This window comes from Burkholderia sp. LS-044, assembly GCF_004803625.1.
Taxonomy (GTDB): Bacteria; Pseudomonadota; Gammaproteobacteria; order Burkholderiales; family Burkholderiaceae; genus Burkholderia; species Burkholderia cepacia.
This window is the reverse complement of sequence record NZ_SSWO01000012.1, coordinates 170,020-227,279: the sequence shown is the minus strand read 5'-3', so window position 1 is coordinate 227,279 and position 57,260 is coordinate 170,020. Positions and strand designations below refer to the sequence as shown.

Annotated in this window: 48 protein-coding genes and 6 pseudogenes (1 of these 54 running past the window's edge); 30 read left to right on the top strand and 24 right to left on the bottom strand. The window is 64.0% G+C overall.

Annotated features, from left to right (window positions below; all coding sequences use genetic code 11):
- Positions 1–2: 2 nt before the first annotated feature.
- The 3 genes from msrA to msrB form a co-directional block, all read right to left on the bottom strand.
- Positions 3–746, bottom strand: a complete 744-nt coding sequence (gene msrA / locus E9536_RS28145; protein WP_091925624.1) for a peptide-methionine (S)-S-oxide reductase MsrA — start codon at positions 744–746, stop codon at positions 3–5.
- Between the two features lie 73 nt (positions 747–819).
- Positions 820–2,715, bottom strand: coding sequence for a cytochrome c biogenesis protein DipZ (locus tag E9536_RS28140; RefSeq protein WP_136471433.1), 1,896 nt, complete (start codon positions 2,713–2,715; stop codon positions 820–822).
- A gap of 35 nt (positions 2,716–2,750) precedes the next feature.
- Positions 2,751–3,281 carry a peptide-methionine (R)-S-oxide reductase MsrB gene (msrB, locus tag E9536_RS28135; protein ID WP_027792254.1) on the bottom strand — a complete coding sequence of 177 codons (531 nt, stop codon included), beginning with the start codon at positions 3,279–3,281 and terminating at the stop codon, positions 2,751–2,753.
- Between the two features lie 305 nt (positions 3,282–3,586).
- Between msrB and E9536_RS28130 the strand changes: the two are divergent.
- From E9536_RS28130 to E9536_RS28105, 6 genes and pseudogenes are all read left to right on the top strand, one after another.
- Positions 3,587–4,588: pseudogene (locus tag E9536_RS28130) on the top strand (PDDEXK nuclease domain-containing protein).
- A 701-nt stretch (positions 4,589–5,289) separates the two neighbouring features.
- Positions 5,290–6,570: a hypothetical protein gene (locus tag E9536_RS28125; RefSeq protein WP_060349106.1), complete on the top strand. Its 1,281-nt coding sequence runs from the start codon at positions 5,290–5,292 to the stop codon at positions 6,568–6,570.
- A 65-nt stretch (positions 6,571–6,635) separates the two neighbouring features.
- A complete protein-coding gene (locus tag E9536_RS28120) occupies positions 6,636–7,754 on the top strand; it encodes a hypothetical protein (protein WP_136471429.1) in 1,119 nt (372 codons plus the stop codon).
- A gap of 760 nt (positions 7,755–8,514) precedes the next feature.
- Positions 8,515–8,919: an extradiol dioxygenase gene (locus E9536_RS28115; protein WP_124839696.1), complete on the top strand. Its 405-nt coding sequence runs from the start codon at positions 8,515–8,517 to the stop codon at positions 8,917–8,919.
- Positions 8,920–8,943: 24 nt separating this feature from the next.
- Positions 8,944–9,083 (top strand): annotated as a pseudogene (locus E9536_RS28110) (alkene reductase); the annotation flags it as partial.
- A gap of 38 nt (positions 9,084–9,121) precedes the next feature.
- A complete protein-coding gene (locus tag E9536_RS28105; RefSeq protein WP_136471427.1) occupies positions 9,122–9,832 on the top strand; it encodes an SDR family oxidoreductase in 711 nt (236 codons plus the stop codon).
- Between the two features lie 226 nt (positions 9,833–10,058).
- Here the strand turns inward: E9536_RS28105 and E9536_RS28100 are convergent, their stop codons facing one another.
- Positions 10,059–11,021 (bottom strand): LysR substrate-binding domain-containing protein, encoded by a 963-nt coding sequence (locus E9536_RS28100; RefSeq protein WP_124533603.1) that lies wholly within the window; start codon positions 11,019–11,021, stop codon positions 10,059–10,061.
- A gap of 98 nt (positions 11,022–11,119) precedes the next feature.
- Here E9536_RS28100 and E9536_RS28095 point away from each other — a divergent pair, with 98 nt between their 5' ends.
- From E9536_RS28095 to E9536_RS28075, 5 genes are all read left to right on the top strand, one after another.
- Complete coding sequence (locus tag E9536_RS28095; RefSeq protein WP_124533601.1) at positions 11,120–11,512, top strand: hypothetical protein; 393 nt, start codon at positions 11,120–11,122, stop codon at positions 11,510–11,512.
- Positions 11,513–11,548: 36 nt separating this feature from the next.
- Positions 11,549–12,883: an MFS transporter gene (locus E9536_RS28090; RefSeq protein WP_247873519.1), complete on the top strand. Its 1,335-nt coding sequence runs from the start codon at positions 11,549–11,551 to the stop codon at positions 12,881–12,883.
- A gap of 223 nt (positions 12,884–13,106) precedes the next feature.
- Entirely contained in the window at positions 13,107–14,153 is a 1,047-nt protein-coding gene (locus E9536_RS28085; RefSeq protein WP_136471425.1) for a polysaccharide deacetylase family protein, read from the top strand.
- A gap of 124 nt (positions 14,154–14,277) precedes the next feature.
- Complete coding sequence (locus tag E9536_RS28080; protein WP_060198252.1) at positions 14,278–14,835, top strand: ester cyclase; 558 nt, start codon at positions 14,278–14,280, stop codon at positions 14,833–14,835.
- 123 nt (positions 14,836–14,958) lie between these two features.
- Positions 14,959–15,882, top strand: coding sequence for a LysR family transcriptional regulator (locus tag E9536_RS28075; RefSeq protein ID WP_060319095.1), 924 nt, complete (start codon positions 14,959–14,961; stop codon positions 15,880–15,882).
- 528 nt (positions 15,883–16,410) lie between these two features.
- On the opposite strand, the pseudogene E9536_RS28070 reads toward E9536_RS28075, so the two are convergent.
- The 5 genes and pseudogenes from E9536_RS28070 to E9536_RS28045 all read right to left on the bottom strand — a co-directional run.
- Positions 16,411–16,643: pseudogene (locus E9536_RS28070) on the bottom strand (PAAR domain-containing protein); the annotation flags it as partial.
- The gene (locus tag E9536_RS28065) at positions 16,640–17,065 is read right to left on the bottom strand and encodes a hypothetical protein (protein WP_136471423.1); all 426 of its coding nucleotides are present in this window, start codon (positions 17,063–17,065) and stop codon (positions 16,640–16,642) included. The pseudogene E9536_RS28070 and the gene E9536_RS28065, both read right to left, overlap by 4 nt.
- 296 nt (positions 17,066–17,361) lie before the next feature.
- Positions 17,362–18,522 (bottom strand): thiolase family protein, encoded by a 1,161-nt coding sequence (locus tag E9536_RS28055; RefSeq protein WP_060172753.1) that lies wholly within the window; start codon positions 18,520–18,522, stop codon positions 17,362–17,364.
- Between the two features lie 54 nt (positions 18,523–18,576).
- Positions 18,577–19,956, bottom strand: coding sequence for an MATE family efflux transporter (locus E9536_RS28050; protein WP_136471421.1), 1,380 nt, complete (start codon positions 19,954–19,956; stop codon positions 18,577–18,579).
- A gap of 11 nt (positions 19,957–19,967) precedes the next feature.
- Positions 19,968–20,897 (bottom strand): alpha/beta hydrolase, encoded by a 930-nt coding sequence (locus E9536_RS28045; protein WP_136471419.1) that lies wholly within the window; start codon positions 20,895–20,897, stop codon positions 19,968–19,970.
- Between the two features lie 157 nt (positions 20,898–21,054).
- On the opposite strand from E9536_RS28045, the gene E9536_RS28040 reads away from it, so the two are divergent.
- Positions 21,055–21,621: a TetR family transcriptional regulator gene (locus tag E9536_RS28040; RefSeq protein WP_027792270.1), complete on the top strand. Its 567-nt coding sequence runs from the start codon at positions 21,055–21,057 to the stop codon at positions 21,619–21,621.
- Between the two features lie 277 nt (positions 21,622–21,898).
- Here the strand turns inward: E9536_RS28040 and hchA are convergent, their stop codons facing one another.
- Positions 21,899–22,780, bottom strand: coding sequence for a glyoxalase III HchA (hchA, locus tag E9536_RS28035; protein ID WP_060358555.1), 882 nt, complete (start codon positions 22,778–22,780; stop codon positions 21,899–21,901).
- Positions 22,781–23,175: 395 nt separating this feature from the next.
- On the opposite strand from hchA, the gene E9536_RS28030 reads away from it, so the two are divergent.
- Positions 23,176–24,843 carry a fatty acid--CoA ligase gene (locus E9536_RS28030; protein ID WP_136471417.1) on the top strand — a complete coding sequence of 556 codons (1,668 nt, stop codon included), beginning with the start codon at positions 23,176–23,178 and terminating at the stop codon, positions 24,841–24,843.
- 77 nt (positions 24,844–24,920) lie between these two features.
- Here the strand turns inward: E9536_RS28030 and E9536_RS28025 are convergent, their stop codons facing one another.
- Positions 24,921–25,340, bottom strand: coding sequence for a nuclear transport factor 2 family protein (locus E9536_RS28025; protein ID WP_059685771.1), 420 nt, complete (start codon positions 25,338–25,340; stop codon positions 24,921–24,923).
- Positions 25,341–25,679: 339 nt separating this feature from the next.
- Here E9536_RS28025 and E9536_RS28020 point away from each other — a divergent pair, with 339 nt between their 5' ends.
- The 4 genes from E9536_RS28020 to E9536_RS28005 all read left to right on the top strand — a co-directional run bounded on the left by E9536_RS28020 (position 25,680) and on the right by E9536_RS28005 (position 30,435).
- On the top strand, positions 25,680–28,445 hold the full coding sequence (locus E9536_RS28020; RefSeq protein WP_136471415.1) for a LuxR C-terminal-related transcriptional regulator: 2,766 nt from the start codon (positions 25,680–25,682) through the stop codon (positions 28,443–28,445).
- Between the two features lie 324 nt (positions 28,446–28,769).
- The gene (locus tag E9536_RS28015; RefSeq protein ID WP_048027848.1) at positions 28,770–29,708 is read left to right on the top strand and encodes a LysR family transcriptional regulator; all 939 of its coding nucleotides are present in this window, start codon (positions 28,770–28,772) and stop codon (positions 29,706–29,708) included.
- Positions 29,692–30,192 carry a BON domain-containing protein gene (locus tag E9536_RS28010; protein ID WP_247873518.1) on the top strand — a complete coding sequence of 167 codons (501 nt, stop codon included), beginning with the start codon at positions 29,692–29,694 and terminating at the stop codon, positions 30,190–30,192. Before E9536_RS28015 ends, E9536_RS28010 begins: the two co-directional genes overlap by 17 nt.
- Before the next feature lie 96 nt (positions 30,193–30,288).
- Positions 30,289–30,435 (top strand): hypothetical protein, encoded by a 147-nt coding sequence (locus E9536_RS28005; protein ID WP_230958379.1) that lies wholly within the window; start codon positions 30,289–30,291, stop codon positions 30,433–30,435.
- Between the two features lie 24 nt (positions 30,436–30,459).
- Here the strand turns inward: E9536_RS28005 and E9536_RS42690 are convergent, their stop codons facing one another.
- The 3 genes and pseudogenes from E9536_RS42690 to E9536_RS42680 form a co-directional block, all read right to left on the bottom strand.
- Entirely contained in the window at positions 30,460–30,654 is a 195-nt protein-coding gene (locus tag E9536_RS42690; protein WP_348772179.1) for a hypothetical protein, read from the bottom strand.
- A gap of 37 nt (positions 30,655–30,691) precedes the next feature.
- Positions 30,692–31,084 (bottom strand): annotated as a pseudogene (locus E9536_RS42685) (LysR substrate-binding domain-containing protein); the annotation flags it as partial.
- Positions 31,085–31,202: 118 nt separating this feature from the next.
- Positions 31,203–31,337, bottom strand: a pseudogene (locus tag E9536_RS42680) (LysR family transcriptional regulator); the annotation flags it as partial.
- Between the two features lie 386 nt (positions 31,338–31,723).
- Here E9536_RS42680 and E9536_RS27995 point away from each other — a divergent pair.
- Both E9536_RS27995 and actP read left to right on the top strand, forming a co-directional pair.
- Positions 31,724–32,041 (top strand): DUF485 domain-containing protein, encoded by a 318-nt coding sequence (locus E9536_RS27995; protein WP_136471413.1) that lies wholly within the window; start codon positions 31,724–31,726, stop codon positions 32,039–32,041.
- Positions 32,038–33,714, top strand: coding sequence for a cation/acetate symporter ActP (gene actP / locus E9536_RS27990; RefSeq protein WP_081076280.1), 1,677 nt, complete (start codon positions 32,038–32,040; stop codon positions 33,712–33,714). Before E9536_RS27995 ends, actP begins: the two co-directional genes overlap by 4 nt.
- A gap of 73 nt (positions 33,715–33,787) precedes the next feature.
- Here the strand turns inward: actP and E9536_RS27985 are convergent, their stop codons facing one another.
- From E9536_RS27985 to E9536_RS27975, 3 genes are all read right to left on the bottom strand, one after another.
- Positions 33,788–35,965 (bottom strand): FUSC family protein, encoded by a 2,178-nt coding sequence (locus E9536_RS27985; RefSeq protein WP_136471411.1) that lies wholly within the window; start codon positions 35,963–35,965, stop codon positions 33,788–33,790.
- 213 nt (positions 35,966–36,178) lie between these two features.
- Positions 36,179–36,862: a type 1 glutamine amidotransferase domain-containing protein gene (locus tag E9536_RS27980; protein WP_136471409.1), complete on the bottom strand. Its 684-nt coding sequence runs from the start codon at positions 36,860–36,862 to the stop codon at positions 36,179–36,181.
- Between the two features lie 43 nt (positions 36,863–36,905).
- On the bottom strand, positions 36,906–37,946 hold the full coding sequence (locus tag E9536_RS27975) for an NADP-dependent oxidoreductase (protein WP_060198284.1): 1,041 nt from the start codon (positions 37,944–37,946) through the stop codon (positions 36,906–36,908).
- Positions 37,947–38,397: 451 nt separating this feature from the next.
- Here E9536_RS27975 and E9536_RS27970 point away from each other — a divergent pair, with 451 nt between their 5' ends.
- The 4 genes from E9536_RS27970 (at position 38,398) to E9536_RS27955 (ending at position 41,569) form a co-directional block, all read left to right on the top strand.
- The gene (locus E9536_RS27970) at positions 38,398–39,315 is read left to right on the top strand and encodes an SDR family oxidoreductase (RefSeq protein ID WP_247873517.1); all 918 of its coding nucleotides are present in this window, start codon (positions 38,398–38,400) and stop codon (positions 39,313–39,315) included.
- A gap of 491 nt (positions 39,316–39,806) precedes the next feature.
- Positions 39,807–40,106: an antibiotic biosynthesis monooxygenase family protein gene (locus E9536_RS27965; protein ID WP_136471473.1), complete on the top strand. Its 300-nt coding sequence runs from the start codon at positions 39,807–39,809 to the stop codon at positions 40,104–40,106.
- A 72-nt stretch (positions 40,107–40,178) separates the two neighbouring features.
- Positions 40,179–41,195 carry an NADP-dependent oxidoreductase gene (locus tag E9536_RS27960; RefSeq protein ID WP_136471407.1) on the top strand — a complete coding sequence of 339 codons (1,017 nt, stop codon included), beginning with the start codon at positions 40,179–40,181 and terminating at the stop codon, positions 41,193–41,195.
- A gap of 62 nt (positions 41,196–41,257) precedes the next feature.
- Positions 41,258–41,569 carry a DUF3331 domain-containing protein gene (locus E9536_RS27955; RefSeq protein ID WP_081066181.1) on the top strand — a complete coding sequence of 104 codons (312 nt, stop codon included), beginning with the start codon at positions 41,258–41,260 and terminating at the stop codon, positions 41,567–41,569.
- A gap of 36 nt (positions 41,570–41,605) precedes the next feature.
- Here the strand turns inward: E9536_RS27955 and E9536_RS27950 are convergent, their stop codons facing one another.
- The 4 genes from E9536_RS27950 to E9536_RS27935 all read right to left on the bottom strand — a co-directional run bounded on the left by E9536_RS27950 (position 41,606) and on the right by E9536_RS27935 (position 46,307).
- The gene (locus tag E9536_RS27950) at positions 41,606–42,466 is read right to left on the bottom strand and encodes a fumarylacetoacetate hydrolase family protein (RefSeq protein WP_136471405.1); all 861 of its coding nucleotides are present in this window, start codon (positions 42,464–42,466) and stop codon (positions 41,606–41,608) included.
- Between the two features lie 106 nt (positions 42,467–42,572).
- The gene (locus tag E9536_RS27945) at positions 42,573–43,949 is read right to left on the bottom strand and encodes a cytochrome c (protein ID WP_136471403.1); all 1,377 of its coding nucleotides are present in this window, start codon (positions 43,947–43,949) and stop codon (positions 42,573–42,575) included.
- 8 nt (positions 43,950–43,957) lie between these two features.
- On the bottom strand, positions 43,958–45,736 hold the full coding sequence (locus E9536_RS27940; protein ID WP_136471401.1) for a GMC family oxidoreductase: 1,779 nt from the start codon (positions 45,734–45,736) through the stop codon (positions 43,958–43,960).
- 7 nt (positions 45,737–45,743) lie between these two features.
- Complete coding sequence (locus tag E9536_RS27935) at positions 45,744–46,307, bottom strand: gluconate 2-dehydrogenase subunit 3 family protein (RefSeq protein WP_247873516.1); 564 nt, start codon at positions 46,305–46,307, stop codon at positions 45,744–45,746.
- Between the two features lie 697 nt (positions 46,308–47,004).
- Between E9536_RS27935 and E9536_RS27930 the strand changes: the two genes are divergently transcribed.
- Both E9536_RS27930 and E9536_RS27925 read left to right on the top strand, forming a co-directional pair.
- Positions 47,005–47,970 carry an enoyl-CoA hydratase/isomerase family protein gene (locus E9536_RS27930; protein WP_060082737.1) on the top strand — a complete coding sequence of 322 codons (966 nt, stop codon included), beginning with the start codon at positions 47,005–47,007 and terminating at the stop codon, positions 47,968–47,970.
- Positions 47,971–48,121: 151 nt separating this feature from the next.
- Complete coding sequence (locus tag E9536_RS27925) at positions 48,122–48,268, top strand: DUF3096 domain-containing protein (RefSeq protein WP_021157720.1); 147 nt, start codon at positions 48,122–48,124, stop codon at positions 48,266–48,268.
- A 99-nt stretch (positions 48,269–48,367) separates the two neighbouring features.
- Here E9536_RS27925 and E9536_RS27920 read toward each other — a convergent pair whose 3' ends face one another.
- Positions 48,368–50,176 (bottom strand): alkaline phosphatase D family protein, encoded by a 1,809-nt coding sequence (locus E9536_RS27920; RefSeq protein WP_136471399.1) that lies wholly within the window; start codon positions 50,174–50,176, stop codon positions 48,368–48,370.
- A 252-nt stretch (positions 50,177–50,428) separates the two neighbouring features.
- Between E9536_RS27920 and E9536_RS27915 the strand changes: the two genes are divergently transcribed.
- On the top strand, positions 50,429–52,906 hold the full coding sequence (locus tag E9536_RS27915; RefSeq protein ID WP_136471397.1) for an AsmA family protein: 2,478 nt from the start codon (positions 50,429–50,431) through the stop codon (positions 52,904–52,906).
- 26 nt (positions 52,907–52,932) lie between these two features.
- Here E9536_RS27915 and E9536_RS42205 read toward each other — a convergent pair.
- Positions 52,933–53,192: pseudogene (locus E9536_RS42205) on the bottom strand (DUF6687 family protein); the annotation flags it as partial.
- Between the two features lie 379 nt (positions 53,193–53,571).
- Here E9536_RS42205 and E9536_RS27905 point away from each other — a divergent pair.
- Entirely contained in the window at positions 53,572–54,498 is a 927-nt protein-coding gene (locus E9536_RS27905; protein ID WP_034196250.1) for a LysR family transcriptional regulator, read from the top strand.
- Between the two features lie 380 nt (positions 54,499–54,878).
- Positions 54,879–55,118 carry a LuxR C-terminal-related transcriptional regulator gene (locus tag E9536_RS27900; protein ID WP_225723211.1) on the top strand — a complete coding sequence of 80 codons (240 nt, stop codon included), beginning with the start codon at positions 54,879–54,881 and terminating at the stop codon, positions 55,116–55,118.
- 36 nt (positions 55,119–55,154) lie between these two features.
- Here the strand turns inward: E9536_RS27900 and E9536_RS27895 are convergent, their stop codons facing one another.
- Positions 55,155–55,580: a thioesterase family protein gene (locus tag E9536_RS27895; RefSeq protein WP_021157713.1), complete on the bottom strand. Its 426-nt coding sequence runs from the start codon at positions 55,578–55,580 to the stop codon at positions 55,155–55,157.
- Between the two features lie 209 nt (positions 55,581–55,789).
- Between E9536_RS27895 and E9536_RS27890 the strand changes: the two genes are divergently transcribed.
- Together E9536_RS27890 and E9536_RS27885 are read left to right on the top strand one after the other, a co-directional pair.
- A complete protein-coding gene (locus tag E9536_RS27890) occupies positions 55,790–56,890 on the top strand; it encodes a 3-deoxy-7-phosphoheptulonate synthase (protein ID WP_063623169.1) in 1,101 nt (366 codons plus the stop codon).
- 11 nt (positions 56,891–56,901) lie between these two features.
- Positions 56,902–57,260, top strand: the start of a protein-coding gene (locus tag E9536_RS27885) for a Rieske 2Fe-2S domain-containing protein (protein ID WP_136471395.1). Its footprint extends 901 nt past the window's final position; the window shows 359 of its 1,260 coding nt (coding positions 1–359); the start codon lies at positions 56,902–56,904; its stop codon lies off the right edge, out of view.

Below are 57,260 nucleotides of genomic sequence, written 5' to 3'. Positions count from 1 at the left end.
GGTCACGAGCGCGCATCGCGCCACAGCACCGCGTCGGTGCGGTACAGCGCCGGGAAGTACTGCTTCAGCCCGGCGATCTTCGGCATGTCGTTGTACGCGATGTACGGCGCGTCGGGGTGCAGCTCGAGGTAGTTCTGGTGGTAGGCCTCGGCCGGGTAGAACCCCTTGTAGTCCTCGACGCGCGTGACGACCGGCGCCGGAAACACGTGCGCGGTGCCGAGCTGCGCGATGTACGCGGTCGCGACCGCGCGTTGCTGCGCGGTGGTCGGGAAGATCGCCGAACGGTATTGCGACCCTTCGTCGGGGCCCTGCCGGTTGAGCTCGGTCGGATCGTGCGCGACCGAGAAGAACACCTGCAGAAGCCGGCCGTACGTGATCCGGGTCGGGTCGTAGACGATGCGAACCGATTCCGCGTGCCCGGTCAGCCCCGAGCCGACGAGCGCATAGTGCGCGGTTTCGGACGCACCGCCCGCATAGCCGGCCGTGACCTGCTTCACGCCCTTCACGTGCTCGAATACGCCCTGCACGCCCCAGAAGCAGCCGCCGGCGAACACGGCCGTCTCGTCGTGCGATGTGCCGGGCGTTTCGTCGAGCGTGGGCGCGGGTACGGTGCGCATCGCCTCGGCGGAGTTGACGATGCGCTGGTAGCCGAACACGGCGAGAGCCGCGACGGCGATGGCGCCGATGCGGCGCAGCATCGCCTTTCGCCGTTGCGGCGCGGAACCGCGGGGGGAGGTGGTGTTCACGGTGTGCTCCTTCGGAAGGCGGAATGGAAAGCGGGGCCCGGACGCGGCGCTGGTGCGCCGCCCCCGGCCGGGATCAGCCGAACGTGAACGCATAGGCATTCACGCCGGGATCGAGAAACTCGATCGAGAACGTGCGATCGGCGATCGCGCCGGGTTGCCGGACCAGCTGGTACAGGCGTTGCCCGGTCACGGTGCCGTAGCCTTGCGCATCGACGTCGCTGCCGTGCGCGGCGCCGGGGGCCGCGCCGTCGAGCGTCACGCGAAAGCGCACCGGCTTGCCGTCCTCGCCGGGGCCGAGCACCAGGTGCAGGTCGCGCGCATGGAAGCGGTAGACGATGCGGCCGGCGGGCGCCGCGAGCGTCGCGCGTTCGGCGCCGACCCGCCACATGCCGGCGAGGCCCCAGTCGTTCAGATCGGGACGGGCCGGCTCGGCATAGTGAAACGCCGCATCGCGCACCACGCCGCCGGGCGACACGAAATCCTCGGCGCGTGCGTAGCCGACGTAGGTCTCGGGCGAGCGGACGTCCGCGCTGTCGGCCGCCGCGAGCGCACCCTTCGCGGGCGCGCCGGCGAGCCCGAGCGGCACGTTCAGCGCTTCCGGATGGCCGGCCTCGGCGAGCAGCGACTGGATCGCGCGCTCCGATTCCGCGTACTCGCCTTCGCCGAAGTGGTGACGGCGCACGCGGCCCTGCGCGTCGACGAAGTAGTGCGCGGGCCAGTATTCGTTGTTGAATGCGCGCCAGATCGCGAAACGGTTGTCGATTGCCACCGGGAAGTCGATGCCGAGGTCGTGCACGGCCTTCTTCACGTTGCCGATGTCGCGTTCGAACGCGAATTCGGGTGCGTGCACACCGATCACGACGAGCCCGTACGGCGCGTACTTGCGCGCCCACGCGGTCGTGTACGGCAGCGTGCGCAGGCAGTTGATGCACGAATAGGTCCAGAAATCGACCAGCACCACCTTGCCGCGCAGGCCGGCCGCCGTCAGCGGCGGCGAGTTCAGCCACTGCACCGCGCCGTCGAGCGACGGCAGTGTGCCTTCGACGGGCAGCGCGGCCGGCGCGTGCGTCGCGTCCACCACGCGCATCATCGCGCCGCCGGCCTGCGCGGCATCGGCCGTCGCGGCCATCATCGCGCCGCTGGAACCGTTCGCGACACCGTTGGCCGAGCCGTCCGCCGCGCGTTCTGCCACGTTCTCCGCCGAACCGCCGGCCGTGGCCATCGCCGCCGGCGCGCCGCTCGCATGCCCGCCGAGCCGGTCGACGAGCTTCGTTTCGAGCCCGCCCGTCGTGACGGTCGACAGTTGTGCGAGCGCGCCCGTATCGAGGCCGAGCGCGATCGCACCGACGCCGGCCAGCAGCGCCGCGCCGATTCCGCGCTTGATCCATTCGCCGGCGCCGAGCGAGCGCTTCATCGCGGCGAACACCTTGCCGCCGATCACCAGCGCGACGCCGAGCGACGTCGCCGCGCCGGCCGCATACGCGACCAGCAGCAGCGTCGTGCCGACGCTTGCGCCGCGCAGCGCGGCGCCGGTCAGCACGAGCCCGAGGATCGGGCCCGCGCACGGCGCCCACAGCAGGCCGGTCGCGACGCCGAGCAGCAGCGACGACGCGGGGCCGGCCGGACGGCCGTCGCGTTGCGCGAAGCCGGTGAGGCGGTTGCCGGCGGCGACGAGCGGGCGCGTCAGGTGCTCCGCGAGACGCGGCATCAGCAGCGTCAGGCCGAACACCGCGAGCAGCACGATGGCGACCCAGCGGCCGGCCTGGTTGGCTTGTGCGACCCAGCCGCCGCCGACGGCCGCGAGCGTCGCGACGACGGCGAACGTGAGGGCCATGCCGGCCAGCAGCGGCAGGCCGGTGCGCACGAACGGCTGGTCGGCGCGCGCGAACACGAACGGCAGCACGGGCAGGATGCACGGGCTCAGGATCGTGAGCACGCCGCCGAGGTAGGCAAGGACGATGAGCAGCATGGTGCGTTCTCCAGTCGATCGGGCGTGGGGCCGGATCAGGCGGTGGCGGGGTGGAAGGCGAGGGCGAGGCCGTTCATGCAGTAGCGCAGGCCGGTCGGCGGCGGGCCGTCGTCGAACACGTGGCCGAGATGGCCGCCGCAGCGGCGGCAGTGCACTTCGGTGCGGATCATCCCGAACGACGCGTCGGTGTGGGTGGCGACCGCGTGGTCGAGCGGCTTCCAGAAGCTCGGCCAGCCCGTATGGCTGTCGAACTTGGTGGCCGACGAGAACAGCGCGAGGTCGCAGCCGGCGCACGCGAACGTGCCGTGCCGGTGCTCGTCGTTCAGCGGGCTGGTGTACGGGCGCTCGGTGCCGGCTTCGCGCAGGACCGTGTACTGGGCGGGCGTGAGCCGGCGATGCCATTCGGCGTCGCTGAGGGTGACTTCGAAAGGCGCGGCCGTCTGCGGGGTGGCCGGCGGCGCGGCGAACGCGCGGCCGACCAGCGCGCGGCGGCCGACGGACGACAGGGTCGCAAGCGCGGCGAGGCCGGTGGCGCCGGCGAACAGCAGATGTCTGCGGGTGGGCATGATGGGCTCCTGGCAGCAGGTCCTGAAAACATGCGCCCATCGTAGTCAGCGGCCGGTGTCGAAGTCCTCACGGAAAGTTAAATGAATCGTGAAGTCTGGCATGGCGTTGCATGCGGGCCGGGAGGTTCTTCGATCCGGGCCGTGCGACCGGAGGTGGCTTTGTCTCTGGCGGTGCCGAAGCTCAATTGCGAGCGCGCACTTTTAGCGCAGTGACAGGCGAGAGCCTCGACGGGCCGGTGGCTGAATTCTCTCCGCGGTGCGGAGAGAATTGGGGGAGCGCCCAGCAGGGTTCCGCCGTTGCCGAGATTCCGGTAACGTGGCCACTGCTGGCGCGCGCCCGGGCGGCGGCGGCCGTCAACGCAGAACTGACCCTACTTTATTGACAGGTTGGGTGTCGCATTCGGGATGATGTGCTGGGCGGTGAGCGCGCGGGCTACGGACAACAGATCCTCCCCGCGCTCGCCCGGCAACTGAGAGCCGAATACGGCCGGGGTTGGAGCGAGCAGCAATTGCGCCACTGCATCCGCGCGGCCGAGGTGTTTCCGGATGAACCAATTCTCTCCGCACTGCGGAGAGAATTGAGCTGGACCCATCTGAAGATGTTGATGTACGTCGACGACCCGCTCAAGCGTGACTTCTATATTGAACTCTGTCGCCTGGAGCGCTGGTCGTCGCGGCAGTTGCAGGAGCGGATGCAGTCGATGCTGTTCGAGCGCAGTGCACTATCGCGCCAACCCGACGAAGTGATCCGGCGCGAAGTGGCGCGCCTGCGTGACGCGCAGCAGATGACGCCCGATCTCGTGCTGAAAGATCCGTACATCCTCGACTTTCTTGGCCTCAATGATCACTACCTCGAGCGCGATCTCGAGGATGCGATCCTGCGCGAGATGGAACAGTTCCTACTGGAGCTCGGCGCGGGCTTCACGTTCGTTGCCCGCCAAAAGCGATTGCCAATCGACGATGACGACTTCTATCTTGATCTGCTGTTCTACAACCGCAAGCTCAAACGCCTTGTTGCCACCGAACTGAAGCTCGGATCCTTCAAGGCCGAGTACAAGAGTCAGATGGAGCTGTACTTGCGCTGGCTCGCGAAGCACGAGCAGGAGCCGGATGAAGCACCGCCGATCGGCATCATCTTGTGTGCGGGAAAGAAGCAAGAGCAGATCGAATTGCTTGAGCTTGGCAAAAGCGGCATTCACGTCGCTGAGTACCTCACGGTGCTGCCGCCACGCGAGACGTTGCAGGCGAAGCTGCACCAGTCGATCGCGGCGGCACGCGCACGGCTCGACGAAAAAAGGGAGTCGTGATGATGGGCGCCCCGGTGTCAAATATCGATGGGGTTCCCAACCAGGCCTTCCCGCGCCGGCCAATTCGGCACCGTCGACCGGCCGGCGCGTCGGCAAGTGGCTTGCGGCGAACGCATTCGAAGCGATCGCCCTATCGTTGACGCTATCTAGCGGACTCGCTCGCCTACATTGCAGCGTGACGCCTCGCGCCGATAGCGCGAAGAAAATGCAGACACGCGCAAGCTAACCCGTGAAGGTAGAGCCGCTGTACGACAGCACAACGACATCAAACATTGCGCGTGTGCTTGCGAACACCGATATTCCCCCAACCCCTGCAGAAAACGGGAGACACCGCTAGTGAGCGACGACATCCCGGATCTACCAACCCTGCTAGAGTTGTTCCACGATGAGGTTCGATATAAGACGCTTTATCACGACAGCACGATTGTCTTCTCAAACTCCGAATTCGCACAACGTTTGCACGGGCTGCCGGCACTGCACCGGCGCCGCGTGGGAGTGTACGCCCGGCGTCGCAAGGCCGAGACCAGTGACAACATAAATTCGCGACGAGCAACCTCATGACAAGTTCACATTGATCAACGGGTCCGGGCAAGAATCTGATTGGCCCTGTCTCGAGTACCGTCTATGCTTGTGTTACGTACGAGATGGCAGGCGTGCGAAGCAGAAACAATCACGATAGATCGGTTCGGCGGGGGATAACAATGATTCGCTTTGCGACAACGACTATTTGGATCGCCGCGTTGGGGGGAGGCTATGTTGCCGCCGCGCACGCGCAGGAGGACGTCACGCTTTACGCGGTCCATGATCGAGCAATTTTCGACGGGAAGTTTGGAAAGGTAGCTCGTGCACAAGCGGCCCTCGACGGCGTGGCGCATGGTTGCGGATCTCCAGGTCTTAAGGCAGACGGCGTGTTCGGTGTTGACTCCGCGCGAGTCGTGAAGGTCGTCGCGGCGTGCCCGCCATTGAAGAAGAAACTCCCCGACGGATCTCCCGCGTTCAAGGGGGAACTGACACTGGAACTGTGGAAGCAGTTGCTTCCGGACGTGCCTCCGCCTTCGGCCGATGAACGGGCGCAGTCGCTGGTCCTTACCTACGAGGCGACCGATTACGATCATCTCGAATGGAACTTCTGTCAGAGCAAGCCACTTTGGTCGTCTGCTCATCCAGAGAAAACATGCTTTAGCAACGATCGTTCAAGCTTCGTAACCTGGGGGCCGCGTGGCGCCACCGCCGGAGGCGGCCAGGAAGTGCAGTGGATAGTCGCGCGTGTCGATGCTAGCGCCCCCGCTCTTGTTGATCAGGCATTCGGCAGTGAGGCCGGCGCATTGCGCAAGCTCGTCCACTTGAACGGTGAGTCTGCACGCAGGTTTTTGTGCTCCGTTTTCGCGGATGATCAGCGACGAGCGGTATGGACGGACGGGTTTGCGCGTTTCGGTTCGTTCGCGGCTGTGCGCACGGCCTATCAGCAGCACTATGCTTCGCCCGTTAGCGACGCATCGAAAATGCGATCGTTTTTCGAGCTTTACCGGACGCTGGGTGTCGTGCCGACAGAGGTTGACTACGGTTTTTTCCTTGACCGGTCGACGCAGTCGTCACCGCCGGACGACTCCGGTGTCTCGGCTATGAAGATTCGCAAGCTTCTTTCCTCAAAGGGGCTACCGCTCACGCCCCCCAACGTGAGGCGAGCTTTCTCGCAGTTGTTCCCAACCTCGAATGTGGATGACGATCGGTTGGGGCGCGACGTTGCATTCTTTGTCGACGCGATATCCGAATCGGGATTGACTAAGAAGGAAGCGCGAGCTTGGAATAGGAAGTGGCGCATGCGGGCGAGCGACGTCGGATTGTCGGACGCCCGGCCGGCTCCATCATTGTCTACGGTGCCGAGCATTGATTCGCCGGGATTTGCCGAGGCCTTGTCTCCGCTGCCCTCGTGCCCCGAGTCGGTTATGCACCCAGTGCGCCCCCCGAAACCTGCCGCTTGACTGTGATTGCTGCGCTAAGCGGCGGCACTACTCGATTACAAGAACTCGAAATGACAGGGGACGTCATGAAACTCACTTACCTGGCAATATCGCTGCCCCTTGTTCTGGCCGCAGGCTGCTCAACCGTGCCCCGTAGTTTTCAACTGACAGCGAAGCCTTTGATGACGGCCAGCGAGGCGCTGGCGGAGCAGCGGCCAAAACCTGCCACCCCGGATGGAGCTTCGGAGGCCCTGGCGAGTGACAAAAGGGGGACGTCGAGCCAGTCGCTATCAAACTTTCAGGCTGTCAATTCGCTCGTCCAGGATTCCCAATCGAAATGTGCTGATTTCGTCAATTCGCTGTACTCGCAGATGGCGGGATCCGGGTTTGCATTCGATGTGCTGGGGACTATTTCGTCCACCCTGGCGACCGTGTTTACTCCGCTCACCGTCGTTCATTCCCTTACCGCTGGCAGCACCGTGTTCGGTGCGGCGAAGACTGGTATCAGCGCCAACTATTTGAACACCCTGTCTATTGCGCACGTCGCTCAGTCTATACAGTCGACTTATCAGGCTGACATCCAAAAATATATCGCGTATCTGAACGGGCTTGACCAGAATGGACGGGACCATCTCGACGTCTATGCCGAGCGAAGCATGATCCTTTCGTACCACAATGAATGTTCCCTTGCGTGGGCAGAAGGCACCATATCGGTTGCGTTGCAACCCTCGCAGTCAGGGCAGACTGCTACGTCAGGCAGTCAGTCGATCAGTGTGAAATACACGGTGCCGCAGGGTGGTCAATCCGTCGCCGCCGTCGCGGATAGCGTAGCATCCGCGGTCGCTGCGAGTAGCGATTTTAGGAAGGCCAACGTAACCGCATCGTCCAAAAATGGCGTCGTCTCGTTTGCAATGAAGAAGACATTTCCGCTGGATGCAACCGCGAGCCCGGGCAAGCCAAATACACAGGTCACCATGAGTAACGAGAGTTCTCCCATCACGTTGACGATCAGCGGAACGCCCGCACACGGTGACGTTATCACCATCACGGGAAACCCGACGTCGTCCGGTACCTCGACGTCAGGGGAGGCAAGCCGCAACGGCACGGAGGCAGAGGGCGGGGGTAGTGGCGGAGGGAAGCCAAATAACATCGGGGTCAACGTCAAACCTAGTGCTGCAGTGCTGCGCGTACCGGCGCTTCGTTGAGATGCGGGACCGCCAAGACGGTGGGATAAGGCTGGACATCTCCGGCGAAACCGCAGGGTCATGACTGACATACGGCTCTCGGTATGCGATCTGCTCGCTCGCAACTCCGGTCTATCTTCAGAATTCTCTAATCTGAAATGACACCCGCTGCCCGCTAAGATAGGGCTTATTATCGTGACGCACGGGTTTGTATCATCGCTTGGAACGCATCACGTCCGCCTTCTAGTGTCTTTTAAGTGTTCTGACTGGGGTAAGGAACTTTTCGTTTGAGGGGCCGCAGTGGAAAGCCTTGCGGGTATTGGCTGACGGCACAGCCACGATCCAGAGTTAAATAAATCGTGAAGTCTGGGGTGTTTGGTTGGGGGGCGCTGGAATCCGGACTTTGGCTTGCCGATCGAACCGTACCGGGATACGCGAGATGTCTGACCGAGGTCGCGAATCACACCGGGATGAGCAATCCCGGCTTGATCACCGCAGCCGATCCGGTGACGAAGTCGCCCTACAGTCACCACCGATTCATGATGGGGTATACCGGGATGCGGAAGGGACGTAACGGGTGCAGACCATGGTCTGCACCCGTTTTCATTTTCCGTTGACCTTCCCGTATCTTCCCGGCCACTGACCAGGCTGATCGGGAGCGTGGAAACATGCACTTCCCATCTTCTTGTCATCGTTGAAAATCATTCAATCGCGAAGCCAATTATCAAGATCGACCGGGGGCAACAAAATACAACATCGCACCCTCGTACAGGCATGAGCCATGCATTTCGACCACGCCACCATCGTTACCGATGACATCGACGGTACCCGTTGCTTTTTCGATGAGGTTGTCGGTCTCGATACCGGGCCCCGACCGCCGTTCAGCGTGGACGGCTATTGGTTGTATCTCGATCGTCACCCGATGATTCACGTTACGCGCGCGACGCTTCCTGCACAGAAAGGTCGTAGCACACCGCGTATCGATCATATTGCGCTGCGCATCGACGCGCGTCGCGAATGGGAGACGTTGATCGAGCGGCTGACCACCAGGCGGATCGACTACACATTGAGCGACGTGCCGTTGTCCAACGAGCGACAGCTGTTCGTGTCTATTGCTCCGGGCGTTTGCGTCGAGTTCGTGACGGCACTCGCAACCAATGATCAAGGCGATATCAAGAATGCTTGAATCGGTATGTCGGACTGTGACGCACAGATCGAAGGCCGGCGTAACGTGACAGAGGCGGTGCATGCAGAGGGAGGGGGCGCATCTTTTTACAGCTCTGGCATGCAGGCAGGATGTCGCCCCCGGCTTTCCGCGATGGTGCGTTGCCGGTCGCGCCATCGGCGGTGGTGTTCGAAGGACAGATTATTAACGGAGGAAACGGGCGATGAAACTCAATGATCAAAGGGTGTTGGTGGTTGGCGGAAGCTCCGGGATAGGTGAAGCGACCGCACGTGCATTTGCGGAGGCCGGAGCGACAGTGACGATTGCATCGCGCGATGCGGCCAGGCTGGCGGCGAGCAAAGACAGGATCGGTTTTGGCGTGAGCACCGGCGTGATGGACATTACCGACGACGCGAGCGTACGTGCATTTCTCGATTCGGCGGGCGAATTCGACCACGTTGTCGTATCGGCCGCCCAGACAGCCACGGGGCCGGTGCGTGGTCTGGAGCTTGACGACGCCTATGCGGCGATGGACAGCAAGTTCTGGGGAGCGTATCGCATCGCACGGGCCGTCCGCATTCGGCAAGGTGGTTCCCTGACGTTTGTGTCGGGCTTTCTGAGTGTGCGGCCGAGCAAGAATTCGGTCTTGCAAGGCGCGATCAACGCAGCGCTTGAATCGTTGGCGAGAGGACTTGCGCTTGAACTTGCTCCGGTGCGTGTCAACACGGTATCTCCGGGCCTGATTGCGACACCTCTCTGGTCGAAGATCGATGCGGAAGCACGCGACCGAATGTACGAAGGCGCGGCGGCGCGATTGCCGGCCGGTCGAGTTGGACAACCCGAGGACGTCGCGAACGCCGTGCTCTACCTTGCGTCGACCCCTTATGCGACGGGTTCGACGGTGCTGGTAGACGGTGGTGGCGCGATCGCGTAGTACGCTGCGTCTGGACGCGTGCCGGTGAACCCAAAACATCATCGGACCTGACGGGCCGCGCCGTTGCGCGTGATCTTCCTTTACGGCCACTTGCTGGTATCGCGCGTCCGCGATTTAGCGGAACTCCTTCGTGAATCGCTCACGTCCGTCCGGAGTTGGGGCGAAGGGGAGTGTCCGCCTCATGAGCAGCCGTTCCGTCTACGCCACGGGCGTGTTCAGGATGTCGTCAACGCTGTCGAATACGCGGACGGCGGGACGGCTCCGACATGCGTACCGAATCGTCGCCTGGCGTTTCCAGGCCAGACGAACGAATCGTTTGCAACATCGCTTCTTCAAAACGTTCCATGGCGGGTGTAAAGGTCCTGCCGCGGCGCCAGCGCAACGCAGCGATGCGCGTCAGACCGTCGTCCGAGATAGTTGTCGTTTCAATTCGCGAGCCGGCCTGCACTGCCAGCGGGCTCGCGATTGTTGCGTAGTCGGCATGCTCGACGAGCCGTATCAGCGAATCGACATTGGCGGCCTCTACGCGAACGTTCAGCGCAATGTTTGCACTCGCGCATGCGGCGTCGATTTGCCCGCGCATGGCGAACGTCCGATTCAGCAGCGCGAGCGGCTGGGGCGCAACTTCCTGCAGGCTGACGGTCTTTCCGGCTTTGCGACGCTTGGATCGCCGGACGAGCGCCAGCCGTTCCGTGAACAACGTTCTCTGCTCGATGTCCGCATTCGACAAGTGAGAGAACGACACGCCGATATCCAGTTCAGTTTCGATCAGCCCTTGATCGATCGCCGCGGCCGGGAGTTCGTGAACGGACACTCGCAGCTGAGAATGCCGGGCGAGTAGCGTCGATATCGTCGGTATCACGAGCGATCTTGCGTAGGTGTCGATCGCACCAATGCGCAACGTGCCATGAACTTCGAGCGAGCGGTTCCGGACATTGGCAAGCGTCACGTCGAGTTTTTCCAGGATCGGCTCGACTTCCGCGAACAGGTCCGCACCCGCTTGAGTGAGCAGAATGCCGCGACCCACCCGATCGAACAACGTCACGCCGAGCAGATCCGCGAGCTCACGGAGGTGCTGCGAGAGTGCCGATTGAGTCAAATGCAGTCGGGCTGCCCCGCGGGTCACACTGCCCGAGCGTGCGACCGCAATGAAGCTGCGCAGCAGGCGAAGATCGATGGCTGAATACATAACAGGGGCTAATGAATTGATGCGCGAAACATTAATTTACATCAGGTGATCCGAATCCTAACCTCTCACCCACGCATTTTTTCAACAGAGGTGAAGACATGCCGCACCTGATCATCGAATCCACGCCCGGGATTGCGCGACTGATCGATTTCCGCTCCTTGACGAGCACGTTGCACGAACGGCTCGCGGCACAAGGGCATGCTTTGCTATCCGAATTGAAGAGCCGCACCTATACGGCCGAGCAGTTCTTGTCCGGAGATGATCCGACAAACGAATTCGTCGTCGTCAGGCTGCTGCTGACGAAGCCCAGGAGCGAGCCGGTACTGCACGAAATGGGGAGACTGATTCACGACGTCGTGCGAGACGACGTCGAGCGTATCCAGCCGGCGTTCGGATGGCAGTGCTGCGTACTCGTCTGCGATTTCAGCGGCGCGCCGTACATCAAGACCGTTCGTGACGGGACCCACGCCGAGACGGGTGCTTCTGCATGACGTGGCACGTATCAACAACAATTCATGGAGACTGAAATGGACATCATGCGCAGCATCGGGTGTGAGACGCCCGACGAACGGAAAGCAATCCCGGCAGACTCGTCGCCCGCGGATCTCGACGCACTATATCGACGCATCGGTTGGAAACTGATGCCGTTGCTTCTGGTGGCTCAGGTTCTTGCGTATCTCGACCGGGTTAACGTCGGGGCCGCGAAACTGCAGATGGCAGGTGATCTTGGATTGAGCGACACCGTCTACGGTATCGGCGCGGGGATATTCTTCGTCGGCTATTTCTTGTTCGAGGTACCGAGCAACCTCATGCTGCATCGTGTGGGCGCGCGCGTGTGGATTGCCCGCATCATGGTGACCTGGGGTATCGTTTCGGCCGCCGCGGCGTGGGTACATTCTCCCGCCACTTTCTATCTGCAGCGGTTGATCCTTGGCGTAGCGGAGGCCGGATTTTTCCCCGGCATCGTGCTGTATCTGACCTACTGGTTTCCTGCTCACCGGCGCGGCCGGATGACGACGCTGTTCATGAGCGCGACGGCGGTCGCAGGCATTGTCGGCAACATGCTGTCGGGTTGGATCATGACGAATCTCGACGGATTCGCGGCGCTGTCCGGATGGCAATGGACGTTTGTAATCGAAGGCTTGCCGACGGTCGTCGTGGGTCTCGCCGTGCATTATCTGCTGCCGAGCCGCCCGAACGATGCCCGCTGGCTGTCGCCGGAAGAGGCGGATGCGGTGTTGCGAGGCCTCGATGTCAATGCAGGTCGTGCCGAGGAGACGCAGCGCGCATCCAGGTTGTCGGCGTCGGAGATGGTGTTGCTGACGACGATCTATTTCCTGCTTCTCGTCGGTCTGTACGGAATCGGCTTTTGGCTTCCGACGCTCGTGAAGGACACGGGTCTGACGAAACTGTCATGGATCGGCGTTTGCAGTGCGATTCCGTATTTGATTGCGGTGCTGGCGATGAATGTCGGAGCACGTAGCGCGGACCGTGCGGGTAACTGGGCGGCCTATGTCGTAGGCGGCGCCGGTGTGGCATCGGTTGGTTTCATTTTGAGCGCATCGTTCAGTGGCACTCTGCCGGCCGTGATCGCGGGGCTTTCACTCGCCGCTGCTGGCACGCTGACCGCATTGCCTCTGTTCTGGCATCTGCCGACCATGCGATTGACCGGCACGGCCGCGGCAGCGGGGATCGCGACGATCAATTGTTTCGGAAACCTTGCGGGCTTCGCCGGACCGATCGCGTTCGGGTGGTTGAAAGACCGTCATCACGACGCGATCGGGCCGACCATGTTGCTGGCACTGAGTGCCTTGGCGGCTGCGTTACTCACCGCGATTTATCGGCGGGTGGCGAGGCATTGAAGAGACGCATGCCGAGTTTGCCTGACCTGTCTCGGTGGGATCCGAATTTTTTGGTCTGGATTGAAAGTCTATTCATTTCAAGGCCCATTTTCAAAATATGGGCGTTTGCCGAAAATTAATCCCACGCGCACGGTTTGGCGCGACATTCAATTTCTGTTCATTCGTCATCATGCACCGCAACGCGGTGACATAGACGCGCTTGTGCGTCATGTGGAGCTTATCTATGGCAATTCAGGTCGATCAAACGGATCGTGATTCAGTCAATCGGGCGCCGGATCAGCCGACGCGCCGTTCCTTCCTGACCAAAGCCGGTGTCGGCGCGGGTGCTTTCGCCGTCGGTGCGATGCTTCAAACGGCACAGGTCGGCGCGCAAACGAGTCATTCCCAATCGAACGCGGTCGCTGCGCCCGGGCGGGGAGAATTCTGGCCTGACGGCGCGCGGCTGGTCATTTCAATCTCGATGCAGTTCGAGGCGGGCGGGCAGCCCCCGAAGGGGGCCGACAATCCGTTCCCGAAGGTCGATTTCCCGGCGAGTGTCCCCGCCGATCTGGCCGCCGAAGCGTGGTTTGCGTATGGATACCGCGAAGGGATTCCCCGGATGCTGGATCTCTGGGATCGCCACGACGTGAAGGTGACGGCTCATATGATCGGCGAGGCAGCGAAGCGGCATCCGGAGATTGCTCGGGAGATCGTGGCGCGTGGCCATGAAGCGTCGGGCCACGGGCCGACGTGGAACTCGCAGTACGCGATGTCGCGGCCACAGGAACGCGAGTTCCTGATCCAGGCGCGATCGATGGTGGAAGAGGTGACTGGTCAACGCCCGATCGGCTATAACGCGAACTGGCTGCGACGCGGCCCGAACACACTGTCGTTGCTGCAGGAGCTCGGCTACGTGTATCACATCGACGATACGAGCCGTGATGAGCCGTTCATTGAAAAGGTCAACGGCAAGGATTTCGTTGTGGTTCCGTACACACTGCGCAATAACGACATCCTGTTGGTCGAGGGCCGGAATTACTCTCCGGAAAAATTCCTCGAACAGATCAAGTTCGATTTCGATCAGCTGTACGAAGAGGCTGGATCGCGTCGACGCATGATGTCGATCAGCGCGCATGACCGTATCAGCGGAACGCCGCAGATGACACGTGCATGGGACGCGTTTCTGCGTTATGCGAAGAGCCATCTCGGCGTTGCGTTCATGCGCAAGGACGACATTGCACGGTTCGTACTGAAAAGCCCGATTACGGTACGCGAAAGCGAGACGATCTAGGGTATTGCCCGAGCGGCTTCGCACTGATGCGATCGCGCAGTACGTATTCCCGCCTGAACATTCAAAGCTGCATCATTTCCGGATTCATTTCATTTTTTTCGAGCACACCGCAAAAGAGCCTGACATGAAAACCAGCACCGTCGTTTCCGTCGTTTCCCGCATCGCGTTGGCCGCCGCCACAGCTGCTGCCGCATTGCCGGCCGTTTCCGCCACCGACGACAATCTCGTGCAACCGAAAACGCTGATTGTCGACAAGAGTCTGTCGAAGCATCAGGCCGAGCAACAGATCCGTGCGGCACGCCTTTACGATACCTTCTGGAGCACGGGTGACGAGGCCCAGGCCCGCGAGGCGCTGGCGGCCGATTTCACCGACCGCACGTTGCCCGCCGGCCGGCCGCAGGGCATCGCGGGGCCACTCGCGGCATCGAAGGGTTTCCATGGCGCCGTGCCGGACGTTCACGCCGACGTTGAACAGATGATCGTCGCAGGCGACCGCGTCATCACCCATCTGCACTTCACCGGTCACTTCACGGGCAGCTTCAACGGCGTGCAGGGAAAGGGGCAGGCGGTCGACTTCATCGCGACGGACATCTATCGCGTTCGCGACGGCAAGATCACCGACAACTGGCATCTCGAGGACAATCTGACGTTCCTCCAGCAACTCGGCGTGGTCGCCAGGTAAACGGGCATGAGGCCGATCCCGCCGGTCGGCCTTTCCTGATTCGATCTGCATCGCGTTACCATGCCGGGGCCCGCGCGGGGCATCGCGCGGCACAACCCATCATTATTTTCGCGTGACGCGATCATGGACAATCTCGGTGATATTCGCCTCTTCGTTGAAACGGCAAGCCAAGGCAGTCTTTCGGCTGCCGGCAGAAAGCTCGGCCTCTCTCCCGCCGCGGCGAGCGCCCGGCTCGTGAAGCTCGAGGGAGAACTCCATACTCAGCTGTTCGAGCGGTCGACCCGCAAGCTGCGCCTCACCGACGAAGGTCGCCTGTACCTCGTACATTGCCAGCATGCGCTGCAAACCCTGGAAGATGCGCGCGCTGCATTGCAGGCCGGACGGGCGTCGGTGAGTGGGGCGTTGCGCGTGTCGGCTACCTCCGATTTCGGACGCACCGTGCTACGTCGATGGCTCGACGAATTCAACGAACGCCACCCGAACGTCACGCTGACGCTCGTCCTGTCCGACTCGCTGTCACATTTGCTGCAGGACGACATCGATCTCGCGATCCGCTTCGGCGTGCCGGCCGACAGTTCGATGGTCGCCAAGCGCATGGCCGACAATCGCCGTGCACTATGTGCGTCGCCCGACTACATTGCCGCGCACGGTATGCCGAACCATCCCGACGATTTGCGCGAACATCGGTTCATCGTACTTTCTTCGGCAGCGGGCGCGGCGAACAACTGGCGTTTCGCGCGCGATGGCGAGACAGCATTGTTCACGGCACCGCTCGACAGTTCACGTCAAACGAACGACGGTTCGCTTGCCCGCGAATGGGCGATAGAGGGTCGCGGCGTGGCCATGAAGTCGATCTGGGACATCGGCGCAGATCTGCAGGCCGGGCGGCTGAAGCTGCTCCTGCCGGAGTGGCGTTGCCCGGACGTGCCAGTGAACGCACTCTTTCAACGCACGCTTTATATGGCACCGCGCGTGCGCACATTGCTCGACTTCCTCGAAAAGCAGTTCTCCGAAGCTTCAGAAGCGTTGGCGCCGTTTCTGCGATAGCTCGCCTTTATCGGCGGCTATCGGTTTGACCTGTATCCGCGCAGATAACGTTGCAAACGTTCGCGACTATATCGCGGACTGGATCGCCGAGACCTACGTGGAGTCAGGTGCGGCAGGCGTCAGAACGTAAGGTATGTAGGCAATCGGTTGTTGCTTGTCGTTCGGGCCGACCGGCGTTTCATGTGGATGCTTGCGAGCTGTTCGGCGGGCAACGCGGTTTGAACCGAACGGATTGTCCGCCGCAGTCGCCGGCCAGTTCGAATCCGGCTTGGAGACGGTTTCAAAAAAGAGGCGTGGCTTCGGTTAACTCTTCCGGCAGGCTGTTAGCCTGAGCCTTCGTGACGGCTGGACGAGTGGTATGTGTCGCGTACGCGACAAGTGGACCGTCAAGCCGTGGGATGAAATGTCACCCCCATGCCGTCGTCCCGTCAGTTGACCCGCGCTGACTCTCGCGACATGCTGATCATGGTGATCGCTGTAGGGCGCACGCGTCGCGGGTGGGATCGCCGCAAGTGCGCCAGGAACGCAGATAAGGCTTGAGACGAGGTGGCACCCACATGTCGCCCGATGCCCGTGCCTGGCAATCGGGATACCGCCATCCGTCAACGAAGAATCGCCTTCCTCGATGACATTGGGTGAGGACACGACACGTGATCACCCTTGCGAGCGACATAGCGGCCGTCGAAGCGCATTGTCGTTGAGCCAGTTTCGACTTTGCCGCCGTGGCCAGCACCGTCACTCACACGGATAAGATTCTTCATTCAGCATCTTCCGGCTTAATAACTGGCTGAGGCGGAGCTATTCCAACGCCATTCGCCCTTAGCCGGTTTTTCCTCACCCATCCTATCGTTGGCTCGCCCTTCTTGGCGCCCAAATATATTACCCGAGTGAACCCATTGTAGTTGGAATATGCATCAACCTGCTCGCTCGGCAAAATATAGACTCCTTGCATTTTGCATGAATAATCCGGAGCAGAATAGAACTGGAGCCGCCCATGTCCGACTATCACCCTACCAGCTCTATCACCCGTTATAAAATCACCTTCCTGGGAGGTACTGGCGTTCAGTTTTTCACAGTCGACGGCCGAAAGCGCAAGAGGACAATGCCCAGCAAGAGCAAATATTGCCACACCAATCAAGGTCGATCTCTTGACAATCCAATTAACGGTCATATCAAGCTTCACTTTAGATCGCATAGGGTTAGGTTGTGCGGCTCGATTATCCTACCAATTAGCTTCTTGCTGTAAATTGAGTCTGTCGCGTAGTGACCATCAAGGCCTCTCGTAAATCCAAATGGAGCAAGAATGTGGCCTTGACTGCCTGTATGCGCGAGCTCATCATCCATCTCAACGCCATCGTCCGTCACCATCTGAATGCTCAAAATCAACCGTGCACAGGTCGACATTCAACACGGTTACTCAGGTCGCGGTTTCCACCTTCCCAATGACTTCTTCGGCCGGGCCGAGCCTCCGTGCACTGACTACAACGCTTCGAGAACAGTCGCGATCCCTTGTCCGCCACCGATACACTGCGTGGCAAGCGCGTAACGACCATTGACACGGCGCAGTAGCGTCGCCGCCTTGGCCGTGATCCGTGCGCCTGTTGCGCCGAGCGGATGGCCAAGCGCGATTGCTCCGCCGTCGATATTGGTTCGATCGGGATGGATGCCGAGCTCGCGCATGCATGCGATCGCTTGCGAGGCAAAGGCTTCGTTGATTTCGATCACATCCATGTCCTCGATGCGCAAGCCGGCACGCGCAAGTGCCTTGCGGGTCGCGTGTACCGGCCCCATCCCCATGATTTCGGGTTCAAGGCCCGCAATTGCAGTCGACCGTACGCGGGCGAGCATGTCGAGCCCATGCTGTCGCGCGAATGCTTCCGACGTGACGAGTACGGCAACGGCACCATCCGTCAAAGGCGAGGCGGTACCCGCCGTGACGGTACCGCCTTCCCCGAACGCAGGTTTCAGCGCAGCGAGCCCTTCGAGCGAAGTCTGCGGACGCAGACAAAGATCGCGATCGACCACGGTGCCGTCGGGCGTGATAACCGGCACGAGCTCATCGTCCAGACGACCTTCGGCTTGCGCACGCGAAGCCTTGCGCTGAGACTCGACGGCGAACGCGTCTTGTTGCTCACGCGAAATAGCCCAGCGTGCCGCCACGTTTTCGGCAGTGATGCCCATTGGCGTGTACGCCTGGGTCGGAACGTCTGCATCGGGATGTTCTCTCGACGCGAAACGCGGATTAGGAGACGCCGACAAGCCGCCTTGCGGCACCATCGTCATGCTTTCGACACCGGCCGCGATGAACGCTTCGCCGGCACCGATGGCTATCTGTCCGGCCGCCATGTGGATGGCATACATCGACGAGCCGCAAAAGCGATTGACCGTCGCGGCACCGATTTGAACGGGCAGTCCCGCGAGCAGCGATGCGATACGTGCGACGTTGTCGCCCTGAGCGCCCTCGGGATAGGCGCACCCCATCAGTACATCCTCGATCAGGTGCGGATCGATTCCGCTGCGTCGGACCAGTTCGGCAAGTGCGACGGCGGCGAGATCATCCGGCCGCGTTGCGTGAAAGGGTCCCTTGCGTGCAAATGCGAAAGGCGTGCGCACATAACCAGCGATGACGGTACGATTCATTTCACCATTCTCCAGATATAGCCGATCGATAACGGCGGGTCGTTGCGCGATCCGTCACACCTCGACCCGAGTCCAGATACGTTTGGGCACCATCGTGGCCGCGCATACCAGCGCTGAACCGATCGTCCCCGCCGCGACGAAGGCGGACAGCGTGCCCATGCCGCCCCCCAGTTGATTGACGGCCAGCCATCCACCACCGGCCGTAATGATCAAGCGAGCCGTTCCACCCAGGATTGTCCAGAAAGGACGGCCGATACCCTGGGCCGCAAACGAGAGGATGAAAGACACGCCGACCAGACCGTAGAGTGGCGCGATGGTCCTCAAATAGAGGCTCCCGAAGTGTGTCGTGGCCGTGTCATGCGTGAACAGGCCCAGCCAGACGGGGGGATGGATGGCGACGACCAATCCGATGATCTGCGTGAAACCGGCTCCCATCGCAATGCCAAGCCATGTAGCTCGTCTGGCCCGCGCGATGTCGCCGGCTCCCATGCATGTCCCGACGACGGTCAGCACGGCGGTACCTAGACCGAACAGCAGCGGTATCAAGACGTAGTCGAGTCGTGAAGCGATGCCGTAGCCGGCCAGCGCAGCCTGGCCAAAACGCCCGACCACCGCGGTCAGCAATACGACCATCAGATTCAGTTGCAGTGCGCCTATCGACGAGAGCGCACCAACCCGAAGAATGTCCGAAAAGAAACGCAGATTCAGCGGCGCGCGCGTCAGGACCAATCCGGCGCGCCCCCTGGCCATGTAGAACAGGAGCGCGACGGCGGCGATGCTGTAATAGAGGGAGACGGCAATACCCGCACCGGCAATGCCCAGGCCGGGTACGGGACCCATGCCGAAAATCAGCAAAGGCGAAAGCGGAATCAGCACCAGTGCACCGGCGAAGGTCGTGATCGCGGGAATCTTGACGTTCCCGCTACCTCGCAGGGCTGCGCACAGCAAGTTGACGATCCAGACCGGTATGGCGCCGGCGAATACGTAGTTCGAATAGGTCACCGCCGCGGCGAGTCCCGGCCCCCGGCCGCCGAGTGCGGCATACAACTCGGGACCGTAGCACCACGCCAATATCGTGAAAAGGCAGCCGAGTGCCACGGCCACGACAACCGCATGCAGGACGAGCGCATCGGCATCGCGCCGTTTGCCGCCGCCAATTGCTCGAGCCACGGCGGACGCAACGCCACCTCCAATGCCGCCGTTGGACATCATCGTCATCAACATCGAGATCGGGAAGACAAGCGACACGCCGACCAACGAATCGGTACCGAGAAAGCTCACGTACCACGTCTCCAGCACGCCGACGAATGTCTGGGCGATCAATACGGCCATGGTGGTCACCCCGAGCGACAGCAGCGTTCGAAACAGGGGGCCGCCCAGAATGCGAGCGCGACGTAGCGCGCCGGCATCGGGTTTGTTTGAAGTCTGATCCATATGCTTCGTCCCTATCCCCGGTCGGACAGGAACGACAGCAGCAGCTGATTGACCGCGTCAGGCGCTTCTTGCTGCGCGTAATGACCGATTCCGGCAATCAGGTGCTTCCCCTTCAGGTTGGGCACGTTACGTTCGAGCGTCTCGTATTCATCCTTCGCCATCTTCAGCACGCCATCCAGTTCACCGGCGATGAAGACCGTGGGCTGGAAGATGCGCGCGCCTTCCAGGAACGGCGTCAGCTCCCAGTTCCGATCGAAGTTCCGATACCAGTTGATGCCGCCCCGGAAACCCGACACCTTGAACTGAGCCGTGAAGTAGTCGAGTTCCTCCGTCGTCAGCCACGCGGGTTGCTCGTCGGGGAACACGAGACTGTCGACAAGACGACTGGCCTTGTCGAAACGGACGAAGCTGGAATGGCGGTGTTTTTCACTCGAGCGAGCCTGCCCCGAGGCCGAATACAGAATGCCCAGCAAAGCGCGGCGAACGTCGGCTTCGAGCTCGCGCTCGATCCGCCCCGGTTCCTGAAAATACTGTTGATAGAAATGCTGCTCCTGCGTGAGCAATTGAAAGCGGACGGCCGGCCGCAGTGTCTGGCGCGGCAGGTACGGCACGCTCAGCAAAGCCAGTTTGCGGAACATGTCGGGACGAAGCAGCGCGGCGGACGCTGCGACCATGGATCCCCAATCGTGCCCGACGAGAATCGCGTGTTCTTCCCCCAACGCATGAACTAGGCCGACCAGGTCCGCAACGAGATTCAGGACGTTGTATGCGTCGATTGCTTGCGGTGCATCGGTGTCGGCGTAGCCTCGCTGATCCATTGCGACAACCCTGTACCCGGCCCGCGCCAATGGCGCGATCTGATGGCGCCACGAAAACCACGATTCAGGCCACCCGTGACAGAGCAGGATCAGCGGCCCGGATCCCTGCTCCACATAGTGCATGCGAATGCCGTTGGTATGGACGTATCCATGTTTCCAGTCCTGTCCCACTTCCGCCCCCTTGGGTAAATAAGAGTATGGTCGACATCCAATTAGAGTATGAATACACTCTAAGTGTCAACGGGAAGTTTTACACGGAGCGCTCAGGCGCAAGATCGATATGAGAAAGTCGAGGGAAGAGGCAAGCGAGACCCGCAAGCGGATCGTGGAAACCGCCGCAAGGGAGTTTCGCGAGAAGGGGGTGGTTGGTGCGGGGATTGCCGACATCATGTCGGCTGCCGGCTTGACCCCAGGCGGGTTCTATCGGCACTTCGAGTCGAAGGACCATCTCGTGGCGGAAGCATGCGATGTCGCCAGCGCGACGCTGTACGGAACGCTCGAGTCGTTCGTGCAGGGGAAACCGCCTCGTGAGGCGCGCCGGGAGATTGCGGAGCGTTACCTGTCGGTCGCGCATCGCGACAATATGTCGATAGGCTGCCCGTTTGCGGCGCTGGGTGGAGATATGGCGAGAGCCGATTCGCGCACACGGCAAGTCGCGACGGACGGGTTTCTCCGTCTCGTGGGTCTCATCGAGGCACAGTTGGGCGGCACGGAAGCAAGCAAGCGTGGCAAGTCGCTGGCGGCCGCGTCAGCCATGATCGGTGCGCTGATGATGTCGCGCGTGGTGGATAACGAGGCGCTGTCGGAAGAAATACTCGAGGCTGCTCGGGACGCGCTGTGCAGATAACGCGGGAATGGCTTTCCTCGATGATTTGGCATCCTCGGTATTCTCGAATGATCCTGATGCTGCGTGAGCACACGCATCAAACGAAGCCAATCAAATCGGGGATTGCGGTTTAGTCGACATTGAAGCGCACCCATGCTCGACGAAGGCTTTGCCAACGGATCGAACGCGTAGCGCACCCGTCCCGGGGGAAACAGTTGCCTGTTGCCGGCGCCGATGACGACAGCAATTGCACCGGTGATGCGTAGCACCAGTGCAATTGCGCGATGCACGCCGGTCGTCAGTTCCCGACTTCCTTCAGCAGTGCCGCAGCGGCCAGTTTGCCGATGTTGTTGGACGCAAGCGGGCTATCGCCCGTGATCAGTTTCCGGTCCTGATGGCACCGGCCCGTCATGTCCTTGTTCAACACCTTGGCACCGAGTTTTTCGAGGCTTTCGGCGACGAGCCACGGCAGCGGGCCCGGCATGTACCCGATATCGAGATTCGGCCCCTTGTCGAGGGCATCCGGGAACACGCAAACCTCGTAGTCCTTGAACGGATAGTTTTGCGGATCCTCGTCGACGGCCGCCGACAGCAGGCACGCCGGGCCGTGACACAGCGTGATGATGTGCCGGTCGTTGTCGAGCGCCCACTTGAGGGTTCGCTTCACTTCCTTGCTGTGCGGAATCCCGGCGAGCACGCCGTGGCCGCCGGGAATGAACACCGCGATGTACGGCGAATCGGCGCCGAGATCCTTCTCGAGCACGTCGGACAATTTGAGCGGCGTCTTGAGTTTCGGCAGATATTTCCGGTACGTGGACTGCACGGCCTCGTCGTCGCCGGGCATGGCCCACAGCTCCAGCTTGGCGGGATTGCCCGAAAGCGTCGCGATATCGATTTCAAAGCCGGCCTGATCCATGTGATGCATCGGCAGCAGCATCTCGACCGGATGATTGCCGGTCGAGAACATCTTGCCGTTCGTCATCAGGACGTAGCGTTCGTCCGTGGCGATCATCAGGACCTTCCACTTGCCGCCCTTGTACGGGTTCGGGTAATGCGCGCCGTCGAAGTCGGTCTTTGAAGACGTGTATTGCGACAACGAATACGGCGACGGAAAGTACGCATTGTTCTCGGCCGGATCGGGCGAGGGGATCTTGTCCGTTTGCTGCGGCTCGGTGGTCATAACTGCTCCTTTCACTGGACTGGGTTCAGGAATCGGTCTGGCGTCGACGATTGGCCGTGCTCAGCCGACGGAGGCCTTCGAGTCTGCTCGGTAGGTCTCCTTTGCACTTCGAGGCGAAGACGGCGATTTCGCCAGGCCGCGCGAGCATGCCCGGAAATCTTACAACGCGGCCGGGATTAATTGCCCCCCCGATCAGGTGGGTTGCCGCCCGCGCGATCGATCGCGGCATGGCCGATCCGCCAGGACGGCTTGTCCCCCCAAACGTGGGGGTGTCCGGCGCATGCCGGTACGGTATCTTGACTGTCACCCTGGCCGACGCAAACCGGCGTTGGCGACGGCCTGCATGGCCGCCAGAAACCTTGAATCGGGCCACGTCGCCGCTCACGGAGACTCTCATGAACCCTTCGCATTCCGGCTCCCGGGATGAGCCATTGCCGTCCGCGTCCACGTATCCGCTGCTGGTCAAGCAATTGCTTCACACCCCGCTGGCGACGCGGCCGGAACAGGAAATCGTTTACGGCGACCAGGTGCGCCACGACTACTGGACCTTCCGCCATCGTCTCGGTCAACTCGCCAGCGGGTTGTCGTCGATCGGCGTCGGGGCCGGAGATACGGTCGCGGTGATGGACTGGGACAGCCATCGTTATCTCGAGTGCTATTTCGCGATTCCGATGATGGGGGCGGTGCTGATGACCGCCAACGTTCGGCTGTCTCCCGATCAGCTCCTGTACAGCCTCAATCATTCGGGGGCGCAGGTTGCACTGGTGCATCGCGACTTTCTGCCGATGCTCGCCGGCATTCGCGACCGGCTCGAAACGGTGAGACGGTTCGTGCTGATCGGCGACGGAGCCGAGATCGACCTTCCGGACGGGTTCGTCGACGAGTACGAGCATTGGGTCGGCGCCAGCCCGCCGGATTTCGTGTTCCCCGATTTCGACGAACAGACCCGCGCGACGACGTTCTACACGACCGGTACCACGGGGCTGCCGAAAGCCGTGGCGTTCACCCATCGCCAGCTCGTGCTGCACACGTTGGCCGGCATGGCGGCGCTGTCGAGCGCGCGCGATCGCGGCCGCATCCATCGTGACGACGTCTACATGCCGATCACGCCGATGTTCCACGTGCACGCGTGGGGCATTCCGTATATCGCGACCGCGCTCGGCCTCAAGCAGGTTTATCCGGGGCGCTATTCGCCGGACGGATTGCTCGCATTGATCGCGCGCGAATCGGTGACGTTCTTGCACTGCGTGCCGACGCTGCTTGCGATGATCCTCGACAGCCCGGCGCTGGCCGGGATCGACCTGTCGTCGTGGAAGGTGATCGTGGGCGGCTCGCCGCTGCCCGAGGGGCTGGCGCGGGCGGCACTCGCGCGCGGCATCGAGGTGTACACGGGTTACGGCATGTCCGAAACCTGCCCGCTGATGACGATCGCGCAGGTGGATCCGCCGCTCGGGGCAGGCTGCACGACGGACGACGACGATATCGCGCGCCGGACGAAGGCAGGCTTGCCGCTGCCGCTCGTCGACCTGCGCATTGTCGACGCCCAATTTCGCGACGTGCCGCACGACGGCCGGTCGGCGGGCGAAATCGTCGTGCGGATGCCGTGGGCGACGCAGGGTTATCTCGGCGACGGGGCGGCATCGGCCGCGCTGTGGGCCGGCGGATATCTTCATACGAACGACATCGGCGTGATCGACAAGGACGGTCGGCTGCAGATCACGGACCGGATCAAGGACGTGATCAAGACGGGCGGCGAATGGGTGTCGTCGCTCGAGCTCGAGGACATCCTGTCGCGCCATCCGGCCGTCCGGGAATCGGCCGTGATCGGCGTGAAGGACGCGCGGTGGGGCGAGCGTCCGCTCGCGCTCGTCGTGCTGGCTGACGAGCATGTGGGCCGCGTCGGGCCGGCGGAGTTGCAGGCGCATGTGAAGCAGGTGGCCGACCGCGGACTGATCTCGCGCTATGCGGTGCCGGAGCGCCTGCTGATCGTCGACGCGATCGAGAAGACGAGCGTCGGGAAGATCAACAAGCGCGCGCTGCGCGAGCGCTACGAGCCCGACTGAGTGCGGCGTGGCCGCCGGGCGCCGCTCGCAATTGCGGTGCGGCGCCGGGTCGGCACGACGGAATCCTCCGGAGGACGTCACCCGAGGGTCGTCTTGCCGAGATCCTCGAAGAGCCGGACGTTGTCCCAGTAGGCGGCGAGCCGCTCGATCCGGCCGTCGGTATCGAATTCGAACACGAACGCATGCCGGAGGGAGAACGTGCGTCCGCGGTTCTGGATGCCGGCGAATTCGCGCACCTGCGTGCCGCCGATCGTGACTTCGGCGGTGGCGTGACGGCCGGCGTCGTCCGCATGAATGGCGTCGACCTCGTTGTGCAGGTCCGGAAATGCGTCCAGCAGCGCCGCCCAGATGGCCTTGCCCTGCACGTCCGCCCGGCCGGTCACGCCGATCGGCACGTAGTCGAGGGTGGCATCCGGCGCGAACAGCGTGAGCATCCCTTCGATGTCGTGCCGGCGATACCGGTCAAAAAACGCGGCGACGGCGTCGCGACTGTTCATGGCGGCTCCTGGGGAAAGCGCAGCGTCGGTGGCGGCGCGGGTCACCCGCGATGCCGAGTTGCCAGAATGAAACGACATTGTCGTGCGAGGTACCCCCCGAATGGGGGGCTGAACATCGTGCGCCCGTTCAAGAACAATGCGGGTCCTTTGGAGCCGACCGCGACGCGGCGCCGCGAGCGGGCGAAGCGGTACGGACATCACCTACTTTTGACGGCCGGCGCCGACTCGCTATGCTGTTGCGGAGCGCCGCGGGCCGTGGCCGGGCATCCGGCCGGGCGGCCGGCGGTGCTTTTTCTGGGCCGGCGGATACGCGCAGTGCGCGAGGAGAACGTGAACAGCATGACGCCGAGGGACAACAGACGATCAACCAGCCCGGCGGACGCCGACACGATCGAAGTGCTCGTGCGCACCAAGCTCGCGCCGCCGTCGGCCAGCGGGATCGTGTCGCGCATCACGCGGCTCGGGCGGCTGCGCCGCGGCCTCGATCGCCGTTTGACGCTCGTCTGCGCACCTGCCGGGTACGGCAAGACGACGCTGCTGGCGGAATGGCGCAACACGCTGGTCGAATCGGGCAGGAAGGTCGCGTGGGTGAGCCTCGACCAGGACGACGACAACGCGTCGATCTTTTCGTCCTACGTCGTCGCGGCAATCGTCGACGCGACGGGCGGGGTCGGCGCGCATGCCCGGCAGATGCTGCGCGACCGCGCACTGATTCCGCTGAAGGTCGTGTTCGACGAACTGCTCAACGAGCTGGAAAGTTCGGGTGTCGAACTGTTCCTGATGCTCGACGACTTCGATCGCCTCGTGTCGCCGGTCATCCACGACGCGATGTTCGGTCTGCTGCGCTACGCGCCGTCGAACCTTCACGTCGTGCTGTCGTGCCGTTCGGCACCGGCGCTGCCGCTCAGCTACTTCGATTCGCGCGACCAGCTCGTGAGAATCGACGAGAACGACTTGCGTTTCGACGATGCCGAAACGCGCTCGTTCTTCGAGCTGATCGCCGGCAAGCCGCTCAACGCGGCAAACGTGGAGCGCCTGCGCGCGGCCACCGAGGGCTGGGTGTCGGGCCTGCAACTCGCGGCGCTTGCATTGAACGACGACAACGATGCGGCGCGCGTGGCCGAACAGGTCAGCCATGCCCGGGCCGGCATCGCCGCGTACCTGAACGAGAACGTGATGACGCAGGTGCCGGACGCGATCCGGCGCTTCCTGCTGCACACGGCCGTGCTGGACCGGATGACGCCGGCGCTGTGCGATGCGCTGACCGGCCGGGACGATGCGCTCGGCTGCCTCGAATGGCTGGTCGGGCATAACCTCTTCATCCGGTCGATCGACGGCGACCGCCAGCGTTATCGCTATCACGCGTTGTTTCTGCAGTACCTGCGCGAGGAACTGGCGCTGCGCGAGCCCGATGCGGTGGCGACGCTCAATCGCCGTGCGAGCGAGTGGTATGCGGCGGAGCGGCAGTGGCCGGACGCCGTCCGGCACGCGCTGGCAGCGGGCGATTTCGACGCAGCCGCCGCCTGGGTCGAGGCATGCGCGATGAAGCTGATCGCGTCGAGCGACGTGCGCACCGTGCTCGACTGGGTGTCGCGCCTGCCCGGGCAGGCGCTGGCAGGCCGGTTGCGGCTGCGGATCGCGCATGCATGGGCGCTGGCACTGGCGATGCAGATCATCGACGCGCGGCACGCACTCGATGCGCTCGAAGCCGACATCGACGCGGGGCGGCTCGACACCGATGCCGTCACGGCGACCGAGTTGCTGGCCGTCCGCTCGCTGATCGTCGCGCTGTCGGATCGCAGCATCGAGGCGCTGCACCTGGGCGAGCGCGTACTCGCGGCCGGCCCGCCGTCCGGTTCGTGGGTCGAGCAGATCGGGCAGACCGCGCTGAGTTTCGGGCTCGGGTACGCGGGCCGCCTCGACGACGCGCTGGACCTCCGGGCGCGGGCCGAGCGCGCGGCGTCCGGCCACGAACCGCTGTTTGCGAACGTGTATCGCCAGAACATGTCCGGCCTCGCGGAGTTCGTCGCCGGCCGCTTGCACGACGCGTCGAAGACGTTCGAAACGGCGTTGCGTGCCGCGGAGCGGGCGGCGGGGCGCCTGTCGGCGGCGACGGCGCTGTCGTCCGGTTACCTGTCGGCCATTTACTACGAATGGAACGACTGGCAAAAGGTGCGCGACGCGCAGGCCGACCGCTTCGACATCGCGATGCAGGCGTGTTCGCTGGGGCCGCTGCTCAGGTTCGTGCAGACCGCCGCATTGCTGCAGTTCCAGGCCGGGCACGAAGCGCGCGCGCACGAACTGCTCGACGAGGCCGATCACATCGCATGCAGCCGGCAATGGCTGCGGCTGCGCGTTGCATGCATGGCGACCGGCGTCCGGCTTCACCTCCATGCCGGGAAGCCGACGCAGGCGCATCGCGTCGGGCGGGCGCTCGCGTCGCTGGTGTCGGAGGCGCCGCCGGAAGAAACGTCGAGCCAGGTCGAGACATGGCAGATGGCGCAATCCGCACGTGCACGCCTGCTGCTTGCCGATGCGCGCGCGGACGAGGCTGCGCAGGTCATGGCGACCGTGCACGAGTTGCTCGCCGCCCGCGGGTTCGACTGGCTGGTGGCGCAGGCGGCCGTGTTGCGCGCGCTCGCGTGCGAACAGGCGGGCGACGAGGAGACGGCGCTCGCGATGCTCGCCCGCGCGCTCGAATACGGTCAGGGCAACGGGCTCGTGCGGACCTTCGTCGACGAAGGTCCGCCGGTCGAGCGCATGTTGGCGCGCGTGCAGAACCGGCTCGACCGGTTTCCGGCGCTCGGGGCGTGGTATCCGCGCGAACTGATGCGCGCGTTCGACGCGCAGCGCGCCGCGGGCGCAACACCGGCCGGGCGGCCCGGCGTGGCCGGCAACCTGAGCGCTCGGGAAGTCGAGATCCTCGACTACGTTGCGCGCGGGCTCTCGAACAAGGAAATCGCCCGTGCGCTGCGCGTCGCGCCGGAGACGATCAAGTGGCATCTGAAGAACATCTTCGAAAAACTCAACGTCACGTCGCGCATCCAGGCCGTGCGCAGCGGGTTGGCGCTCGAAGCGTCCCGCACGCGCCCAGGCGGCGAATGAACGGCTTGCGCCCGCAGGCGATATAGCCACCGATCCGGACATCGACCGTCGACCCATAGGTGTACGGACTGTTCGTTCGTCACGAAGAGCACGCCACGCTCGAGCGGATGAGGTTACGTCGTCATATCGGCTCGCGACCGGTGCGTCTGCGCGATCAGCGCGTTGACGCAAACGCCAAGCATTCCACATGATCGACCGACACTTCAGCCCCCCGACCGGGGGGCTGAAGTGTCGGCGCGGAATGCCGGACAATCGGTGACACCGAACGCATCGCCGCACTTCGCTGGCGTGTCGCGTGGATGCAGCACTGGATGATGGGTCGAAATGGACATCCTTGAGAACATGCGGACGTTTGTGCGCGTCGTGCAGGCCGGCAGCTTTACGGCAGTGGCGAAACAGACCGATGTGGCGATTGCACAGGTATCGCGGGCGGTATCCGGCCTCGAGGAATATGCACAGACCCGCTTGTTGAATCGAACGACCCGGAGGATTTCGCTGACCGACAGCGGGCGGCGTTATTTCGAGCGCCTGCTGGCCATCCTCGGCGATGTCGACCAGGCGAATGCCGAGGCGAGAAACGCACTCGTCCGGCCATACGGGCGGTTGCGCGTGCACACGATGCCGGGCCTGGGGCAAAGCCATGTCACCGAGGCCGTCGTCACCTATCAGGCGGCTTTTCCCGAGGTGGCCGTCGACATCACCTATTCGCAGAGGATGCCGAACCTGGTGGAAGACGGCTACGACATTTCGGTGGTCGCGGCGTCGAGTCTTCCCGATTCGGGATACATCGCGCATACCTACGGAAGGTGCTACAGCGTGCTGGTCGCGTCGCAGGACTATCTCGACCGGCATGGCACCCCGTCGAAGCCGGCCGATCTTGCCGACCATACGTGCTTGCGCCTCGACACGCCGGCCGACTCGAACGATGAATGGTTGCTTCATGGCACGCGCGGCGAGGTGGAATCACATTCCGTTCTCTCGGCCCCGTTCCAGGCGAATGCACCGGAAGCGCTGGCGATCGCGTTGCGTGCCGGCATGGGCATCGGGTCGTTGGCGATTTACTCCGTCATTGACGATCTGCGGAGCGGGAAACTCGTCAGGGTGTTGCCGGGTTACCGCCTGACGATGCTCGACGTTTACGCGATGTACGTATCCCGGCAGTTCATGGACGCGAAGATACGGACATTTCTCGAGCATCTGCGCATGACGCTTTCGCCGGCGCTGGAAGCCGACGAAGGCGCATTGAATGCGATTGCCGCATAAGGCCTGCGCACTGCAACCGGCAGTGGCCGGCGCGACGCAGGCGCAATACCGGGCCCGATTCGAGTACCCACCCACCCGTAGTTTCCCGTTCGTTCAAATTGAGGAGAGCATGATGAAGTCACGCCTTATGATCGTTGTCGCCGGCTTTGTCGCATTGACGTCCGTCACGTCCTACGCGCAATCCGGCACCCCCGACACGCAAACGGCCACGCAGACGGCTGCCCCGTCGCGATCGGCCAAGAAGGCCGAGCGCCTGGAAAACCGTGCATTTGCGAAGAAGGTCCGTCAGGTGATCGTGAAAGCGCACGGGATCGGCAATGCACAGGTCACCGTCTTTGCCAAGGCAAAGACGGGTGAAGTGACGCTGGCGGGATTGATTACCGACGAGTCGCAGGACAAGGCCGCGGTGGAAGCGGCTCGCCAGGTGCCGGGCGTCACGTCGGTGACCAGCAAGCTTCAGTTGCGCATGGAAGGCGGGCAGTGATGCGGCGTATGCCGCATTGCTGAGCGATACAGGATCCTCCGGATGTTCGCATCCGGAGGGTCTTCGCCATGCAGGGCGCTGCATTCGACCCGCGGCGTGCATGCCGAAGTCTCGCCCGACGAGCCGGTCGCCTACTGCAAGGAGCGGATGGCGGCGTACAAGTATCCGCGCATCGTCGAGATCATCGACGAACTGCCGAAGACCATGACGGGGAAGATCCTGCGGCGCGAGCTGCGCGGGTGAGCGCGCGGCCGGCGAGGCACCGCGTCACGGGCGGCTCGCCGTGTCCGCGCGAACGGGATCGAATACGTCGCCCGGTTGCCGACGCAGCCAGCCATTCGCGGGATCGGCATCGGCATTCGCGTGCCAGTAGAGATAGGTATCGATCGACGCGTCGCACGGGCATTCGAGCATCCGGTTGCCGCACATCTCGTTGAGCAGCCGCGCGTACCGCTCCGGCATGGTCAGCAGCAGGTCGGTCTGGTTGACGACGCGGCACGCGGCGTTCGGCGCCGAGCCTGACGAGCGCGGCATCCTCGACGCCGCCGCCGCGCTGCCGGCCCGTCACGAGCACGTGCTCTTCGGCGAGATAGGCGTCGAGGTCGAGGCGCTGTCCGACGCGCGGGTGATCGCGCCGGCACAGCACGACGTACCGGTCGGTCGACAGCCGGGTACTGCGGACGGATTGCGGGTGCGGCAGCAGCACGTCGATCACGGCATCGAGCGAGCCCGTGAGCAGGTCGGTCTCTATCGCGCGCCGGTCGTGTTGCCCCGCGGCGATATCGATCGACGGTGCGTGCTGTGCGACGTATTGCGCGATGACCGGCAATACCACCGGTTCCTGCGCGTTGAGGATGCCGATTGTGAAACGCCTCGAACCGGCTGGCTTCATGCAGCGTGCATTCGAGTGTACGCAGGCCGTTGCGCACGCGCGCAATGATCGCTCTCGTGAACGGGGTGGGCATCATGGCATTGCCGTGGCGCTCGAACAGCGGGTCGCCGAGCAACTCGCGCATCCGGTTCAGCGCATGACTGACCGCCGACTGACTGAGGCTGAGCTGCTGCGCCGCGCGCGTGATGCTCTGCTGGGCGTAGATGCGTTCGAGTACCACCAGCAGGTTCAGGTCGGTACGGAAAAGGTTCATGACGTCGCGAATGAAAGGAGGGCGCGGCAGCGGCGGCGATTCGTGAGAAATACCGCGCGAAGACACGTTTTTTCCACCCCCCGGACGGGGGGCGGTTCGCCTCGCGCCGCTCGCCCCGGTATTCCATGCGTGCGCGAGCCCCGAGTGACGGTCGTCGACGGGAACAGTCGGTGTTTCCCCGGGGGACACGTGAGCGCGCCGACGCCCCCCACCTGTGGGGGCTGCTATTCGCCGATGGCGGAAATAAGCTCGGTCGTCCTGGCGATCGCGCAGCAAAGGCCGACCGGGCAAGGAAGCGAACCCTATCTTACGGATGACGAATCGACTGGCGAGATGACGGATACACGAGCGATCCCGATTCTCAAAACTGGCGATGGAGGAGACATATGACGTTGAATGCAAGTGCAGTTTCACGTATCCGGGAGCACGCGAAGTTTCGTGAGCTGGTCGACGAACGCGCACGCCTGGGCCGGGTGTCGATGGTCATCGTGCTGGGCGCGTATTTCGGCTTGATTGCGCTGGTCGCGTTGCGGCCCGACCTGTTGCGCAGCGCCGCGTGGGCTGGCAGTGTCACGACCGTCGGCGTGATCTTCGCGATCGCCGTGATCGTTGCGGGATGGGGGCTGACGTGGCTGTATGTCCGCGTCGCGAATGACCGGTTCGAACGTCTGACCAGCGAATTGCTGGGCGAGGTGGGGCAATGAAACCGATCGCACGCGTTTCGACCGCGGCATGCGCGCTTGCCGCCGCGCCGGGCGGCCTTGCGTGGGCCGGCCCCGCCGTGGAGGCGGGGCAGCGTCAGCCGCTCAATCCGGCCGCCATCGCGATGTTCATGGTGTTCGTCTGCATGACGCTGGGCATCACGTACTGGGCGGCGCGCCGTACCAGGACGGTCAACGACTTCCTCACCGCCGGCGGCGGAATCAGCGGGCTTCAGAACGGCCTTGCGGTCGCCGGTGACTACATGTCCGCCGCGACGTTGCTCGGCGTCGTGAGTCTCGTCTACGCGAAGGGCTACGATGGCCTGCTTTATGTCGTCGGCTTCTTCGTCGGATGGCCGGTGATGCTGTTCCTCATGGCCGAACGACTGCGCAATCTCGGCCGGTTCACGTTCGTCGACATCATCGCCTACCGGCTCGATCCGGTCAGCACGCGCTGGATGGGCGTGGTCAGTTCGTTGACGGTCGTGTTCTTCTATCTCATCGTCCAGATGGTCGGCGCGGGGGAACTCGTTCAGCTGCTGTTCGGCATCGACTACAACTATGCGGTCGTCGGCGTCGGGTGTCTCATGATCGTCTACGTGACGTTCGGCGGGATGATCGCGACGACGTGGGTTCAGATCATCAAGGCCGTCCTGCTGATGTTCGGCGGCACGTTGCTGACGCTGTTGGCGCTCGGTCACTTCGGTTTCAGCTTCGAACGGCTTGCGCGGTCGGCGATCTCGGTACACCACGCGGGGAACGCGCTGATGGAGCCGGGCCGCCTGTTCTCGGACCCCGTCTCGGCCGTCTCGATGTCGCTCGCAACGGTGTTCGGGCTCTCCGGACTGCCGCACGTGCTGATGCGCTTCTTTACCGTTCCGAATGCACGGGAAGCCAGGAAGAGCGTATTCGTGGCGAGCACGTGCATCGGCTTCATGTTCATTGCGATGTTCGTCATCGGTCTCGCGAGCGTCGTGATCGTCGGCACCGATCCGCAGTTCTTCGAGGGCGGACGCGTGGGCGGCGTGCTGCGCGGCGGGAGCAACATGGTGGCGATGCATCTCGCCGACGCGACGGGCGGCAGCCTGTTCCTCGGTTTCCTCGCGGCGGTGACGTTCGCCACCATCCTGGCCGTGGTGTCGGGCCTGGTGCTGGCGGGTGCGTCGGCCGTATCGCACGACCTCTATGCGGGCGTGTTGCGCAAGGGCCGAGCGAGCGGGGCCGATGAAATCCGCGTCACGCGGTGGACGACGCTGGCGATCGGCGCCGTGGCCGTCGTGCTCGGCCTCCTGTTCAAAGGGCAGAACCTCGCCTTTCTCGTGGCACTGGCGTTCAACGTTGCCGCTTCGGCGAATTTTCCGCCGCTCGTGCTTTCGATGTACTGGAAGGGGCTGACGAGCCGCGGGGCCGTCTGCGGCGGCGTCGTCGGTCTCGTATCGTCGGTCTCGCTGGTCATTCTGTCGCCGGCGGTGTGGAAGTCGGTGCTCGGGCATCCGGCTGCCGTGTTCCCGTACGATCATCCGGCGCTGTTTACGATGCCGCTGGCGTTCCTGGCGAGCTACGTGATGTCGACACTCGATCGCAGTTCGAAGGCCGACGCGGAGCGGCATGCGTTCGACGCCCAGTTCGTGCGCGCGCAGACCGGGCTCGGTGCGGAACGGGCCGTCGAGCATTGACGCGGAACGAACCGCGTCGCCCGCTGCGCGCCGGTGAACGAGCCGGTGTGCGCGGCCGGGTGCCGACGCGTGGTCAGTGGATGCGGAAAGCGGAGAGCGGCGAGTCGGGTGCCGCGAGTGCGCTGTGAATGAAATGCAGGCTGCCGAGCACCGTCTGAAGGCGGGGCGCGGACGGGCTTGCCGCATCGGCGGTCTGCATCGTCCGTTGCAGCGTGGCGATTGCAACCTGTACCGCGTGCGCGGCAGCAGCGCCGGCCTTCGGTGTCGGCGCCTCGAACAGCAGCCGGATCGCGCGGCACGCGGATGCGCAATCGTCGAGCCAGGCCGGTGCGGCGTCCGGCGCGGCTCGTGCCGCCTCGATGGCCGTTGCGTCGCGCAGGTCCGCGACGGCCGAGCCGATCTCGAGGACGGACAGAAACCATTCGACGGACTCGCCGTTTGCCGCCGGGTCGTCACGCGATATCGACCGGACCTGATACATGAGGTCGCGCGTGCGGCTTTCGAAGCGCGTGCGCAGCGTTGCGACCGAATCGGTGCATACGAACACGACCTGCCTGCGCAGGTCGGCCAGCAGATGCCGGCGCAACCCGCGCATCGTCGGCGGCAGGAACAGCTCGAACGCGACGGACGCCATCAGCATGGACAGGACCAGCGCGATCGCGTCGTTCATGAAGGACGTCGGATCGTAGGCGACGACATTGTCGGGGCCGGTCAGAAAGCAGAAATAGATGCAGTAGCCGATGCCGTACCCGGCCAGCGACGCGCGCGTCGTCATCCAGCATCCCAATGCGAGCGGCGCGGCGAGTACCACGCAGAGCAGCGGGAAGCCGTCGATGACCGGATAGACGACGAACATGACGATCAGCCCGACGACGGACGCGAACGCGGTGCCGATCGCCATCTGGAACGCCGTGCGAGACGGGTGCGCGGAGGACGCGACCAGCGCGCAGATGGCACCGCCGTTCAGCACGAGCAGGGCGCCCGACGGCCACGCGGTCGCGATCCAGAACGCGCTGAGCACGAGCGTCAGCAGCATCGCGCGGACGCCGGCGACTGCCGCGATGAGCGGATTGGTGCGCGGCTCGTAGGGCGTCACCCACTGTTCGCGCTCGTGCGCGGTGGCGTTCAGCGACAGATAGGTGCTCGCATAGGCGACATAGCTGCCCAGGAACCGGTCGAGCAGGTCGACCGCCGTATCGAAATCGAGCGCGGTCGCGCCGCTGCCGAGCCGGTCTCGCGCCGACTGCGCGCGGCCGGGCAGCGCCGTGCGGCAGTGCTCGAGCGTGGCGGCCAGCGACGCGGCGAATGCGTCGATATCGTCGGCGTGCGTCGCGTCCTGCCGTATGAGTCGGAGCGGCTCTGCGATAGCGGCCATCAGTGCGTCGATCTCCGTCAGCACCTCATCGGTTCGCGCGACACGCAGCCGGGCGATCAGCTGACTCAATGCGTGCAACCGCGTCGACGCCGCCATGCGCTCCGCATTGAGCCGCGTCAGGCGGCCGTTTCGCAAGCGCGTGTCGGGGCCTTCGAACACCGCTGCGCTGCGCGCGGCTTCCGCGCTCACGGTCTCGTCGACGATGCGCACGCTCAGCGCCTCGAGAAACGACCGGTCGATCCGGCCGGACAGAATCGACAGCACGTCGTCCGCGAACGCGGTGAACCGCGTGCGGTTCACGCGGCTGATCTGTTCGCTGACATGCTGCGGAAAGACGAGCGCGCTGACTGCACCCGAACTCAGGATGCCGATCGTCACCTCCGTCACACGCGTCATCGCAGAAAGAAAGGCCGCGTCCGGATGCTGCCATGACGGGATGCCGATGAGCGCGGCCGTGTAGCCGGCGAGCACGAATCCATAGGTCCGGAAGTTGCGGTTCCGCGCGGCACCTGCCGTGCACATGCCGATCCAGAGCGCAGTGGCGCCGAGGAAGAGTTCGGGCACCTGACCGAACAGGCCGATCAGCACCAGCATGGCCAGCAGGCCCACGATCGTGCCGCAGATCCGGTACAGGCTTTTGGCGAGCACCATGCCGCTTTGCGGCTGCATCAGCACGAAGACCGTCGTCATCGCCGTGCGCGGCATCGGGAGTTCGAGCTTCATCGCCACGCCGAGCGCCAGCAGCGCGGCGAGCAGGGTCTTGAAGATGTACAGCCAGGTGACGCCGCTCGTGCCGGCCCAATGACGGGCCGCATCGGCGATGCCTGTTTGGGTATCCGAAATAGATGACGTGAATCTGGAGAGCGGCGAAGACATGATGGATGTGGTGCGCGATGCAGGCGTGCGACGACAGGACGACCGTGATTGTATTTTCCGGAGGTGCGTTCGAGTATTGCGCGTGGTGTTAAACGCTTTTTCGGGATCAGGATCGATGTGATCGCGCGACGGCCGTGTTCCCGCGCGTGTCGTTCGTGTGCAAGCCGGCGGCGAACCGGATGTTCGCCGCCGGTGCGGGGGGCGCTCCGCGGGTCAGGCGCGCGTCAGCAGTTTCAACAGCGCGTGGGCGGCCGGTTCGGACGACGCCGGATTCTGGCCGGTGATCAACAGGCCGTCGACGACCACGTACGGTTGCCAGTCATCGGTTTTCGAATAACGGCCACCCTTCGACTTGAGTTCGTCCTCGACGAGAAACGGCACGACGTTCGTCAACCCGACGGCATCCTCTTCCGAATTCGAGAAGCCGGTGACGTTCCTGCCGGCGACGAGCGGCTTGCCGTCCGGCCCCTTCGCATGGCGCAGCACACCCGGTGCGTGGCAGACGGTTGCGACCGGCTTGCCCAGGGCGATGGCCTGCTCGATCAGCGAGATCGATCCTGCGTCTTCGGCGAGATCCCAGAGGGGGCCGTGGCCGCCCGGATAGAACACCGCGTCGAACGCGTCGACTGCGACCTCCGACAGTTTTTGCGTGGCCGCGAGCGCGGCGCGCGCGTCACGATCGGCTTCGAAGCGGCGCGTGGCGTCGGTCTGGAACGCGGGGTCCGCGCTTTTCGGATCGAGCGGCGGCTGGCCGCCGGCCGGCGACGCCAGCGTGATGTCGGCGCCCGCGTCTTTCAGCGTGTAGTAGGGGGCCGCGAATTCCTCGAGCCAGAAGCCGGTTTTCTCGCCGGTTGAACCGAGGGTGTCGTGGGAAGTCAGGACGAACAGAAGTTTCATGATGTCTGGGGATGGAGATGAATGATGGATGCGCGAATTCGCTTCATGCAGCGACTTCGGCGACGCGTACGACCACCTTGCCGAAGTTCTTTCCTGCCAGCAGGCCGATGAGCGCTTCCGGCGCACGTTCCAGGCCGTCGGTGACGTCTTCGCGCGGCGTGATCTCGCCGGCCTCGACCCAACGGCCCATTTCGGCCAGGAACGCCTGATAGCCGGTCGCATAGTGGTCGAGGATGATGAAGCCCTCCATGCGGATCCGTTTCTTCAGGAGCGTGTCGGTCAGGCGCGGCAGCCGATCGGGGCCCGGCGCCGGTTCGCTGTCGTTGTATTGCGAGATCAGGCCGCAGAGCGGCACGCGTGCGCCGACGTTGAGGAGCGGCAGCACGGCGTCGAAAATCGCACCGCCGACGTTCTCGAAGTAGATGTCGATGCCGTCGGGGCAGGCTTGCGCGAGCTGCCGTGCAAGATCGGGGGCCCGCCGGTCGATGCACACGTCGAAGCCGAGCGTCTCGGTGACGTACCGGCATTTCTCCGCGTCTCCCGCAATGCCGACGACGCGGCAGCCCTTGAGCTTCGCGATCTGGCCGACGACGGCGCCCACCGCGCCGCTCGCCGCCGCGACCACGACCGTTTCGCCCGGCTTCGGTTGCCCGATCTTCAGCAGGCCCGTATAGGCGGTGAAGCCCGGCATGCCAAGCACGCCTAGCGCATGGGACGGGCGCTCGAGGTCCGTGCCGAGCGGCATGAGGTCGGTGCCGTCGGAGAGCGCGTAGTCCTGCCAGCCGCTGTCGCCCAGCACCAGCTCGCCCACCGCGAATGCGGGATGCTTCGACGCGACGACGCGGCTGACGGTGCCGCCCACCATCGTGTCGCCGAGCGCAACCGGCGGCGCGTAGGACGGCGCGTCGCTCATGCGCCACCGCATGTAGGGATCGAGCGACAGGTAAAGCGTCTGCAGGAGGACTTCGCCGTCGGCGGGCGTCGGCACCGCCGTGGTTTCGAGCCGGAAGTCGTGCGCTGCCGGCGCACCGACGGGGCGGCTGGCCAGGACGACCCGGCGATTGACGGATGGGGAATGCGGCATGGGTGACCTCTGTGTAACGGTTTCGCCGCCGGGATCGTGTCGGCGGCGGCGGGTTGTTCGCGTGACGGTCGGGATGCGCGGGACGACGTGCCACGACGGCACGACGCACGAACAAAGTAGACCAGTCGTCTATAGCGTGGACGCTTGCGGGCAACGTCACAGGGCATGACCTGCGGGGGTGCGCCGGGTTGCGCCATGCATCGCATGAATGCGAGGGCCGACATGGCGGTCGAACCGTGACGCGGATCATACGACTGAGTAGACCAGTCGTCTAGCGAGGGCGCGGCGCGATTTCGCGCTTTCCGATCGGTCCCGTTTGCGGTTGACGCGGCGCGCATGGTCACGGCGAACGGGGTATCCGCGCCCCGCAAGGGCCGTGTCATAAGGCGTTCGCCGGAGTCGGGCGTCGCTGCGACTGACGGCATGCGGCCGCTTTCGACCCGTGTCGTCGATGCGGTCCGCCTCCCCATTCGGGGGGGGGGGCGTTGGCTGCGGGAAACGCCGTAACGTAGTCGGCAAGATCGCCGTCCGGGCGGGTCGTCCGGCCGGGCGCGCAATCATCGTGAACCGAGCGGGAGGATGCATGACCAGAACGGTGTTGATAACCGGTGCGGGGTCCGGATTCGGGCGAGGGGTCGCGTTCGCACTGGCGGAGCGGGGGCATCGCGTCATCGCGTGCGGCCAGATCTGGCCGCAGGTCTGGGCACTGCGTCAGGAGGCCAAGGCGCGCGGCGTGGACATGCAGGTCATCAAGTTCGATGTGACGAACGAAATCGATCGTGCGCACGCATTGACGCACGAGATCGATGTCCTGCTGAACAACGCGGCCATCATGGAGTCCGGCCCGCTCGTGGAGGTCCCGATCTCCGTGTTTCGTTCGGTCTTCGAAACGAATGTCTTTGCGGCGCTGGAGGTCGCGCAGGGATTCGCGCGCAGGATGGTCGCGCGCGGGCATGGCCGGATCGTCTGGATGTCGTCGGTCGCGGGATTGATCAAGGTGCCGTTCGACGGTGCTTACGCCGCGTCGAAGCATGCCGTCGAAGGCATCTGCTCCGCGATGGCGGAAGAACTGCAGCCTTACGGCGTCGAAGTCGTCACGATCAATCCGGGTGCCTATCGCACCGGCTTCAACGATACCGGCATGGAAAGCATGGATCAGTGGTGGGATCAAGGCGAGCGCGTCGTCGCCCATTGGCCGACGCGCGAACTGAATCGGCAACACGATCCCGCGGAAATGATCGACGCCATCGTCACGGTGATCGAGGCGGAGGCGCCGCCATATCGCACGGTCAGGCCCGAATCTGCCGAGCAGCTCGTGCGCGACGAACAGGCCGCCGCATGGCAGCGGGTCGTCGGCGACAAACGGTGACCGGCTCGAACGAACGCCCGTCGGTCGGCGAGTTCGGCATGCGTGGCTGCGGGTTGCCGCCGGCCTCGGGTGCCGGTGCTTCCAGAGGTTTTTTTCACCCCCCCGTACTGGGGGTAGAGCGGTCGGCAGGACAACGCTATCGTTGGCTCATCGTCGCGACGGGTCGAAACGATGCAGGCCGGCCGGTTCGTTTCGAGCGGGTGCGGTGACGTCGTCCGGTTCCGGAGCGAGACTGCGCAGCATGAAATGGCTCGATCGTTCCGCACCGACCTCATCTGCCGATCCGACTGCGGCTGAAAAACTGCCAGGACGTCGTGCTGAACCGCGCATGAACCCGTCGACGATTGCGGCGCGTTCGCCTGTCCACGCGAGCCGGCAGCAGGGCAGCACGCATGCACGCGCCGCCCACCCGGAATGTCCGGCCCGGGATCGATGCCGGCATCGTGTCAATTGCACTGCGCGACGGTTCGCGTTGCGCGGAGAAACCCGCCATGATTTTTGAAATTGCCCAGATCGAGATCCAGGAAAACCGAGAGCTGGAATTCGAGCGCGCGGTCGCCGAGGCGAAGCCGCTCATCGAACGCGCCCCCGGTTGCCATGGCTTGCGCCTGTATCGCGGTATCGAGCAACCGTCGCGCTACCGCCTGATGGTGCAATGGGAAAGCGTCGCGCTGCACGACGCCTTTCGCCAGACAGCCGATTTTCAGCGTTGGCGCGAGCTGGCCGGCCCCTTCTTCGTGGGCCCGCCGTCGGTCGAGCACGTGAGCGAAGTCCGAATCGCCGGTGCATGAGGCGCGGCACGCCGCCGCATCCGTGCGGCGTGCCCGGCCGGCGCCCTGGGTTCTTGCAAGGAGAGAGGGGCGGTGAGGTTCTCCACGATCAGCACGCAGATTCAACTGGCGAGACGGCCGAACGGCCAGCCGGTCCCGGACGATTTCCTGACGGTCGAGGTGCCGCTTCCGGCGTTGGCGGACGGCGAGATTCGCGTACGCAACGAATACGTTTCGGTCGATCCGTACATGCGCGGCCGGATGGACGACCGGCCGTCGTATGTCGAACCGTTCAAGCTGCATGAAACGATGACGGGCGCCGCGGTCGGCCGTGTGACCGACAGCGCGTCGAGCACGTTCGCACCCGGTGATCTCGTGCTGCACCGCTACGGCTGGCGCGACATCGCGCAGGGCGCCGCAGTCGAATTCACCCGCGTCGCGGACTTGCCCGACCTGCCGAGCAGCGTTCACCTCGGCGTCATGGGCGCAACGGGCATGACGGCCTACGTCGGGCTGCTCGTGGTGGCACGCATGCGCAAGGATGAAGTCGTATTCGTGTCCGCCGCGGCAGGCGCGGTCGGCTCGCTCGCGGGGCAGATCGCGCGGCTGAAAGGCGCCGCGCACGTGATCGGCTCGGCAGGGAGCGACGAGAAAGTTGCCGTGATGCGCGAACGCTACGGATACGATGCGGCGTTCAACTACCGGCGCGCGCCGGTGCTCGAGCAGCTGGCGGCCGCGGCACCGGCAGGTATCGACGTCTATTTCGACAACGTCGGCGGCGATCATCTCGAGGCGGCCTTGTCGGCCTTCAATTACGGCGGGCGGGCGGCGATCTGCGGCGCCATTTCGCAGTACGACCGCGTCGGCGTGTCGCCCGGGCCGCGGTTCATGGAAAACGTCGTCTATCGGAGCCTGACGCTGACGGGCTTCCTGCTGCACGACTATCGGCAGCACCGCGACGCGTTCGTCGACGAAATGGCGGCGTGGTTGAGGGCCGGGCAGATCGTGCACGACGAGACGATCGTCGACGGTATCGCGCGCGCGCCGGAGGCCTTTATCGGGCTGATGAACGGGACCAACACCGGCAAGATGCTGGTCAGGATCACGTGACCGATTGAACACGCGCGGTCGACCGGGCCCACGGCTCGACCGCACCGGTTTGCGGGTGGGACATGCCTGATGCGATTTCACGACTGGACGACGGGCCGCGCGTGGGTTCCGCCCGCGAGTTCGCGGGTGCCCGGGTGACGGTGCTGGAATGCGACGGAAGCGTGCTGGTGGTTCGTTGGGTCGAGCCCGGCGTCCGGCACTTCGGCGAGCAGCGCTGGCGGCGTGTCGTCGCGTCACGCCGCGGCATCTGCGTGCTGACGCACTTGCCGATCTTCCCCGGCGACGCGGTGTTTCGTCCGGCGGAGCGGCCGAGGCCCACCAACGCCGGCGCGATGATCCTCGCGAACGATGCGCTGATCATGCAGCCTGGCTAAACGCGTGCCGGCGCGCGCTGCGCCGGCCCGACCGGATCACGATTGCACGACGGTATTCCTGAGTACGCCGATTCCCTCGATCTCGACCTCGCACACGTCGCCGGCGCGCATCCAGCGCGGCGGATTGCGCGCCATGCCGATGCCCGACGGCGTGCCGGTCGCGACGACGTCGCCGGGCTCGAGCGTCATGACTTCGCTGATGGTGGCGATCAGCGTAGCGATGTCGAAGATCATGTCGTTCGTATTGGCGTCCTGCACGACGACACCGTTGAGCCGGGTCTGAAGCCTGAGACCGGCCGCGCCCGCCGGCAATTCGTCGACGGTCACCAGCTCGGGGCCGAGTGCGCCCGTTTCGTCGAAATTCTTTCCGACCGTCCATTGCGGCGTCTTGAACTGATAGTCCCGCAAGGTCGCGTCGTTGAAAGCCGTATAACCGGCCACATGGTTCAACGCATCGCTTCGCGCGATGCGCCGGCCGCCGCGCCCGATGACCACCGCCAGCTCGCCTTCGTGATCGAGTTGATCCGATTCCGTCGGCATGCGTATCGCGGCGCCGTGCGCGGTCAGGCTGCTGCGAAAGCGTGCGAAAAGTGTCGGATACGACGGAACCTCGTATCCCGCCTCGTGCGAGTGCTCGACATAGTTGAGCCCGACGCAGATGATCTTCGCCGGCCGCGTCACGGGCGGGAGCAGGGTGCAATCGGCCAGGTCCAGCGGCCGGCCGGCCAGCTGGAGGCGTTCGCTTGCCTGCGCCAGCGCGGCAGGACCGCCGGAAACGAGGGTGTCGAGATCGCCGGGAAAGTCCGGCTCGCTACGCGTCAGTCCGAGATAACGGCCGTCGCCGGACCGGATAGCGACGCCGGTGGCGCCGTCGCGGACAAAGCTGATGAATCGCATGATGGTTTTCCGATAATCGAGTCAAACAAGTGGAAGGCCCGAGCCGCGCAGTCCTTCGATCGCGTGCGGGCGATGGGCTCCGCGTGATACGGGCCGCCGCCCGAGGTCATTTGCCGGTCGAACCGGGCGCACCGTCGTCGGTCACTTCGTTCGTGACGGCGGCCCGAATCCGCTTCAGTTGCGCCGGATCGACCTGCCGCCGGACTTTCGCGACGTCCGATGCGCTCACCGTGCCGGCACGATTGCCCCAGCTGCCGCGGACGAACGTCGCGAGCTCGGCGACCTGCATGTCCGACAGCCGCCAGCCGAATGCGGGCATGGCCAGCGGCGCCGGATCGGATCGGGTCGACGGCATCCGCGAGCCGGTCAGAATCACGTGAATGACCGACGACGGATCGTCGGACGTGACCACCGCGTTGCCCGCCAGCGCGGGAAACGCCTTCATCGCGCCGCTGCCGTCCGAGCGATGGCACGCGTTGCAGTTGTCGAGGTACAGCAACGCGCCGCCCGTCTGCGTGACGCCCGAGCGCAACGCCGCGGTCGTATCGGACTTGACGGGAGGTGCCGCCGACGTCCGCGTTGCGCGACCGGGGCCCAGGCTGACAAGGTAATCGGCCACCGCGGCCAGGTCGGCGTCGCTGAAATACTGCGTGCTGTTCTCCACCACTTCGGACATCCCGCCGAACGCGGCGCTGCCGTGCGATCGTCCGGTGCGCAGAAGCTGAACGATGCTGTCCCGTGTGCGCTCGCCCGCGCCGTTTCCGTCGCCGGGGCGCAGATCGGGCGCATGCCAGCCCGCGAGCGTGTAGCCGCTCAGGTACAGGTCCGTCCCGCGTGCGTCCAGCGCCTTCTCCTGGCCCATCGGACCGTGAGGCGTGTGACATGCGCCGCAGTGCGCGAGCCCCTGCACGAGATAGGCACCACGATTCCACGTCGCGCTTTGCGTCAGGTCCTCGCGATACGTGCCACTGGGCCGGAACAGAAGATTCCATCCCGCGAGCAGCACGCGCAGGTTGAACGGAAAGTGGAGCCGTGTCTCGGTGTTCGGCTGGCCGATCGGGCGCACGCCGTGCATGAAGTACGCATAGAGTGCACGGGTGTCGGCGTCGCTGACCTTCGAGAACGACGGATACGGCATCGCCGGGTAGAGCAGGTGCCCGTCCTTCGCGACGCCTTTGCGCAGCGCGGCCGCGAAATCGTCGTAGCTGTAGCGGCCGATCCCGTGCGTGGTATCGGGCGTGATGTTCGTCGAATAGATCGTACCGAATGGCGTTTCCATCGGCAGCCCGCCGGCAAACGGCTGGTCGCGGCGCGACGTGTGGCATGCCACGCAATCGCCGACGCGCGCCAAATAGGCGCCGCGCGCGATCTGCCCGGCATCCTGCGCGTTCGCATCGGCCGGTCGCAACCACGTAGCCAGCGTGACGAAGGTACATAGCAGCCCGAATGAGATTCCGGCCAGTTTCTTGTATCGCTCACCCATTGCTTTTCCTATGTCGGTAGCAGCGGACCGGGATTCTTCAGGTACTGCTCGCGAATCGCGCGCGCCGAGAAATACGCTTGCGCGCCGACCATGCCTGTCGGGTTGTAGGCCCAGTTTTGCGGAAACGCGCAGGCTCCCGTCACGAATACGTTGTGGACGTCCCACGATTGCAGGTACTTGTTCACGACGCTCGTGTCCGGACGATCTCCGCAGACCGCGCCGCCCGTCGTATGCGTGGTCTGGTACGGCCGCATGTCGAAGTGATCGCCGATCTTCCCGGCGTGGACCGACATCGATTTCGGCTTCATCGCACGCGCGACCTGCTCGGCCTTGCCGGTGACGAAGCGCGTCATGCGCATCTCGTTGTCGTGCCAGTCGAACGTCATGCGCAGCAGCGGAAGGCCGTATGCGTCGCGATAGGTCGGATCGAGATCCAGGTAGTTCGTGCGGTAAGACATGACCGACCCCGCCGTACCGATGGAAAACGAATGCAGGTAGTTGTCCTTGAGCGCCTTCTTCCACGCCGAGCCCCATTTGGGCGTGCCTTCCGGCAGCAGGGTCTGGCCGATCGGGCGGCCGCCGGTGACCATCGCGCTGATATAGGCACCGCCGACGAACCCCGCGGCGGAATGATCGAAATGGTCCGCATTGAAGTCGTCGAATGCCTGGCCGCCGGAGCCGGCGCCGATGAACGGATCGATGTGGACGTCCTTGTCGAAGAACAGCGAGACCGCGCTGTTCTTCTGATAGGCGAAGTTCCTGCCGACGGTTCCCGTTCCCGTCGCCGGATCGTACGGCGTGCCGATCCCGGACAGCAGCAGCAGGCGCACGTTATGCATCTGGAACGCGCACAGCACGACGATGCGCGCCGGCTGAAACACTTCCCGGCCCTGCGCATCGAGATAGGTCACGCCGGTCGCGCGCTTGCCGTCCGAATCGAGCTGCACACGCGTCACATGGGATCGGTCGCGCAACTCGAAATTGGGTTTGGCCAGCAAGGCGGGCAGGATGCAGGCTTGCGGAGATGCCTTCGCATACATGTAGCAGCCGAAGCCTTCGCAATAGCCGCAGAAGTTGCACGGGCCGAGCTGCATTCCGTACGGGTTCTGATAGGCGATCGACGCATTGGACGCGGGAATCGGAAAGGGATGAAAACCGGCGTCGCGCGCCGCGTTCCGGAACAGCGTCGCCGGATAATTGTCGGCGAGCGGCGGGCACGGATAGTCGCGCCGGCGCATGGCCTCGAAGGGATTCCCGCCGTAGACGATCCGGCCGCGCAGATTGCCTGCCTTGCCCGACGTGCCCATCACGGCCTCGAGGCGCTCGAAGTACGGTTCGAGTTCGTCCAGTGAGTAAGGCCAGTCCTGGATCGTCATGTCGCCGGGGATGAACCCGGCGCCATATCGCTGCACGTAGTGCGAGCGGATCTTGAGGTCGGCGGCGTTGGCACGCCAGGTCGTGCCGTTCCAGTGCACGCCCGAGCCGCCTACCCCGGTACCCAGCAGGAATGCGCCGAGCTGCCGGTAGGGCAACGCGTCTTCGTTCGGCGCATGCCGGATCGTGACCGTCTCGTGCGCAAGATTCTGCATCAGCTTGCGCCGCTGAATGTAGGCGAGCTCGTCGGCGATGGCGGGGTACGCGAACTCGGGGCTCGTATCGCGGTTTGCGCCGCGCTCCAGGCCGACCACGGTCAGGCCGGCCTCGGCCAGCTCCATCCCCATGATCGAACCTGTCCAACCCATCCCGACGAGGACGGCATCCACTTCCGGCTTCGTGATTTGCGGCATATGCGTCTCAACCCTGTTGACCTTCGATGCTGACGGGCCCGTACGGGTAGCGCTTGCCGGTCCCGACCCAGTCGAGGAAGTCCGCCCTGGCCCCGGGAAAGCCGATCATTTTCCAGCTGCCCATCTCCTTGTTGCCGCCGTGTATCGGGTCCGACAGATAGCCTTCGCGGGTGTTCTCCAGCAGAAACGCGAAGAAATCCGCCGACGAGATCGCGTCGAATGCCATCGCGCCGGACTCCAGGCGTGCGAGCACGCCGGTTTGTTCCGCGACGGGGAGTTCGGCAAAGCGCTTGCCGGCGAACTCGTGCATGCAGCGTGCGTTCGTCGCCTGGATCCCGGCCCGATACAGCTCGCGCGGCGTGAGCCTCGACTGATAGCCGAACAGCGGGGAGGCCGCGCGAAACGGACCCTGCATGTACCAGTGCGCCGCGTAGCCGTAACCGGTTTCCAGTTGCCGGTCGATGAAGACGGGAACGTTCAGGTCGAGCGCACCGGGCCCTTCGTCGTCGTGCGGGATCAGGCGATCCACCGCCGCGAGTACGAAGTGCCATTCTTCGGGCGTGAAGAACACCGGACGATAGGTGTCGAGCCGAACGCCGCTGCCGGCATTTTGCGTCGCCGTCGGTGCCGGCGATGCGTCGTCGCCCGAATGGCACCCGCCTATCGCGACGGCGGCGGGAACGATGGCGACGCGTTTGAGGAAAACACGCCGGCCTGACTCAGGCGCCGGCTTGTCGCCGGATGATGGGCTTTTGTTCATGGATGGGGCGGATCATTCCGTGGTGTCGTCGGTGCGCGGCCACGAGGGTCTGCCGACCCTGCAGCGACAGCGTGCCGGTACGCACTTCAACAGGCATGAGTCGGGCGGATGCCCAGGAAGGGAGACGCGCGCCGGATCATGTGTCGAAGGGGCCATGCCGCCAAAAGTACCCATGGCCCGGCGCGAAGGCAGCCCCCTGTTCGGGGAGGGCGTGCAGGATCGACCCGCTCCGCGCTGCCGCGCGAGGTCGATCGGGGCGCCCCCCCACTTAGGGAGGATTCTTGCAAAGGCCCCGACGGGACGCGGATCATGACGTTGGCGAAGCTTGCTTTTTCAAACTGACGAATGCCGCTCAACGACGCCGGATTGCCGGCGCAGTCATTGCCATGCGCAGTGACATGGGGACCGCCGCGCCAGGGGATTGCAACTGCGTTACTTGATGCCGCCGCGGATTGCGAGCCGGGCGCGGCTCTGCCGAGGCGAGATGAAACCAACCCAGGAGTCTGCCATGTCGACTATCTCTCGACGTACCTTCGTCCAGTCAATCGGTGCCGCCACACTCGCGCCCGGTGTGTTGCTCGCGTCTTCGGAAGGGGGCGCTGCTCCCCAACCGTCCGCGCCATCGCAGGGGGGAGGCGGAAGCTATGCCGACTACAAACATATCCGGGTGACCCGCGATAGCGGCGTCGCCACGGTTACCCTGGACTATCCGCCGCTGAATCTGCTCGACGAGGTTCTCTCGGAGGAGTTCGACTCGCTGACCCGGCTGCTGGAACAGGATGCGAGCGTACGTGTCGTTGTCCTGCAGAGCGCCGTGCCGAAGTTCTTCATCGCTCACTCGGGCCTGCATCGTGTCGGCTCGGCGCCGAAAACGACTTCGAATACGCGCACCTTCCGCCTGACACAGATGCTTGGCGAGCGCTTGCGCAACATGCCCAAGGCCGTCATCGCGAAGGTCGAAGGGATCGCCCGCGGCGGCGGCTGCGAAATTGCGCTGGCCGCGGACATGTGTTTCGCCGCGATCGGCGAAGCCGTGTTCGGTCAGCCGGAGGTCGTGTGCGGGCTCGTCCCCGGCGGTGGCAATACGCAGCGCCTGCCGCGGCGGATGGGACGCGCCCGCGCCCTCGAGGTACTGCTGGCCGGGGAAGACTTCTCCGCGGAGCTGGCCGACCACTACGGCTATATCAATCGTGCATTGCCGGCCAGGGAACTGGGCCCGTTCGTGGACAAGCTGGCACGCCGCATCGCGACGTTCCCGCCCTCCACGATTGCACACCTGAAGCGGTCCGTGGACATGGGGTCCGACGTTTCCTTCTCCGAAGGCTTGCTGGTGGAAGCGCACGAGGCCGATCTTTGCGTGGCCAACGAAGCGATACAGGCGCGTGTGAAGGCGATACTCGCAGCCGGTGCCGAGACCTACGAAGGCGAACTCCACTTTCCGGACCTGTCCGCGAAGCTGCCCCCCGCCGATTGAGCGATCTGCGCGGCTCCGGAAGAGAAGGCTCGCCGATTCGAAGACCCGACGCGGCACGCGTCGAGTCAGGCATGGAAATCGCTCCGATACGTGGATCAGCGTCGCACCGACGCACATCCGATTTCGCGATCCACTGTCAGGAGGCCGCGCCATGCACGAATTCACGAACTGGAGCCCATTGGTTTCGCTGATCGCCGGGATTCTCATTCTGGTGGTACCGCGACTGCTGAATTACATCGTTGCGCTGTACCTGATCATCATAGGGTTGCTCGGGCTTTTCGGCGGACATTTCCACTGACGCGCCGCGCGGAACGGCCCTGTGCATGAGCGTACAGGGCCGCTTGCTCGAGTTTTCGGAGACGCGCAATGCCGCCGGGAAACGGCGGCGCGTCGGAACCTACATGTGCTCGACGCGTACCTCGACTGAATCCCTGGGCACGGTCAATCGCGTGCGGCCAAGCAATGCATCCGCGGGCGCGGCGCCGTCCGGGTTCAACGGCTTCATCTTGTTGAACGTGACGGAAAAGGAGTCCGCCGTGACCGTGGCCGACGCGTAACCCTGCGCGTCGTGGTCGGCGTGGCACAGATCGGGGTTGTTCGCCATCAGGAAGCGGTCGAGCCTGGCAGGCGTCGCCGCGATGGACGCGAGCGGTGTGCCGTTCCATGCCGCCTTCAGGTAGGAATAGAACGACATGCTGCTGATGCCGGCGCAGACGAAATCGACGATGACCGGCACCCCCGTCGCGGGATCGGGATCGTCCCGCACGATGCCGCACTGAAATGCATGCAGGTCTCCGGTGATCGCGACGACGTTATGGATCCCGTGCTCCCTCAAGTAGGCGAGCAGTTCGTGCTTGTGCGCGGGATAGCCGTCCCATGCGTCGCAATCGACCACGAGGCGGGCTCCCGGTGTCTGGGGTGCACCCGGCATCACGAACCACAGACGGTTCAACATCACCTCGTTGCCCCATACCTTCCAGGTTGCCGGCGAGCCCTTCATCGCGGCTTTCCACCATTGCGTCTGTTCCGGACCGAGCAGCGACGGCGGGCGACCCAACTGCCGGGCAAGACGCGCCTCGTCGCGTAGCAGTCCATCCTGCTTGACGAAGTAGCGCGAGCCGGCCGCGTCGTCACCGTGCACCGGGTCGTGCCCGTGCGCGCGCGCGATAGCCGCTTCGCTCACGACATGGTCGTCGCGATACAGCCGCTCGTCCGTCATCACCAGATGCATCAGCATGCCGAAACGAAAATCGCGGTAGATGCGAATGTTCGTGTACGACGGATTGTCCGGCTCGAAGCGCACGTCGCCCCAATCCACCGGCATGTACTCTGCCCACGCGCGACTGGCGTTGCGGCGCCGCCGGGTTTCCTGTCGCTCCTCGTTGGTGTAGACCTGATGGTCCTGCCAGCAATCGTCGGAAAATTCGTGGTCGTCCCAGATCGCGATCATCGGCAGGCGCTGGTGCAGTGTCTGCAAGCGCGAATCGGTACGATAGGTGCGATAGAGCGTCCGGTAGTCTTCGAGCGTGTCGGCATAAGCGCGGCCGTCCGCGAGCCGCTTGCCGTCGGGCAGGTGCAGCGGAGAATGTGCCGGCTCGGCCTGGCCGGGGGGAGAAGTCCCGACCGTTTCATAGATATAGTCACCCACGTGCACGACGAAATCGAGATCGCGTTCGGCGGCCATCAGCGTCATCGCCTGCCAGTGGTTGACGCTCCAGTCCTGACAGGTGAGCCACGCGAAGCGAACCCGTTCGTTGGCCTCGCCGGCCTCCGGTGCCGTGCGCGCGACACCGGTCATGCTGACGTCGCCGCCGGCGACGAACCTGTAGTGATAGGTCGTCTTCGGCGAGAGCGCCGTCACCTTCGCGCGCACGGTGAAGTCATAGATGGCCAGCGCCCTCAGCGGTACGCTGGCGACGAGCGTCGAGAAATCCGGCAGCGTCGATACTTCGAGCCGTAGCGGTACCGCGCGCGCGGCACTTCTTGCATCGTGCTGGTCGCCGCTCGGTACCGGCACGCAGCGTGTCCAGAACACGATGGAGCGATCGCGCGGATCGCCGCTTGCGACACCTTGCGGAAATTGACTGTTTTTTTTGCGCACGGTGCTGCCCGGCAGGCCCGCTGGTGAAACGTCGTACGGGACAGCAGCGGCGGCAGCCGCAATGGTAAAAAAGGCCGACGACTTGAGGAAATGGCGACGATCCATTGATCCTCCCGATCGCATCCCGCGGATGCAGGAAGCACTGCAGCAGGCGTCCGCTTCTCTCGCTCAACGAGCTTGCCGGCGTTACGCAGCGAGGGCAGGTAGTGCAGTCGATCCGGAACATTACTGCGAAGATCGACGCCTGAAAAGTCGTACGAACCCCATCTCGAAGGCGCGCACGCTACCTGGCGGGCGGATCCCGTATTCAGGAACACGAATTGCTGGATACGGTGCAGCAAACTCGGGGAGGGAGCAATGCACATTGGCCACACCGTCGGCAAGGTGGCCGCGTGGCTTGCCGTCATCGTCACCCTGGCGCTTGCCGCGCTGGTCATCTTCATCGTCACGTTCGACTGGAATCGAGCCCGGCCGTGGATCGATGACAAGGTGTCGGACGCGATCGGACGTCAGTTCGCGATCAACGGCGATTTGCGTATCGATTGGCGTCGGCCGGTGAGCGAGCAAGGCTGGCGCGCATGGGTGCCGTGGCCGCGATTCAGTGCACGCGATGTCACGATCGCCAATCCCGATTGGGCGCGCACGAAGTATTTCGTCGCGCTGGACATGATCAGCTTCGAAGTCGAGGCGCTGCCGCTGATGGCACGCCGCATCGTGATTCCTGCAATCGACCTGGTCAATCCGTCCGTCGACCTCGAGCGCATCAGGGACGGGCGAGTCAACTGGACGCTCAAGCTCAAGAGCCCCGCGCAGCCGGGCCGATGGACGCTCGACCTGCATCAGATCGCGTTTGCCCAGGGTCGTCTCGGCTACTACGATCAGCAAAAGCAATTCGATCTGAGCGCCGTGGTCGACACGCTTGGCCAGCCGATCCCGTTCGGCGCGGTGCTGAAACAGCAGCAGGCGTTGGCGCAACACGAATCGGCGCGGACCGTCGGGCCGGCAGGTCAGAAAAAGCTCGCGGCCCAGGCGCGCGCCGGCCCGGCGCAACCGGCGGTGCCTGCGTCGGGTGCCGAGGCGGCGTCCCGCGCATCGGCCGCGGCGTCGCAAGCGTTGGCCGCTGCGTCGCATGCCGCGGCGACGACATCTCGCACCACGATAGCCCCGGCTGCATCAGGCCCGTCGACGGCATCGAGCGCGTCAACAGTGGCCGCATCGGGCGCAACGGCTTCGGCGACAACGAGCGCATCGACGGGCGCAGCACCCGCAGCATCTGCCGGCGTCGGCACGTACGCGATCGGCTGGACCGTCAAGGGGACCTACAAGAAAGGCGCGGTCGCCGGCACGGGCAAGATCGGCAATGTGCTGGAGGTGCAGGGCGCGCAACACCCGTTTCCGGTTCAAGCCGATTTGCGCTTCGGCGATACGCACCTGGCGCTCGTCGGCACGCTGACCGATCCGGCTCACCTGGCGGCGGTCGATCTTCGACTGTGGCTCGCGGGCACCAGCATGGCCAAGCTGTATGACGTCACGGGCCTCACCCTTCCCGAAACCGCTCCGTATGCGACCGACGGCCGACTGGTCGGCCAATTCCGGGCATCCGGCAACGTCTTCAAGTACGAGGACTTCACGGGACGCGTCGGCGGCAGCGACATCAACGGCTCGTTGGTCTACGTTTCGCGCGAACCGAGGCCGCTCTTGTCCGGTACGCTGGTGTCGAGGCTGCTGCAGTTTTCCGACCTTGCGCCGCTCATCGGCGCCGACACGAATGCCAGCAAGGCGCGGCGGGGCGCCGCCGTCGCGCAGCCCGCGAACAAGGCATTGCCGGTCGAGGCATTCCGCACGGACCGCTGGAAGAAGATCGACGCCGACGTTCGATTGACCGGGCGGCGCATCGTCAAGACCGCGAGCCTGCCGATCACCGACCTGTCGACCCACGTCGTGTTGCACGACGGCGTGCTGACGCTCAACCCGCTGAACTTCGGCGTCGCGGGGGGGACGCTTGCTTCGAACATCCACCTGGACGGCAGCGGCACGCCGCTCAAGGGGCGGTTCTCGCTGCAGGCGCGACATCTGAAACTCAAGCAACTGTTCCCGACATTTCCGGTGATGCAAACGGCGCTCGGCGAGGTCAACGGCGATGCCGCGCTGTCGGCCACCGGCAATTCGCCGGCGGCACTCGCCGCGACTTCCAACGGGGAAGTGAAGACATTGGTGACCGACGGCACGGTGAGTCTCTTGCTGATGGAAGCCGCAGGGCTGAACGTTGCAAACGTGGTGTACGAGAAATTGTTCGGCACGCGCGACGTCAGGATCAACTGCGGTGTGGCCGACTTCGTGGTCACCAACGGCGTGCTCGACTCGCGCGTATTCGCGCTCGACACCGAGGATGCGGTGATCGGCATGGATGGCAACGTGAACCTGCGGGACGAGACCATGAACCTGACGATCCATCCCCATACCAAGGGATTCCGGGTGATATCGCTACGCTCGCCGCTGTACGTCACCGGGTCCTTCAAGCAACCGCACGTCGGGGTGAAGGCGGGCGCACTGATCGCGCGTGGCGGTGCCGCGATCGGGCTGGGCTTGCTGAATCCGCTCGCCAGTCTGCTCGCGTTGCTGCAGCCGGGCCGCAGTCGCTCATTGCCGTGCGGGCAGATGCTGGCCGACATGGAGCAGCGCCCGACGGCGCCGCCGCCGGGCGTCCGACAGGGAAAGAAGGCTGTCCCGGCGTACATGAACGCGCCGCTGGCTGCTTCTGCCGCTTCCGCGCCGGCGGGTGCCGAACCCGGGCATTCGACGCGGGCGAACCGGGGTTCCTCTCATGACCGGTAACGCCACGTGCGCGGTCCGTTCCCGCGCTCGGCCGCCTCGAGTACACGCACGAGCATCGACAGATCGCGCAGGGGGCGCGGCGATTGCGATACGCGCGTGACCCAACCCTCGTGGCGCTGATGAATCGCGACGTCGTCGTGTGCAACCCGTGCGCGCGTCGACAGCTGGCCCGGTTGCGGAATCCGATGGGCGACAAGCCGAAGTAGCGTGGCGACGCGCGTCCGCGAAGCGCGGCCGATGCAGGTAGCCGGAATACCGCGAGATCGCGTTCGGGATGCCGTTCGATTTGCGTGGCCGGCCGATTCCCGGCCGCCAGCAGGGCACCGCATCGGCCGAACGCAGGCGCGTCGCGTCGACCCGTGACGACAGGTTCCTGCTTGCCTTGCCGTCACCCGGTGTCTGCGGCCGATATGGACAGGGGGGCGACGTCGAATGGCGGTTGAGATCGAATCGCGTGCGGTGCACAATCCGGAAACAGAATGACATCGCGCAAACGGGCCGTCTCGCTTCACGTATTCCGGCGCACGATGCCGGATGGAACGCCGTGCCGGCGATCGACCGGCGCGGTTGTCCGTCATCGTGCGCTGCGCGGATATCACGTCGAATTCGCGGTTCCCGTTAATCGTCAATCCAGGCCGGGTCCCGATCGGCACGAGTTGAACAAGATGAATGCACCTGACCTCAATCTCTTGATTGTTCTGGATGCCTTGCTGTCCGAGAACAGCGTCGCGCGGGCCGCGGAGACGCTCGGCCTCAGCCCGTCGGCATTGAGCCGGTCCCTGGCCCGCCTGAGGGCCACGACGGGTGATCCGCTGCTCGTCAGGGCCGGACGCGATCTGGTGCCGACGCCTCATGCGCTTGAACTGCGGGTCCAGGTTCGCGCGCTCGTGGAAGGGGCGCAGGCTGTCCTTTGTCCGTGCAAGAACGCGGACCTCGGCGGGCTCGAGCGCACGTTTACGATCCGTGCCAACGAAGGGTTCGTCGATACGTTCGCGGCCGAACTGCTCGCGCTGGTGATGGAAACCGCGCCGAACGTTCGGCTGCGCTTCGCGCCGAAGCCGGACAAGAGTGTCGAGGCGTTGCGCATGGGGGCCGTCGATCTCGAAATCGGCGTGGTGGGCCATACGGGCCCCGAATTGCGTGTACAGGCGCTGTTCCGCGACCGCTTCATCGGCGTCGTTCGGGCCGGTCACCCGCTTGCGCGGGAGGAGGTCACGCCGCAGCGATATGCATCGTTCGGCCATATCAGCGTGTCGCGGCGGGGGCAGCTCAGCGGCCCCATCGACAACGTGCTTGATACGCTGGGGCTGCAGCGAACCGTCGCGGCGATCGTGTCCGGTTTTCCCGCCGCATTGTCCCTGGCGCGCGACTCGGATTTGATCGCCAATGTTCCGGAGCGGCAGACCGCGAAATCGCGGGGGGGAATGTTCAGCTTCCCGTTGCCGGTGCTGACTGCCACGTTGACGGTTTCGCAGATATGGCATCCGCGCTTCGATAACGACCCCGCCCATCGCTGGCTGCGCAGTTGCCTGCGACGTGTCTGCGCGACCCAGGCGTCGTCGTTGTACGATGTCGGCGCACCTGAACCATGACGGTGCACACGTCACGTTCGTGCGCGTCAACTGCATGAATACATTGAGCCTGACGCATCTTCCGCGCGGGATTGCAACTCGGTATGCTCAACCTTGTCCGATTGCTGCGTCCGGCGTAATTAATCCGTATTGCATTGTTTCGCTCAATGCACCTTGATTCGTGATTGTTGCCTGATCGTTGCTGATAATGATCCCGAGGTACGCGAGCGGCACATGGCCGATTCGCGTGCATTACTGACTTAATAAATAAAGAAACAGGCTGGCGCTTTGGCGCCAAGCACTGTCGTTTGCGCTTTCGAGGGCTGAACAGGATGATTCACGCTTCGCAGGATGGGCGTGCGCCGAGTCGGCCAGCATGGTTAATTGTTCTGGAGATTAGAATGACTCGGTTGGCATTGAACATGACACCCCCCACTGCGGTCGCGTTGAGCACGAGAGAGTGTGAAGTATTGAAATGGGCAGCCGAAGGGAAGACTGCCTATGAGATAGGCATGATTCTCGGATTGACCGAACGTACGATCAATTTTCACATTTCACGTTCCATTGCCAAGCTGGACGCTTCGAACAAGACAAACGCGGTCGTGAAAGCCGTGCTGATGGGCCTGATCGTATTCGTTTAGAAAGGACCCGGGGCGCCCGCCCCGGGAAGCCGTTTGTCAGATCGCGCCCTGGAACGCCAGCACGCGCGCCTTGAACTCTTCGGGAACCGGCATCGTCGCATTGCTCGCATAGTCGAACATCACGTGCGTCGACTGCGCGCGGGCAACGATCGCGTCGTCGCCGGCCGCGCCGTTGTCCCGCATCATCAGGTGCTCGAGTTCGAAGCTCTTCGAGCCGAAACGGGTAATGCTGCTGCGTACCGTGATCGTATCCCCGTACTGCGCGGGCTTCAGGTACTCGCACGACGTCTTGACCATGATGTGCGGCAACTTCTCCGAATACGGCAGCTCCAGCAGGTCGTGCATGAACGTCAGATATGCGTGCTGAAGGTAATCGTAATAAACCGGGCTGCTGACATGCCCGAGTCCGTCCGTCTCCCGGTATTTAACTGTAATTTCAGTTTCATAATGATTTTTCGTCATGTGTATCTCCATGTGAGAGTGCGAGGTGCAATGGCGCATGTCCTCGCGATGAAAATAAATTGAATCGGATGGTTTTAGATACTGTAAAAAATGGCAGATTGAGGAATTCGATTGGCGACTGAGATAAATGACAGTATCGAATCGAATTTGATAAAGCTTTAATTGACCCCCGTGAGTTTCGTATTGTCGAATCGAAATCGGAGAGTCAAGTGGAACAGCCTCATCTGAAAGGGACGGCGGCGGTCACCGGGGCAATGCAACTGCGCGGCGAGTTGCATGCCGACGCCGCGACCACTCGCGTGGTACGTGGCGCCCAGCGCGCACTCGCCCGCATCCTCGCGGGCAGGGACGATCGCCTCGCGTTGATCGTCGGGCCGTGCTCGATTCACGACACGGACGCCGCGCTCGAATTCGCGCGTCGGCTCGCGCCGCTGCGGGCGCGTTACGCCGATACGCTCGAGGTCGTGATGCGCACGTACTTCGAAAAGCCGCGCACCACGGTCGGCTGGAAGGGCTTGATCAACGACCCGCGGCTCGACGGAAGCTATCGCGTCGACGACGGGCTGCGTCTCGCGCGTCGCCTGCTGCTCGACGTCAACGCACTCGGCATGCCGGTCGCGACCGAGTTTCTCGATCCGCTCACGGCGCCCTACCTCGACGATCTGGTGTCCTGGGGTGCGATCGGCGCACGCACGACCGAGTCGCAGATTCACCGGCAGATCGCATCCGGCCTCGATGCGCCGATCGGCTTCAAGAACGGCACCGACGGCAACGTGAAGATCGCGATCGACGCGGTTCGCACGTCGCGGGCAGCGCATCACTATCTCCGCCCGCGTGACGAAGGCGGCCTCGAGGTCGCGTCCACGCAGGGCAATCCGAATACGCACATCGTGCTGCGCGGCGGGCGCGTGCCGAACTACGACGACGTCAGCGTGACGGCCGCCTGTGCGGCGCTGCGCGATGCGCAGTTGCCGCCGCACGTCGTGATCGATGCGAGTCACGGCAACAGCGGAAAGCAGACGCGCGCCCAAATCGCCGTATGCGAGAACGTGGCCGGGCAGCTGCGCGACGGGCAGCGCGCGATTGCCGGCGTGATGGTCGAGTCGTTTCTCGTCGAGGGGCGGCAGGACATCGTGCCCGGCCGGGCACTGACCTACGGGCAGAGCGTGACGGACGCCTGTCTCGGCTGGGAGGACACGGTTGCACTGATCGAGCTGTTCGCCGCGGCGGTCGCGTCGCGACGGCGGTCCCGAGTCGGCTTTCTGGTACCGGGTGTTCCGGCCGGCACCGTACAAGCCATTTCTTACTGAAAGGAGCTTTCTTGAACTCACCCATCGATATCGCACACGCGCTCGACTGGAAGGGGGACGGCGCAAGCCGGACACCGTTCGAAGCCTATACGAGCGATGCGCTTTACCAGCGCGAACTGGAGCGTTTGTTCTATTCGAAACACTGGTGTTACATCGGCCTCGAGGCGGAAGTGCCGTCTCCCGGCGATTTCCAGCGCACCGAAGTCGGCGAGCGTTCGGTCGTGATGACGCGCACCGAGGACGGCGAGGTGGTCGTGTTCGAGAACGCCTGCGCGCATCGCGGCATGCAGTTCTGTCGTGAACGCGCGGGGAACGCGAAGGATTTCCACTGCCCGTATCACCAATGGAACTACGACCTGAAGGGCAACCT

Coding starts and splice junctions, on each gene's coding strand:
- E9536_RS28080 (WP_060198252.1), top strand. CDS start 14,278: ATGAAAACCAGCACCGTCGTTTCCGTCGTTTCCCGCATCGCGTTGGCC.
- msrB (WP_027792254.1), bottom strand. CDS start 3,281: ATGCCCACCCGCAGACATCTGCTGTTCGCCGGCGCCACCGGCCTCGCC.
- actP (WP_081076280.1), top strand. CDS start 32,038: ATGAAACCGATCGCACGCGTTTCGACCGCGGCATGCGCGCTTGCCGCC.
- hchA (WP_060358555.1), bottom strand. CDS start 22,780: ATGACCACCGAGCCGCAGCAAACGGACAAGATCCCCTCGCCCGATCCG.
- E9536_RS28030 (WP_136471417.1), top strand. CDS start 23,176: ATGAACCCTTCGCATTCCGGCTCCCGGGATGAGCCATTGCCGTCCGCG.
- E9536_RS27895 (WP_021157713.1), bottom strand. CDS start 55,580: ATGACGAAAAATCATTATGAAACTGAAATTACAGTTAAATACCGGGAG.
- E9536_RS27965 (WP_136471473.1), top strand. CDS start 39,807: ATGATTTTTGAAATTGCCCAGATCGAGATCCAGGAAAACCGAGAGCTG.
- E9536_RS28015 (WP_048027848.1), top strand. CDS start 28,770: ATGGACATCCTTGAGAACATGCGGACGTTTGTGCGCGTCGTGCAGGCC.
- E9536_RS28045 (WP_136471419.1), bottom strand. CDS start 20,897: ATGCACTATGTGGAGCAGGGATCCGGGCCGCTGATCCTGCTCTGTCAC.
- E9536_RS28105 (WP_136471427.1), top strand. CDS start 9,122: ATGAAACTCAATGATCAAAGGGTGTTGGTGGTTGGCGGAAGCTCCGGG.
- E9536_RS27975 (WP_060198284.1), bottom strand. CDS start 37,946: ATGCCGCATTCCCCATCCGTCAATCGCCGGGTCGTCCTGGCCAGCCGC.
- E9536_RS27920 (WP_136471399.1), bottom strand. CDS start 50,176: ATGGATCGTCGCCATTTCCTCAAGTCGTCGGCCTTTTTTACCATTGCG.
- E9536_RS28095 (WP_124533601.1), top strand. CDS start 11,120: ATGCCGCACCTGATCATCGAATCCACGCCCGGGATTGCGCGACTGATC.
- E9536_RS42690 (WP_348772179.1), bottom strand. CDS start 30,654: ATGCCGGAGCGGTACGCGCGGCTGCTCAACGAGATGTGCGGCAACCGG.
- E9536_RS28125 (WP_060349106.1), top strand. CDS start 5,290: ATGATTCGCTTTGCGACAACGACTATTTGGATCGCCGCGTTGGGGGGA.
- E9536_RS27940 (WP_136471401.1), bottom strand. CDS start 45,736: ATGCCGCAAATCACGAAGCCGGAAGTGGATGCCGTCCTCGTCGGGATG.
- E9536_RS27950 (WP_136471405.1), bottom strand. CDS start 42,466: ATGCGATTCATCAGCTTTGTCCGCGACGGCGCCACCGGCGTCGCTATC.
- E9536_RS28055 (WP_060172753.1), bottom strand. CDS start 18,522: ATGAATCGTACCGTCATCGCTGGTTATGTGCGCACGCCTTTCGCATTT.
- E9536_RS27925 (WP_021157720.1), top strand. CDS start 48,122: ATGCACGAATTCACGAACTGGAGCCCATTGGTTTCGCTGATCGCCGGG.
- E9536_RS28020 (WP_136471415.1), top strand. CDS start 25,680: ATGACGCCGAGGGACAACAGACGATCAACCAGCCCGGCGGACGCCGAC.
- E9536_RS27995 (WP_136471413.1), top strand. CDS start 31,724: ATGACGTTGAATGCAAGTGCAGTTTCACGTATCCGGGAGCACGCGAAG.
- E9536_RS28025 (WP_059685771.1), bottom strand. CDS start 25,340: ATGAACAGTCGCGACGCCGTCGCCGCGTTTTTTGACCGGTATCGCCGG.
- E9536_RS27945 (WP_136471403.1), bottom strand. CDS start 43,949: ATGGGTGAGCGATACAAGAAACTGGCCGGAATCTCATTCGGGCTGCTA.
- E9536_RS28090 (WP_247873519.1), top strand. CDS start 11,549: ATGGACATCATGCGCAGCATCGGGTGTGAGACGCCCGACGAACGGAAA.
- E9536_RS27900 (WP_225723211.1), top strand. CDS start 54,879: ATGACTCGGTTGGCATTGAACATGACACCCCCCACTGCGGTCGCGTTG.
- E9536_RS27980 (WP_136471409.1), bottom strand. CDS start 36,862: ATGAAACTTCTGTTCGTCCTGACTTCCCACGACACCCTCGGTTCAACC.
- E9536_RS28115 (WP_124839696.1), top strand. CDS start 8,515: ATGCATTTCGACCACGCCACCATCGTTACCGATGACATCGACGGTACC.
- E9536_RS27930 (WP_060082737.1), top strand. CDS start 47,005: ATGTCGACTATCTCTCGACGTACCTTCGTCCAGTCAATCGGTGCCGCC.
- E9536_RS28140 (WP_136471433.1), bottom strand. CDS start 2,715: ATGCTGCTCATCGTCCTTGCCTACCTCGGCGGCGTGCTCACGATCCTG.
- E9536_RS27915 (WP_136471397.1), top strand. CDS start 50,429: ATGCACATTGGCCACACCGTCGGCAAGGTGGCCGCGTGGCTTGCCGTC.
- E9536_RS28075 (WP_060319095.1), top strand. CDS start 14,959: ATGGACAATCTCGGTGATATTCGCCTCTTCGTTGAAACGGCAAGCCAA.
- E9536_RS28040 (WP_027792270.1), top strand. CDS start 21,055: ATGAGAAAGTCGAGGGAAGAGGCAAGCGAGACCCGCAAGCGGATCGTG.
- E9536_RS27985 (WP_136471411.1), bottom strand. CDS start 35,965: ATGTCTTCGCCGCTCTCCAGATTCACGTCATCTATTTCGGATACCCAA.
- E9536_RS28050 (WP_136471421.1), bottom strand. CDS start 19,956: ATGGATCAGACTTCAAACAAACCCGATGCCGGCGCGCTACGTCGCGCT.
- E9536_RS27955 (WP_081066181.1), top strand. CDS start 41,258: ATGCCTGATGCGATTTCACGACTGGACGACGGGCCGCGCGTGGGTTCC.
- E9536_RS27905 (WP_034196250.1), top strand. CDS start 53,572: ATGAATGCACCTGACCTCAATCTCTTGATTGTTCTGGATGCCTTGCTG.
- E9536_RS27970 (WP_247873517.1), top strand. CDS start 38,398: ATGCGGTCCGCCTCCCCATTCGGGGGGGGGGGCGTTGGCTGCGGGAAA.
- E9536_RS28085 (WP_136471425.1), top strand. CDS start 13,107: ATGGCAATTCAGGTCGATCAAACGGATCGTGATTCAGTCAATCGGGCG.
- E9536_RS28120 (WP_136471429.1), top strand. CDS start 6,636: ATGAAACTCACTTACCTGGCAATATCGCTGCCCCTTGTTCTGGCCGCA.
- E9536_RS28010 (WP_247873518.1), top strand. CDS start 29,692: ATGCGATTGCCGCATAAGGCCTGCGCACTGCAACCGGCAGTGGCCGGC.
- E9536_RS28100 (WP_124533603.1), bottom strand. CDS start 11,021: ATGTATTCAGCCATCGATCTTCGCCTGCTGCGCAGCTTCATTGCGGTC.